This is a genomic window from Amycolatopsis sp. M39 (genome assembly GCF_001651785.1).
GTDB classification, from domain to species: domain Bacteria; phylum Actinomycetota; class Actinomycetes; order Mycobacteriales; family Pseudonocardiaceae; genus Amycolatopsis; species Amycolatopsis rubida.
The window spans coordinates 154-57,064 of the sequence record NZ_LWSF01000017.1 but is presented as its reverse complement, the minus strand read 5'-3'; the positions used below and the strand labels follow the sequence as shown (position 1 = coordinate 57,064).

The 56,911-nt window shown below is 69.7% G+C and carries 56 protein-coding genes; 17 read left to right on the top strand and 39 right to left on the bottom strand.

Going from position 1 to position 56,911, the window contains the following annotated elements:
- Positions 1-242: 242 nt before the first annotated feature.
- The 3 genes from A4R44_RS29560 (at position 243) to wecB (ending at position 2,443) form a co-directional block, all read left to right on the top strand.
- Positions 243-1,010, top strand: coding sequence for a choice-of-anchor P family protein (locus A4R44_RS29560; protein ID WP_067588009.1), 768 nt, complete (start codon positions 243-245; stop codon positions 1,008-1,010).
- Positions 1,011-1,030: 20 nt separating this feature from the next.
- Positions 1,031-1,210 carry an LPXTG cell wall anchor domain-containing protein gene (locus A4R44_RS29555; RefSeq protein WP_067588006.1) on the top strand — a complete coding sequence of 60 codons (180 nt, stop codon included), beginning with the start codon at positions 1,031-1,033 and terminating at the stop codon, positions 1,208-1,210.
- Positions 1,211-1,279: 69 nt separating this feature from the next.
- Positions 1,280-2,443 carry a non-hydrolyzing UDP-N-acetylglucosamine 2-epimerase gene (wecB, locus tag A4R44_RS29550; RefSeq protein ID WP_067588165.1) on the top strand — a complete coding sequence of 388 codons (1,164 nt, stop codon included), beginning with the start codon at positions 1,280-1,282 and terminating at the stop codon, positions 2,441-2,443.
- Here wecB and tsaD read toward each other — a convergent pair.
- Genes tsaD through tsaB form a run of 3 tightly spaced genes read right to left on the bottom strand, consistent with a single transcriptional unit; the run spans position 2,424 to position 4,614 of the window.
- Positions 2,424-3,470, bottom strand: a complete 1,047-nt coding sequence (gene tsaD / locus A4R44_RS29545; RefSeq protein WP_067588003.1) for a tRNA (adenosine(37)-N6)-threonylcarbamoyltransferase complex transferase subunit TsaD — start codon at positions 3,468-3,470, stop codon at positions 2,424-2,426. The two genes, wecB and tsaD, sit on opposite strands and share 20 nt — an antisense overlap.
- On the bottom strand, positions 3,470-3,952 hold the full coding sequence (rimI, locus tag A4R44_RS29540) for a ribosomal protein S18-alanine N-acetyltransferase (RefSeq protein WP_067588000.1): 483 nt from the start codon (positions 3,950-3,952) through the stop codon (positions 3,470-3,472). Before rimI ends, tsaD begins: the two co-directional genes overlap by 1 nt.
- Entirely contained in the window at positions 3,949-4,614 is a 666-nt protein-coding gene (gene tsaB, locus A4R44_RS29535; RefSeq protein WP_067587997.1) for a tRNA (adenosine(37)-N6)-threonylcarbamoyltransferase complex dimerization subunit type 1 TsaB, read from the bottom strand. The genes rimI and tsaB overlap by 4 nt, the downstream gene beginning before the upstream one ends.
- Positions 4,615-5,107: 493 nt before the next feature.
- On the opposite strand from tsaB, the gene A4R44_RS29530 reads away from it, so the two are divergent.
- The 7 genes from A4R44_RS29530 (at position 5,108) to A4R44_RS29500 (ending at position 12,815) form a co-directional block, all read left to right on the top strand.
- Complete coding sequence (locus tag A4R44_RS29530) at positions 5,108-5,596, top strand: hypothetical protein (RefSeq protein ID WP_067587994.1); 489 nt, start codon at positions 5,108-5,110, stop codon at positions 5,594-5,596.
- Positions 5,593-6,195 (top strand): DUF3558 domain-containing protein, encoded by a 603-nt coding sequence (locus A4R44_RS29525; RefSeq protein WP_202505523.1) that lies wholly within the window; start codon positions 5,593-5,595, stop codon positions 6,193-6,195. Before A4R44_RS29530 ends, A4R44_RS29525 begins: the two co-directional genes overlap by 4 nt.
- Positions 6,195-7,454: a hypothetical protein gene (locus A4R44_RS29520; RefSeq protein ID WP_067587992.1), complete on the top strand. Its 1,260-nt coding sequence runs from the start codon at positions 6,195-6,197 to the stop codon at positions 7,452-7,454. The genes A4R44_RS29525 and A4R44_RS29520 overlap by 1 nt, the downstream gene beginning before the upstream one ends.
- A 2-nt stretch (positions 7,455-7,456) precedes the next feature.
- On the top strand, positions 7,457-8,203 hold the full coding sequence (locus A4R44_RS29515; RefSeq protein ID WP_067587983.1) for an ESX secretion-associated protein EspG: 747 nt from the start codon (positions 7,457-7,459) through the stop codon (positions 8,201-8,203).
- A 109-nt stretch (positions 8,204-8,312) separates the two neighbouring features.
- Complete coding sequence (locus A4R44_RS29510) at positions 8,313-9,734, top strand: acyl-CoA synthetase (RefSeq protein WP_067587980.1); 1,422 nt, start codon at positions 8,313-8,315, stop codon at positions 9,732-9,734.
- Positions 9,731-11,047 carry a carboxyl transferase domain-containing protein gene (locus A4R44_RS29505; protein ID WP_067587977.1) on the top strand — a complete coding sequence of 439 codons (1,317 nt, stop codon included), beginning with the start codon at positions 9,731-9,733 and terminating at the stop codon, positions 11,045-11,047. Before A4R44_RS29510 ends, A4R44_RS29505 begins: the two co-directional genes overlap by 4 nt.
- A gap of 364 nt (positions 11,048-11,411) precedes the next feature.
- A complete protein-coding gene (locus A4R44_RS29500; RefSeq protein WP_067587974.1) occupies positions 11,412-12,815 on the top strand; it encodes an MFS transporter in 1,404 nt (467 codons plus the stop codon).
- A 66-nt stretch (positions 12,816-12,881) separates the two neighbouring features.
- On the opposite strand, the gene tsaE is transcribed toward A4R44_RS29500, so the two are convergent.
- The 8 genes from tsaE to glmS are packed head-to-tail and all read right to left on the bottom strand — an operon-like array spanning position 12,882 to position 22,289.
- Positions 12,882-13,337, bottom strand: coding sequence for a tRNA (adenosine(37)-N6)-threonylcarbamoyltransferase complex ATPase subunit type 1 TsaE (gene tsaE, locus A4R44_RS29495; protein ID WP_369805954.1), 456 nt, complete (start codon positions 13,335-13,337; stop codon positions 12,882-12,884).
- The gene (locus A4R44_RS29490; protein WP_067587971.1) at positions 13,334-14,422 is read right to left on the bottom strand and encodes an alpha/beta fold hydrolase; all 1,089 of its coding nucleotides are present in this window, start codon (positions 14,420-14,422) and stop codon (positions 13,334-13,336) included. Before A4R44_RS29490 ends, tsaE begins: the two co-directional genes overlap by 4 nt.
- Complete coding sequence (gene alr / locus A4R44_RS29485; protein WP_067587968.1) at positions 14,419-15,540, bottom strand: alanine racemase; 1,122 nt, start codon at positions 15,538-15,540, stop codon at positions 14,419-14,421. The genes A4R44_RS29490 and alr overlap by 4 nt, the downstream gene beginning before the upstream one ends.
- A 29-nt stretch (positions 15,541-15,569) precedes the next feature.
- On the bottom strand, positions 15,570-16,670 hold the full coding sequence (locus tag A4R44_RS29480; protein ID WP_067587965.1) for an ABC transporter ATP-binding protein: 1,101 nt from the start codon (positions 16,668-16,670) through the stop codon (positions 15,570-15,572).
- A 3-nt stretch (positions 16,671-16,673) separates the two neighbouring features.
- Positions 16,674-18,107, bottom strand: a complete 1,434-nt coding sequence (xylB, locus tag A4R44_RS29475; RefSeq protein WP_067587962.1) for a xylulokinase — start codon at positions 18,105-18,107, stop codon at positions 16,674-16,676.
- Positions 18,097-18,921: a DeoR/GlpR family DNA-binding transcription regulator gene (locus A4R44_RS29470; protein WP_067587960.1), complete on the bottom strand. Its 825-nt coding sequence runs from the start codon at positions 18,919-18,921 to the stop codon at positions 18,097-18,099. The genes xylB and A4R44_RS29470 overlap by 11 nt, the downstream gene beginning before the upstream one ends.
- Before the next feature lie 50 nt (positions 18,922-18,971).
- Entirely contained in the window at positions 18,972-20,414 is a 1,443-nt protein-coding gene (locus tag A4R44_RS29465) for an NAD(P)H-hydrate dehydratase (RefSeq protein WP_067587957.1), read from the bottom strand.
- 12 nt (positions 20,415-20,426) lie between these two features.
- Positions 20,427-22,289 carry a glutamine--fructose-6-phosphate transaminase (isomerizing) gene (glmS, locus tag A4R44_RS29460; RefSeq protein WP_067587954.1) on the bottom strand — a complete coding sequence of 621 codons (1,863 nt, stop codon included), beginning with the start codon at positions 22,287-22,289 and terminating at the stop codon, positions 20,427-20,429.
- 194 nt (positions 22,290-22,483) lie between these two features.
- On the opposite strand from glmS, the gene A4R44_RS29455 reads away from it, so the two are divergent.
- Positions 22,484-23,320, top strand: coding sequence for a dienelactone hydrolase family protein (locus tag A4R44_RS29455; protein WP_067587951.1), 837 nt, complete (start codon positions 22,484-22,486; stop codon positions 23,318-23,320).
- On the opposite strand, the gene A4R44_RS29450 is transcribed toward A4R44_RS29455, so the two are convergent.
- The 6 genes from A4R44_RS29450 to rplM all read right to left on the bottom strand — a co-directional run bounded on the left by A4R44_RS29450 (position 23,321) and on the right by rplM (position 29,088).
- Positions 23,321-25,687, bottom strand: coding sequence for a hypothetical protein (locus tag A4R44_RS29450; RefSeq protein WP_067587948.1), 2,367 nt, complete (start codon positions 25,685-25,687; stop codon positions 23,321-23,323). It abuts the gene before it with no gap.
- Between the two features lie 2 nt (positions 25,688-25,689).
- On the bottom strand, positions 25,690-26,007 hold the full coding sequence (locus tag A4R44_RS29445) for a hypothetical protein (RefSeq protein ID WP_067587945.1): 318 nt from the start codon (positions 26,005-26,007) through the stop codon (positions 25,690-25,692).
- 27 nt (positions 26,008-26,034) lie between these two features.
- On the bottom strand, positions 26,035-26,472 hold the full coding sequence (locus A4R44_RS29440; protein ID WP_067587941.1) for a hypothetical protein: 438 nt from the start codon (positions 26,470-26,472) through the stop codon (positions 26,035-26,037).
- A gap of 79 nt (positions 26,473-26,551) precedes the next feature.
- Positions 26,552-27,889 (bottom strand): phosphoglucosamine mutase, encoded by a 1,338-nt coding sequence (glmM, locus tag A4R44_RS29435; protein WP_067587938.1) that lies wholly within the window; start codon positions 27,887-27,889, stop codon positions 26,552-26,554.
- Positions 27,890-28,135: 246 nt separating this feature from the next.
- Entirely contained in the window at positions 28,136-28,624 is a 489-nt protein-coding gene (rpsI, locus tag A4R44_RS29430) for a 30S ribosomal protein S9 (protein WP_067587935.1), read from the bottom strand.
- Positions 28,625-28,635: 11 nt separating this feature from the next.
- Entirely contained in the window at positions 28,636-29,088 is a 453-nt protein-coding gene (gene rplM / locus A4R44_RS29425; protein ID WP_009072361.1) for a 50S ribosomal protein L13, read from the bottom strand.
- 290 nt (positions 29,089-29,378) lie between these two features.
- Here rplM and A4R44_RS29420 point away from each other — a divergent pair, with 290 nt between their 5' ends.
- Positions 29,379-30,245, top strand: coding sequence for a hypothetical protein (locus A4R44_RS29420; RefSeq protein ID WP_232791834.1), 867 nt, complete (start codon positions 29,379-29,381; stop codon positions 30,243-30,245).
- A gap of 40 nt (positions 30,246-30,285) precedes the next feature.
- Complete coding sequence (locus A4R44_RS29415) at positions 30,286-31,002, top strand: DUF4333 domain-containing protein (protein WP_067587932.1); 717 nt, start codon at positions 30,286-30,288, stop codon at positions 31,000-31,002.
- Positions 31,003-31,182: 180 nt separating this feature from the next.
- Here A4R44_RS29415 and A4R44_RS29410 read toward each other — a convergent pair whose 3' ends face one another.
- The 5 genes from A4R44_RS29410 to eccCa all read right to left on the bottom strand — a co-directional run bounded on the left by A4R44_RS29410 (position 31,183) and on the right by eccCa (position 38,562).
- The gene (locus A4R44_RS29410) at positions 31,183-31,473 is read right to left on the bottom strand and encodes a WXG100 family type VII secretion target (RefSeq protein ID WP_067587928.1); all 291 of its coding nucleotides are present in this window, start codon (positions 31,471-31,473) and stop codon (positions 31,183-31,185) included.
- 62 nt (positions 31,474-31,535) lie between these two features.
- Positions 31,536-31,859 (bottom strand): WXG100 family type VII secretion target, encoded by a 324-nt coding sequence (locus tag A4R44_RS29405; RefSeq protein ID WP_009072357.1) that lies wholly within the window; start codon positions 31,857-31,859, stop codon positions 31,536-31,538.
- 241 nt (positions 31,860-32,100) lie between these two features.
- Entirely contained in the window at positions 32,101-32,460 is a 360-nt protein-coding gene (locus A4R44_RS29400) for a hypothetical protein (RefSeq protein WP_067587925.1), read from the bottom strand.
- A 14-nt stretch (positions 32,461-32,474) separates the two neighbouring features.
- Positions 32,475-34,502 carry a type VII secretion-associated protein gene (locus tag A4R44_RS29395; protein WP_067587922.1) on the bottom strand — a complete coding sequence of 676 codons (2,028 nt, stop codon included), beginning with the start codon at positions 34,500-34,502 and terminating at the stop codon, positions 32,475-32,477.
- Between the two features lie 40 nt (positions 34,503-34,542).
- Positions 34,543-38,562: a type VII secretion protein EccCa gene (gene eccCa / locus A4R44_RS29390; protein ID WP_067587919.1), complete on the bottom strand. Its 4,020-nt coding sequence runs from the start codon at positions 38,560-38,562 to the stop codon at positions 34,543-34,545.
- A 327-nt stretch (positions 38,563-38,889) separates the two neighbouring features.
- On the opposite strand from eccCa, the gene eccD reads away from it, so the two are divergent.
- Together eccD and A4R44_RS29380 are read left to right on the top strand one after the other, a co-directional pair.
- Positions 38,890-40,290, top strand: a complete 1,401-nt coding sequence (gene eccD / locus A4R44_RS29385) for a type VII secretion integral membrane protein EccD (RefSeq protein ID WP_067587916.1) — start codon at positions 38,890-38,892, stop codon at positions 40,288-40,290.
- Positions 40,291-40,298: 8 nt separating this feature from the next.
- Positions 40,299-41,957, top strand: coding sequence for a S8 family serine peptidase (locus A4R44_RS29380; protein ID WP_067588157.1), 1,659 nt, complete (start codon positions 40,299-40,301; stop codon positions 41,955-41,957).
- Positions 41,958-42,069: 112 nt separating this feature from the next.
- Here A4R44_RS29380 and A4R44_RS29375 read toward each other — a convergent pair whose 3' ends face one another.
- The 3 genes from A4R44_RS29375 to eccB form a co-directional block, all read right to left on the bottom strand.
- Positions 42,070-43,095, bottom strand: coding sequence for a WXG100 family type VII secretion target (locus A4R44_RS29375; protein WP_067587912.1), 1,026 nt, complete (start codon positions 43,093-43,095; stop codon positions 42,070-42,072).
- A complete protein-coding gene (locus A4R44_RS29370; protein WP_161269253.1) occupies positions 43,092-43,400 on the bottom strand; it encodes a hypothetical protein in 309 nt (102 codons plus the stop codon). Before A4R44_RS29370 ends, A4R44_RS29375 begins: the two co-directional genes overlap by 4 nt.
- 91 nt (positions 43,401-43,491) lie before the next feature.
- Positions 43,492-45,132 (bottom strand): type VII secretion protein EccB, encoded by a 1,641-nt coding sequence (eccB, locus tag A4R44_RS29365; RefSeq protein ID WP_093571865.1) that lies wholly within the window; start codon positions 45,130-45,132, stop codon positions 43,492-43,494.
- A gap of 795 nt (positions 45,133-45,927) precedes the next feature.
- Here eccB and eccE point away from each other — a divergent pair.
- A complete protein-coding gene (gene eccE, locus A4R44_RS29360; protein ID WP_067587906.1) occupies positions 45,928-47,160 on the top strand; it encodes a type VII secretion protein EccE in 1,233 nt (410 codons plus the stop codon).
- A gap of 82 nt (positions 47,161-47,242) precedes the next feature.
- Positions 47,243-47,962, top strand: coding sequence for a hypothetical protein (locus tag A4R44_RS29355; protein WP_067587903.1), 720 nt, complete (start codon positions 47,243-47,245; stop codon positions 47,960-47,962).
- Between the two features lie 52 nt (positions 47,963-48,014).
- On the opposite strand, the gene A4R44_RS29350 is transcribed toward A4R44_RS29355, so the two are convergent.
- From A4R44_RS29350 to secY, 14 genes are all read right to left on the bottom strand, one after another.
- Positions 48,015-48,398, bottom strand: a complete 384-nt coding sequence (locus A4R44_RS29350) for a type II toxin-antitoxin system death-on-curing family toxin (RefSeq protein WP_067587900.1) — start codon at positions 48,396-48,398, stop codon at positions 48,015-48,017.
- Entirely contained in the window at positions 48,395-48,598 is a 204-nt protein-coding gene (locus A4R44_RS29345) for a CopG family transcriptional regulator (RefSeq protein ID WP_067587897.1), read from the bottom strand. Before A4R44_RS29345 ends, A4R44_RS29350 begins: the two co-directional genes overlap by 4 nt.
- A 59-nt stretch (positions 48,599-48,657) precedes the next feature.
- On the bottom strand, positions 48,658-49,494 hold the full coding sequence (truA, locus tag A4R44_RS29340) for a tRNA pseudouridine(38-40) synthase TruA (RefSeq protein WP_095213693.1): 837 nt from the start codon (positions 49,492-49,494) through the stop codon (positions 48,658-48,660).
- A gap of 72 nt (positions 49,495-49,566) precedes the next feature.
- Positions 49,567-50,112, bottom strand: coding sequence for a 50S ribosomal protein L17 (gene rplQ, locus A4R44_RS29335; RefSeq protein WP_067587894.1), 546 nt, complete (start codon positions 50,110-50,112; stop codon positions 49,567-49,569).
- Between the two features lie 42 nt (positions 50,113-50,154).
- A complete protein-coding gene (locus A4R44_RS29330) occupies positions 50,155-51,228 on the bottom strand; it encodes a DNA-directed RNA polymerase subunit alpha (RefSeq protein ID WP_009072342.1) in 1,074 nt (357 codons plus the stop codon).
- A 101-nt stretch (positions 51,229-51,329) separates the two neighbouring features.
- Positions 51,330-51,935: a 30S ribosomal protein S4 gene (rpsD, locus tag A4R44_RS29325; protein WP_067587891.1), complete on the bottom strand. Its 606-nt coding sequence runs from the start codon at positions 51,933-51,935 to the stop codon at positions 51,330-51,332.
- A 23-nt stretch (positions 51,936-51,958) separates the two neighbouring features.
- Positions 51,959-52,363: a 30S ribosomal protein S11 gene (rpsK, locus tag A4R44_RS29320; protein ID WP_009072340.1), complete on the bottom strand. Its 405-nt coding sequence runs from the start codon at positions 52,361-52,363 to the stop codon at positions 51,959-51,961.
- Positions 52,364-52,381: 18 nt separating this feature from the next.
- Positions 52,382-52,567, bottom strand: a complete 186-nt coding sequence (locus tag A4R44_RS29315; protein WP_009072338.1) for a hypothetical protein — start codon at positions 52,565-52,567, stop codon at positions 52,382-52,384.
- Positions 52,564-52,944 carry a 30S ribosomal protein S13 gene (rpsM, locus tag A4R44_RS29310; RefSeq protein WP_009072337.1) on the bottom strand — a complete coding sequence of 127 codons (381 nt, stop codon included), beginning with the start codon at positions 52,942-52,944 and terminating at the stop codon, positions 52,564-52,566. Before rpsM ends, A4R44_RS29315 begins: the two co-directional genes overlap by 4 nt.
- A gap of 198 nt (positions 52,945-53,142) precedes the next feature.
- On the bottom strand, positions 53,143-53,256 hold the full coding sequence (rpmJ, locus tag A4R44_RS29305; RefSeq protein WP_004558882.1) for a 50S ribosomal protein L36: 114 nt from the start codon (positions 53,254-53,256) through the stop codon (positions 53,143-53,145).
- Between the two features lie 37 nt (positions 53,257-53,293).
- Entirely contained in the window at positions 53,294-53,515 is a 222-nt protein-coding gene (infA, locus tag A4R44_RS29300; RefSeq protein ID WP_004558881.1) for a translation initiation factor IF-1, read from the bottom strand.
- A gap of 252 nt (positions 53,516-53,767) precedes the next feature.
- The gene (gene map / locus A4R44_RS29295; RefSeq protein ID WP_067588151.1) at positions 53,768-54,544 is read right to left on the bottom strand and encodes a type I methionyl aminopeptidase; all 777 of its coding nucleotides are present in this window, start codon (positions 54,542-54,544) and stop codon (positions 53,768-53,770) included.
- Positions 54,545-54,588: 44 nt separating this feature from the next.
- The gene (locus A4R44_RS29290) at positions 54,589-55,143 is read right to left on the bottom strand and encodes an adenylate kinase (protein WP_067587888.1); all 555 of its coding nucleotides are present in this window, start codon (positions 55,141-55,143) and stop codon (positions 54,589-54,591) included.
- Positions 55,140-56,447: a preprotein translocase subunit SecY gene (gene secY / locus A4R44_RS29285; protein ID WP_067587886.1), complete on the bottom strand. Its 1,308-nt coding sequence runs from the start codon at positions 56,445-56,447 to the stop codon at positions 55,140-55,142. The genes A4R44_RS29290 and secY overlap by 4 nt, the downstream gene beginning before the upstream one ends.
- Positions 56,448-56,911 lie beyond the last annotated feature (464 nt).

Here is a 56,911-nt window from a genome sequence, read left to right as displayed (position 1 = left end):
GCAGCCCCTTTCCGGGGACACCCGAGCAGCTTTCGGCATATTCTTACGCAAGCTTGCTAGTCCGTTAGGGTGATACTTCACACGACCTGGGGAAAGTCGAATTTATTATCACCCGATCTGGTGATTCAGCGAAAAAGCTGTGCTATTTCGGAAACGTCCGCCGATAACCGATCCGCGTGCCGACTCTTGCTCAGCGGGTTTAGTCCGCGCAGCGGCTCGCCCTGAGAAAATTCGGAGGACCAGTGAAGAGACACCTCGTGCGACGAGGCGGCCTGCTCGCCGCTGTCGTGGCGAGCATCGCCCTGGCCGGAGCAGCTCCGGCCAGCGCCGCTCCCGGCGACGGGTCGGCCTACGGCGTCGACGTCAACGTGACGCTGCTCGGCCAGCCCGCGGTGCATCTCGGCCCGCTCGCGGCCGCGAACACCAACGGCCCGACCGAAAGCACCGCGGTTTCCGCGAACGTGCCCGGCGTGCTGACCACCGGCGTGATCAAGACGTCCGCTGTGCGCGACGACAACTCCGGCGCGGTCACGGCGAAAGCGTCCGTCGCCGACGTCGGGCTGCCGCTGCTCAAGGTCGCGGTCGGCAATGTCGGGGTGAAGGCGGTCGAAGCCGTCTGCACCGCGACCCAGGAAGGCGTCAAGGGCTCCAGCACGCTGGCCGGCGCCAGCCTCGGCAGCCTCGGCAAGGTCGACGCCAACCCGGCGGCGAACACCGAACTGAAGGTCCAGGTCGGCCCGCTGCACGTGGCGACGCTGATCCTGAACGAGCAGATCAAGAACAAGGACGGCAGCCTCACCGTCAACGCCCTGCACCTGAAGCTGCTCGGCGGCGACGCGCTGGGCGCGCTCGGCTCGGGCGACGTGATCCTGTCGTCGGCGACCTGCGGCCCGGCCGCTCCGCCGATGCCGCTCGCCTCGGGGGCAGGCATGTGGATCGGGTTCGGCGTGGTCGCCGCGATCGCGGTGCCGGTCGGCCTGCGCGTCTCCCGGCGTCGTTCGGCTGCCTGACCCGGTGAGGTGATGGATCGATGTACAAGATGCCTGGCGCCGGGGTCGGCGTCGCCGGTGGCGGGGTGGGTACCCTCGCCGCCACCGGCGCCGACGTCGGCTGGTGGCTCGCGGTCGGCGTGGCGCTGGTGATCCTCGGGATCGCCGCACTGATCGCCGTCCGCCGCCGGAATCGGCGGTTCTCCCGCCTGGACGGCTGAAGAATCCGGGCTGCCGGCGTGCTCCCGTCGGCAGCCCGGATTTCCGGGACACTCGAAAGGGTGAAAACGTTGGACGTGATGCTGCTGGCCGGGACGCGCCCGGAGGCGGTGAAGCTCGCGCCGCTCGCACTGGCCCTGGAGGCCCGGCCCGGGCTGCGGCCGCTGGTCGTGCACAGCGGTCAGCACCAAGGCATGGTCGAACAGGCACTGGCCCCGTTCGAGGTCGGGATCGACGCGTGGCTCGACCTGCCGCCGCGGGTGTCCGGCACGCAGGCGGAACTGGTGTCCGGCCTGCTGCCCGCGCTCGACGCCGCGCTGCGCCGCTACCAGCCGTCGGCGGTCGTCGTGCAAGGCGACACCACCACCGGACTGGCCGGCGCGCTCGCCGCGTTCTGGCTCGGCATTCCAGTGGTGCACCTCGAAGCCGGACTGCGTACGCACGACTTGGCGGCGCCGTTCCCCGAGGAGGGAACGCGGCAGATGATCTCGCGGATCGCCGCACTGCACCTGGTCCCGACGGCGGCCGCGGGCGCGGCTTTGCTGGCCGAGGGCGTCCCTTCGGAGCGGATCACGCGTACTGGCAACACCGTCGTCGACGCCGTGCTCGCGGTGGCGGCGCGCGACTTGCCCGCGCGCGATCCGGCGCTTGCCTTGCTGGAGATGGGAATCGCCGAAGCAGGCGAGCAGTTGGTGCTGGTGACGTCGCACCGCCGCGAGTCGTGGGGCGAACCGTTGACGCGCACGCTGACTGCGGTGCGCCAGATCGTCGATGCCCATCCGCGCGTGCAGGTGCTGTTCCCGGTGCATCCGAATCCGGCTGTGCGGGAACAGGTCGAGGAGGTGCTGGGCGGAGTCGCGCGAGTGACCGTCACTGAGCCGCTGGAGTATCCAGACCTCGTGCGCGCGCTGCGGTTGGCCTCGCTCGTGCTGACGGATTCCGGTGGTATCCAAGAGGAAGCGCCGACGTTCGGCACGCCGGTACTGGTGTTGCGTGACACCACGGAACGCCCGGAGGCCGTCGAAGCCGGTTGCGCTTGGCTGGTCGGCACCGACACCGAGCTGATCGCCGACACCGCCGCACGCATTCTCCGCGGTGAGATTAACGCTGCCACGTCAGCTAATCCGTACGGAAACGGTTCCGCCGCCGCGCAGTCAGCTTCGGCGATCGAGGCGTTGCTGGGGGTGTCCGTCAGCTCCGCCGCTCTCGTGAGTCCTAAAGGGACACAACATTGACCGGCAGCCCCGGGTTCGCTGAGAAGTCCAGCGGTGCCACGGATCGACCGGCCGCCACCACGTGCGCACCCAACGCCGCGATCATCGCGCCGTTGTCCGTGCACAAGCGCGGCCGCGGCACGCGCAGCTCAATGCCAGCCTCCGCGCACCGCTCCGCCGCCAACTCCGAAAGCCGCGAATTCGCTGCCACGCCACCCGAAATCACCAACGTACCGATGTTCTGTTCGCGCGCGGCACGGATCGCCTTCGCGGTGAGCACGTCCGCGACCGCTTCCTGAAAGGACGCCGCGACGTCGTTCACCGGCACCGGGTCGCCGGTGCGCTCGGTGTTCTCCACCCAGCGTGCCACCGCCGTTTTCAAGCCAGAGAAGGAAAAGTCGAACTTCGCGTCGCGCGGACCGGTCATCCCGCGCGGAAACGCGATCGCCTTCGGGTTGCCCTGCTTGGCCGCCTTGTCGATCGGCGGCCCGCCCGGATACGGCAGCTCCAGCACACGCGCGACCTTGTCGTACGCCTCGCCCGCCGCGTCGTCCACAGTGGACCCGAGTTCGGTGATGCCCGACGCGATGTCGTCCACTCGCAACAGTTGCGTGTGCCCGCCGGAAACCAGCAACGCCAACACCGGCTTCGGCAACGGGCCGTGCTGCAACGTGTCCACCGCGATGTGGCCGGCAAGGTGATTCACGCCGTACAGCGGCACGTCAAGCGCGGTCGCATACGCCTTCGCCGCCGAAACGCCCACCAGCAAGGCACCAGCGAGACCCGGTCCGGCCGTCACCGCGATCGCGTCCACATCGGAGAGTTTCAGCCCCGCCGTGGCGAACGCGCGCTCCGCCGTCGGCACCATCGCTTCGAGATGCGCACGGCTGGCAACCTCCGGCACGACACCGCCGAAGCGAGCGTGCTGGTCCACACTGGACGCGACCTCGTCAGCGAGCAGTTCCACCGTGCCGTCGTCGTGCAGCCGGACGAGGCCGACCCCGGTCTCGTCGCAGGAACTTTCGATACCCATGATGACGCGCGCCATCAGCCGACCACCTCGTCTCGTGCCGGGGCCTGCGCGGGGCGGGCCATGGTGAACGCGTCCGCACCGGAAGGCTGGTAGTAGCGCTTCCGGATGCCGAGTTTCTGGAAACCGTGCGCCTCGTACAGATTCACAGCGGGGTCGTTGTCCGTGCGCACTTCGAGGAAGACCGCCGCGTGCAACTCGTCAGCACGCGTCAGCAACGCACGAAGCAGCGCCTTGCCGATGCCCTGCCCTTGAGCCTCGGGCACGACACCGATCGTGTGGACGCTCGCTTCGTAGTCACCGCGCCGTCCGACCACCGCGAGCCCCGCGTACCCGAGCAGCGTCTCCCCGTCATCCGACCGCGCCGCCAGGTAGTAATGCCCCTGGTCAAGCTCGGAATGGAACGCACGCGCACTCCATGGATCGTCGCCGGGAAAGAGGATCTTCTCGATCTCCGCACACCTCGCGACGTCTGCGCGGCGCAGTTGGTCGAGCTTCACAGTGCAGTCACCCTCTTGCGCGCCGTGGGCTCGACAGCGTCCGGACGACGCAGGTACAGCGGCGTCAACGGCTCCGGCTCAGCGCGCTCAAGAAGCGCCGTACGCGCAACGCGCACCAACCCAGCCGGCGACGGAAACCGCGGCTCGATCGGCACCACGCCCACCGCTGCCGCGTACTGCAACGCCCCGTCGCCCGCCGCGACACGAATGTCAGTCTCGATGTCCGCGGGCCGCTGTACGTGGGGACCGTCCGTGCGCGCACCCGAAGCGTCGTACGCAGCCCAGTAGACCTCGCGGCGCCGCGCGTCCGTGAAGACGAGAAACGGCTTCTCCGTGCGTACGACGTCAGCCGCGATCGCGTCGAGACTGCTCACCGGGTACGCCGGAATGCCGAGCGCGTGCGCGTACGCAGCCGCCGTGGCCATGCCAGCCCGCAGCCCGGTGAATGGGCCCGGCCCGACGCCGCACACGATCGCGTCGAGTTCGCGGAGCGTGACCCCGGCCTCCTCCGCAGCAGCCAGCGCATGCGGGGCGATCAGCTCGCCGTGCGCCCGAGGATCCACCGTGACGCGATCCGCCCGGGGGACAAGCTCAGCCTCGTCGACGGCGACGATGCCCGCCGTCACCGCCGGAGTAGCCGTGTCGATCGCCAATACCAGCACGATTTCCCAGGATAGCTCTGGTCCGAAGGGGACCGGGGAGCGGGCGGGGCGGTCTCCGGGGTCCAGGAAGATACGTTCCGTGACGAAGCTGTGCCACCTGAGGTGCCGCAGGTGACCCAGCCGCTCAATGTGCGGAAATACGAACAGAACCCTGGTGCTCTGCTCCCCAGGCCGCCGAGGTCTTCAACGCGGTCCGCAACCGCAAAATCGCCGGCCAGGTAGCCCCGGTCTGCACCTGGAACGACCGCGAAACAGCTTCTTCGCCATCGTCCTGCTCCCCGGGAAGGGCGGCCTCGCCACCGTCTACCAAAATACGACCCCTGCGCGGTCGCCCTGAATGCGGCAACGCCGGTCGTCGCCACCCTCCGGGCAGGTTCCTGACACCTGCCCGGCTTGGGGGATTTTGTCCGCACGCGGAACCTCGACCGATTAAGCTCAGTCAGAGCATCGGCAGTCGCAGACAGTGCCGCCGGGAGCGAGGGGAAGCGTCATCGTGGGCAATGGGCAGTCGTCCAGCAGCAGCCAGCCGGCGGACGGTCGCGCGGGGTATGTCGACCCGGAAGAGCAGGCCAGGCGCGACCGCCAGGACAAGCAGTTCGGCGAAGCGATGAACTCCAACGGCGTGCGCGCCTACCAGCAGCGCGCGGCTGAAGACGCGAAGGTCAACGCCGCGGCGGCGGGCGGCGGGTTCAACATGGACGTCGACGCGATGCGGAAGCTGCAGCCCAGGTGGCAGGAGATCGCGGACAAGCTCAGCGACATGGTGCGAGCAGGCGGTCAGTTGAAAATCGTGCCTCCGCCAGCCGACGACCCGGCCAGCACGCTCCAAAAGAAGGCCGCTGACGGCCACGCCGATGCCTACGTAGCGAGCTTGCAGCAGCAGGAGTACGCAAAGGGCTACGCGCTCAAGTTGAAAGACGCAATCGCCAAGTACGAAGAGCAGGACCAAGCCAACACCAGCAGCCTGCGCAAGCAAGGATGACCTGCGTGAAGCCCATTACTCTCGCCACGACAGGTTGCCTCCTCCTTCTCGCTGCCACCGCTTGTTCCTCAACCCCGGGAACTCCGGTTCCAGCGACACCCGAGTCGTCCTCCGCGCCGACGAGCACCACGCGCAGCGTGCCCAAGGTGAGCAACCCGCTCGACGCGACCAAATACGAGCAGAACCCCTGCGCGCTGCTCAGCCAAGCCCAGGCAACCGAGGTCATCAACGCCGTCCGCCACCGGCAGGGCAACGGCCTCGTCGCACCGCTGTGCACCTGGTACGACGACAGGGACAACAGCGTCGGCCTCGGGCTGCTTCCCGGCCAAGGCGGCCTCGCCGGCGCCTACACCAACGCCGACAGCGAATCCGGATACTTCGAAGCCGCCCCCGACGTCAACGGCTACCCCGCCGTCTTCGCGGGTACAACCGACGACCGGAAACGCGGCGGCTGCCAAATCGCCGTCGGAATCAAAGACGACGAAACCTTCACCGCCTCCGTGCTGCTCGACAAATCGTTCCCCGGCTACAACGACCCGTGCGCGCTGGCAGCGAAAACCGCGACCGCTGCCGTCACCACTCTCAAGGCAGGTGCTTGATGGCTAACCTTTCCCCGCAGGAAATCGTTCACCTGGTCAAATCGGGCAAGGGTTCCGGCGGCATGTTCCACGGTTCCGACCAGTCGGCGGCCCTCTCCTCTCAGCACGAGGACATCGCCAGCGAAATGCGGCAGCTTCAGAGCTCGATGGACGAGTACTGGAAAGGCGACGCCGCCGGTCGGGCATACGTTGGGGCTGGGCCACTGGTCCAGGCTTCCCAGACCAGTGGCCAGCACCTCGCGCAAGCGCAGGCGCTCTACTCCGGTCAGGGCGGTTCCTTCGACGGACTGCGCGACAAGATCGCGTCGGTCGGCGATCTCGGGGACAAACCGGCGGACGACTGGGTCAGCGACACTCCGTTGTCTTTCCTCTCCAACCGTTCCGACGAAATCGATGCGTGGAACAAAAAAGCGCAAGAAGTCGTCAGCAGTTACGAGTCTTATCACGGGGAATCGACGGACAACTCCGCTCGCTGGGCGGACCCGTCGCAATACGGGCAGCTGGCTCTCCCCTCCGCTGGCGGTGACTTCACCATCACCCAGCCCGGCGGCACCGGCACCGCGCATCTGCCCACGCACTACACCCCGGGCGGCCCCGGCGGCACCCATTCCGAGGGCGGCTACGTCGGCGGCAGCACCGGCAGCGACACCACCCACCGCGACCACTCCGGCGATCGCACTGGGCCGCCGGGAACGTTGCCGCCTTCGGACACCCACCGGTGGGACCCGGTGTCTCCGCCGCACAGCAATCCGCCGGAGACGCCGGGCAAATACGTTCCGCCGCACAACAACCTGCCCGACGACACCCGGACGTCCAGTTACGTTCCGCCGGACCTGACGAGCACCAACAACCCCAACAGCACCAGCAATCCCAACTCCTGGTCGTTCAACAGCAGCAACCCCAACACCACCGGCGGGGGCGGCAGCAGTCTGTACACACCGGGGATCCCGGGAACCGGCGGCGGCAACGCGGGCAGCAACGGCAGCGGCAACGCGGGTAGCAACGTCGGCCGAGGAGCGGGGACCGGCACCGGTCCCTTCGGCAACGCAGAAGGGACCGCGCGAGGCGGAGCGGCGGCGGGAGCCACCGGGCGTGCCGGGGCGTCGGGCATGGGTGCGGGCGCGATGGGCCGCGGCCAGAAGGGCGAAGTGGAAGAAGACCTCGTCCACGAGACCGCCGACTACCTGGTCGAGCAGGATCCCGACGCCGCGCTCATCGGGGACCTTCCGAAGGCGGTTCCGCCGGTGATCGGGCTCTGACGATGCTCGTGCTCGCCCGTGAGCTGGTGCTCCCTGCCGACTGCCTGCCCCTCGCGGCGGAACTGGCTGGGGTTTCGCTCCCGGCGGCGCTCGCGCCCGACCCGCTTTGGCGCGACCCCGAGGAGACGCGCGCGTACCGCGAAGCCGCGGTGAGCGCCATGGCCGACCAAGGTGTGTGGGGTCGCGGCGGTCTGGACGAGACGTTCGTCCGGACCATGACCGTGTTGTGCCGTGGGGCCAGCGAACTTTCGGCGACCGTCGAGAGCGGGCGGGATCGGCGGTATCGGCTGGTTGTCGCGGCACTAGGCAAGGACGGGGTGCTCGCTTGCCACATGCCCTCCACCAGCACGGTGGTGGTGCGGCCGGCCCGAGCCGAGGCGCTGGCCGAGGATCTGATCCGGGAGTTGCCGCGCGTCCAGCCTGCGCAGGGGCAGGCGGTGTCGGTGCCGGAATCGGCGTTGAACCTGGCTATCGACGGCGGTCCGGCCCGCCAGGATGTGCGGCATTTGCTTGACGTCGCCGCGTTGCCGAGGGTGGGCGGCGGGCAGATCACCGCGGGGGTCCGCGACGGGCTCGGCGGGCGGCGGATCAGCGGGCGCGACATCTGCACGTATTACGACACCGAGCACGGGCGTTACCTGTTCTCCTTCTCCGAAACCGACGGCGGCGAGCGGTACGTGAACGTCGCACCGGCCCGGCCCGAAACGATGGTCGAGCGCGTGCGCGCGCTGCTCGACAATCTCGCCTGAACCTGGGTACCCCGGACAATCCGGAGCTGTGAATCGCGTCGCAGGTGGCGACCGCCACAAGGCGGTACGGTGCGGTTCCAGGTGCCGGTGACGCAGGAGGTCCGCGAAAGTGCCCGATCCGCTGTTTCCCGCAGTCGCCGCCGGATCCGGCAAGGAAGCGCTGCGCTTCGGCGACCGAAAACTCAGCTACGCCGAACTCGGCGCGGTCGCCGGGGCGCTGGCCGCCGAGCTGCCGCGAGACCGCCGGGTCGCGGTGTGGGCGACGCCGACGCCGCACACCAGCGTCGCGGTGGTCGCCGCGTTGCTCGCCGGGGTTCCGGTGGTGCCGCTCAACCCCAAGATCGGCGAGCGCGAACTCGGCCACATCCTCGCCGACAGCGAGCCCGCGCTGGTGCTCGCCGAGCCCGGCGTCGAACTGCCTGCCGCGCTTGACCTGCCGCGACACGACATTCCGCTGGCGGGCGACGGGAAGCCGCCGGCCGGCGAGCCGGACGCCGAAGCGCCCGCGTTCATCGTCTACACCTCGGGCACGACCGGTCCGCCCAAGGGCGTCGTACTCCCCCGTCGCGCGATCGCGACCACACTCGACGCGCTTGAGGACGCCTGGCAGTGGACGGCCGACGACGTGCTCGTCCACGGCCTGCCGCTGTTCCACGTCCATGGCCTGATCCTCGGCATCCTCGGTCCGCTGCGCCGCGGCGGCTCGGTCCGCCACCTTGGCCGGTTCTCCCTCGAAGGCGTCACCGAGGAACTCGCGAACGGCGCGACGATGCTGTTCGGCGTCCCGACGATGTACCACCGGATCGCCGAAGCGGTCGCGGCCGACGAAGCCCTCGCTGACGCGCTCAAGTCCGCGCGGCTGCTGGTCTCCGGCTCGGCCGCGTTGCCGGTGCACGACCACCAGCGGATCACCGCCGCGACCGGACAGCAGGTCGTGGAGCGCTACGGCATGACCGAAACCCTGATGAACACCAGCGTCCGCGCCGACGGCGAGCGCAAGCCGGGTTCGGTCGGCGTCCCGCTCGCCGGGGTCGAGCTTCGGCTGGTCGACGAGTCCGGGGCCGCGGTGGAAGAACCCGGCGTGGTCGGCGAGATCCAGGTCCGCGGGCCGAATCTGTTCACCGAATACCTCAACCGCCCGGACGCGACCGCCGCCGCGCTCGACGGCGACTGGTTCCGCACCGGCGACATGGCCACCCGCGACCCCGACGGCTACGTCCGGATCGTCGGCCGCAAGGCCACCGACCTGATCAAGAGCGGCGGCTACAAGATCGGCGCGGGCGAGATCGAGAACGCGCTGCTGGAACACCCGAACGTCGCCGAGGTGGCGGTGACCGGCGAACCGGACGACGACCTCGGCGAGCGGATCGTCGCGTGGGTCGTGCCGGACGGCGAACGCCCGACCGTGGAGGACCTCGCCGGCCACGTGTCGAAGCTGCTCGCCCCGCACAAGCGGCCGCGCGTCGTGCGATACCTGGATGCCTTGCCGCGCAACGACATGGGCAAAGTCATGAAGCGAGCGCTGGGATGAGGACCACCGCGCGCGAGCTGCTGGCCGGCCTCTCCACCGGGTTCGCCGATCTGCCCGTCGCGGACACCCCGGCGGACGATCCGCTCGGCTGGCCGGGGTATCCGGAGGCTCGCGCCGCGGCCGCCGCGCGCACTGGCGAAACCGAATCGGTGGTCGTCGGGGAAGCGCGCATCGGCGACGTGCCCACGGTGCTGATCGCCTGGGAGTTCGGCTTCCTCGGCGGTTCGATCGGACAGCAGACCGGCGACCGCGTCGAAGCCGCCTTCGCCCACGCGAAAGAGCGTGGACTGCCAGTGGTTTCGCTGGTCGCGACTGGCGGCAGCCGGATGCAGCACGGCATGCGCGCGCTTTCCCAGCTCCAACGAATCGCGCGCGCCTCCGCGGAAGCGCGCGCGGCGGGCGTCCCGCAGATTTCCGTTCTCCGCGACCCGTCGACCGGCGGCGGCTGGGCGACGCTCGGCGCCGGTTCCGACGTCGTGTTGGGACTGCCGGACGCGCAAGTGGGCTTCGCAGGCTCCCGCGTACGGCCTGCAACGTCTCCGGCAGAGGCGTACACCGTCGAAGCGAAGCTTGAGTGGGGCCAAGTCGACCGTCTCGTTGAAACAGCGGAGCTGGGAGACGTACTCGCGCGCTGGCTACAGCTGTTGGCCTCGCCGTCGACAGAGCCTGCTCCCCCGCCGAACGCCCTTCGCGACACCGCGCTGCCCGAAACCGGCTGGGACGCCGTACGTGCGGCGCGCGCTTCTTCGCGAGCGCGTGCACCCGAGTACCTCGACGCGTACTTCGACTGGCGAGAGAACGTACAAGGCGACCGTGCCGGTCACGTGGACGAAGGCGTCCAATGTGGCTTCGGTTGGCGAGACGGCCGCGCGATCGCGTACGCAGCACAGTGCGGCACCGCGACGCGTCCGGCCGGTTTCCGCACCGCAGAGCGACTCGTCCGGCTGGCGTCCCGGTTAGGGATTCCGGTGCTGACTCTGGTGGACACTCCCGGCGCGGCAAACGACACGGAAGCGGAAGAAGGCGGGATCGGACCAGCGATCGCGGAGCTGTTCGAGGCGATCGCCACCGCCGCGGTGCCGGTCACGACGCTGGTGATCGGCGAGGGCGGTTCGGGTGGTGCGCTGGCTTTCGCCGCTTCGGGCGCGACGTGGATCGCCCCGGACGCTTACTTCTCGGTCACTTCCCCGGAAGCCGCGGCGGCGATCCTGAAACGCCCGATGACCGAAGTGCCGGCCGTGGCCGACCAGCTGCGGTTGCGCCCGCAGGATCTGGTCGGCCTCGGCCTGGCACTCGGAATCGTCGAGTCCTGACGGGTCACGCCTCGACGGCGCGGACCCGCCACTTGCGCTGCGCGTAGGACGCGAGGGTGGCCGCTACAGCGACTCCCGCGGTTGCACAGCTTGCGATGGCCACGAATACTGCCGTCATTGCGGCTCCTCCTCACGGGTTGCACACGTCGATACCGTCGGCGAATCCGGGTGATCCGCTGGCCGACGTGTGCGAGTTGATGGGGTTTTACAGGTATCTACCTGCTATAACGCATGCTCCCCGGTCTGCGTTACCTGCGCTACCCCCGAGCGGGAGTGAGACGTATCACGTTAGGCTTTGGACTGCTCGCGGTAGGTGAGGTCGGGGGCTCTGCGCAGGGAGTCCTGCAAACGCGAAGGGAGCGATGTGACAGAGGCAGCAGACGGGAGGGGGCCGTCGGGCGGCGCCACCGTCACGGACGACGCGACAATGCGCCGGGCGGTCGGCGCGGCCGCGGTCGGCAACATCACCGAGTGGTTCGACTTCGGGGTCTACGGCTACCTCTCCACCACCATCGAGGCGCAGTTCTTCCCACCCGGCAATCCCGCGCTGGCCCAGCTCGCGACGTTCGCGACCTTCGCCGTGGCGTTCCTGGTGCGTCCGCTCGGCGGCCTGTTCTTCGGCCCGCTCGGGGACAGGATCGGCCGGACCAAGGTGCTCGCGGTGACGGTCATCCTGATGGCCACCGGCACGTTCCTCATCGGACTGATCCCGTCGTACTCCTCGATCGGGCTGGCCGCGCCGATCCTGCTGGTCTGCGCCCGGGTTCTCCAGGGCTTCTCCACCGGCGGCGAGTACGCCGGCGCGATGACGTTCATCGCCGAGTACAGCCCGGACCGCCGCCGCGGCTACTTCGGCAGCTTCCTGGAGTTCGGCACCTTCATCGGGTACGCGCTGGGCGCGACCGTCTCGTCGGTGCTCCCGCTGGTTTCCACCCCGGCCTTCATGGACACCTGGGGCTGGCGGATCCCGTTCATGGTGGCGCTCCCGCTCGGCATCGTCGGGGTCTACCTGCGGACCAAGCTTGAGGAGACGCCGGCATTCCAGCAGCTGCTCGACGAGTCCGGCAAGCGCGAGGACTCCGAGGCCAAGCACGTGGTGCGGACGATCTTCTCGAAGTACTGGCCGACGATGCTGCTGGCCGGCGGGCTCGTGGTGACCTGGAACGTCACCAACTACATGCTCACCAGCTACATGCCGACCTATCTCAAGGACGACCGCACCATGTCCGAGAACGGCGGACAGGCGATCTCGGCCACCGCCGCGGAATGGCTGCAGATCGGCGTGCTGTGGCTGGGCGTGCTGCTGATCCCGCTGCTCGGCAAGCTCAGCGACAAGTACGGCCGCAAGCCGATCCTGTGGGTCGGCGCGGGCGGGCTGATCGTGCTCGGCCTGCCGATGGTGCTGCTGCTCAAGAGCGGCTCGCTGATCTCGGTGCTGCTCGGCCTGGTCCTGATGGGCCTGCTGCTGATCTGCTTCTCCTCGACCTGTCCGTCCACGCTGCCCGCACTGTTCCCGACCGAGGTCCGCTACGGCGGGCTGTCGATCTCGTTCAACATCTTCGTGTCCGCGTTCGCCGGGACGGTGTCGCTGGTGATGAGCGCGTTGGTGCTGGCCACCGGGGATCTCAAGTGGCCGGGGTACTACCTGATGATCGCCGGCGTGGTCGGCGTGCTCACGCTGCTGAAGCTGAAGGAGACGGCGAGGAAACCGTTGCCGGGCTCGGCTCCTTCGCTGTCCGCCAGCGAGGAAGCCACGGCCGGGCGGTAATCGCCTGACCAGCGGTGAAGGACTCCTTGCGGGAATCTGATTCCGGCAAGGAGTCCTTCCCGGCTTTCAGGCCGCTTGCAGTTCGTCGACCCGGGCGGTCCAGGAGCCGTGCGGTTCCAGCACGAGGGTCCGGGTGTCGTCGTCGTGCCGGGTCAGGCGGATGACCAGGTGGTTCTCGGACAGCCGCTCCGCACTGCCCTCGCCCCACTCGACGACCACCGCGGACGATTGCAGGTCAGTGTCCAGATCGAGGTCGTCCAACTGGGACAGGTCGCCGCCGAGGCGGTACGCGTCCACGTGGATCAGCGGGACCCCGGCCGCCCCCGCGGCGTGCACCCGCGCCAGCACGAAGGTCGGCGAGCTGACCCGGCCGCCGACGCCGAGACCGTCCGCGATCCCGCGGGTCAGCGTCGTTTTCCCGGCCCCGAGCGGACCGTCCAGCAGCACCAGGTCGCCCGCACGCAGGGCCGCGCCCAGCGTCCGCCCGAAGGCCATCGTGTCCTCGGGGGTTTCCAGAATCACCTTGTCCACCACCAGTTTCGCCGGTTCGGCGCGGCGCTGCCCCCACAGCGCTGCAGCAGGTCGATGAGATGGCTGTTCACCAGCTCGGGCTGTTCGAGCTGCACCATGTGCCCGGCTCCGCGCACGCGCACCAGCTCGGCGTCCGGCAGCTCTTCAAAGATGCGCTCGGCATGCGCGAACGGCGTGAAGCGGTCCGAATCGCCGCCGATGACCAGCACTTGCGCGTGTTTCAGCCCGGCAAGCACAGCGTAGCGGTTGTGGCTGCCGAGAGTGTCCACGAAGTTGATCAGCCCGCGCACCGGCGTCACCGCGAGCATTTCCAGCATGAAGTCGACCAGGCGCGGCGAGACGTCGCGGCTGCCGAACGCGAGCCGGCGCACTGCCTGCCGGGTCAGCTGACCACCGGCTGCGCGCACGAACTCCACCAACCCGGGTTGCCACCCGGCCAGCTCGCCGACGCCGCGCGTGAGCGGGTTGTACTTGGACAGCAACGGCCTCGGCAACCCGCGCGCACCCACTTCGCCCGCCGCGGTCGCGATGAAGGCAACTCCGCACACGCGGTCCGCGAAGAGGTCTGTCCGTTGCGCGGCCAGCTCCATGATGACCATGCCGCCCATGGAATGTCCCATGAGGACGATCGGTCCTTCGGGCACTATCGCGCGCAGCACGCTGTCGAGATCGTGCGCGAGCTGTTCGATCGTCGACGTCTCCGTGGAGGCTTCGCCGGACAGACCGTGGCCGCGATGGTCGTAGTAGACCTGCCGTACGCGCGGCAGCCGCAGCGAAGCGACGTCGCGGCGCTGGAAGTGCCACGAGCGCCGTGAAAGCGCGAAGCCGTGTACGCCGACGAGAGTCAGCTCCGGCTTCTCGCCGTCCTCAGGATCGATCTCCTCGACCGACAGCGGCGTACCGTCTTCAGCCGCGACAGTGGACGTCCTGTCCGGCTTCAGCTCGCCTAGCGGCTCCTCGGCGAACGGGTCCTCGGTCGGTTTGCGTTGCTGCGACGCGACGACTGCCGCTGCCGCACCCGTCACGACCGCTCCGACTCCGCCAGCAATCGCCCACAGCCGGGCCGAAGGAATCACTCCCGCTCCCCCACGTATCGGCGGTGCACGCGCGGCCGGTACATCGAGGTGACGATCTCGTAGTCGATGGTGCCGAGCTTGTCCGCCCATTCGCGCGCGGTCGGCTCGCCGGAGCGGCCTGATCCGAACAGCACGACCTCGTCGCCGACCTGGGGCACGTCCTCGTTGCCGACGTTGACCACGAGCTGGTCCATGCAGACCCGCCCGACGACCGGCCGCCGCTTCCCGCCCAGCCAGACGTCCATCCGGCCGGACAGCGTGCGCGGCACCCCGTCGGCGTATCCGGCGGGCACGAGCGCGAGCGTGGTGTCCTCCTGCGCGGTCCAGGTGTGCCCGTAGGAGACGGACTCGCCAGCCGCCAGCGGCTTGGTGAGCACCACGGTGGAACGGAAGGTCATCACCGGACGCAGGTCGTCGTCGGTGGGCACCGGGTTGAGGCCGTACATCGCGATACCCGGGCGGACCAGGTCGAAATGCAGGTCGGGCCGGGTGAGCGTGGCCGCGGAGTTCGCCAGATGCCGGATCGGGTCGAGACCAGCGGCACGCGCCGCGTCGTAGGCCTCGGCGAACAGCTTCGCCTGTGCGTCGATCGACGCGTGCCCCAGCTCGTCAGCGCAGGCCAGGTGCGACCAGATGGCCACGACCTCGACACCGCGCGCCGTGGCCGCCGCCTCGGCCAGTGCCGGCCAGCCGGCGGGCGGGCAGCCGTTGCGGCTCAGCCCGGTGTCGATCTTGAGGTGCACACGGGCGCGCTTTCCGGCACGCGTCGCCGCGGCGTCGACCCGGGCCAGCTCGCCGAGCGAGCTGACGCCAAGGTCGATATCCGCCTCGATGCCGGGCGTGAAATCCAGTTCCGGCACGTCCAGCCAGCTGAACAGCCGCACGGACAGGCCCGCGGCCCGCAGGTCGAGGGCTTCCCGCAGCGAGCAGGTGCCGAGCCAGCTCGCCCCGGCCTCGACCGCGGCGCGCCCGACGGGGACCGCGCCGTGGCCGTATCCGTCGGCCTTGACCACGCACATCACGGCCGCGCCGGTGGCCCGGGCGGCCAGCAGGGAAACGTTGTGGCGCACTGCGCCGAGATCGACCACGGTCTCGGCGTGCGGAGAACTGGCAGTCATAACGACTGCCAGTTTCCCACGCTATCGGCTCAGGAGAGACGCTGCCCGGACGTGCCGGAGAACACGTGCAGCTCGTCCGGACGGATCCGCAGGTGCAGGGTGTCGCCCATGCCGGGCGGCGTACGCGGGTCGACGCGGGCGACCACGTTGCGTGACGAACCCTCGGCGCTCTCCTCGACGCCGGCGCCGAGCTTGCCGTAGACGTAAGCGTCCGAGCCCAGCTCCTCGACCAGTTCGACCTTGATCGGCAGCGAGCCGTCGGTGTCGGTGGTGACCTCCAGCGACTCCGGGCGGAAACCGATGGTGACCATGTCGCCGTCGGCCGCGGACCGGACCTCGGGCTTGAGCGGCACCTGCACGCCGCCGACCTCGGCACCGTCCGCGGTGAGCTTCGCGGCGACCAGGTTCATCGCCGGGGAGCCGATGAAGCCCGCGACGAAAACGTTTGCGGGCCGGTCGTACAGCGCGCGCGGGGTGTCGCACTGCTGGAGCAGACCGTCCGACAGCACGGCGACGCGGTCACCCATCGTCATGGCCTCGACCTGGTCGTGGGTCACGTACACGGTGGTGACGCCGAGCCGGCGCTGCAGCGCGGCGATCTGCGTACGGGTCGAGACACGCAGCTTCGCGTCGAGGTTCGACAGCGGCTCGTCCATCAGGAAGACCTGCGGCTCGCGCACGATCGCACGGCCCATCGCGACGCGCTGCCGCTGACCGCCGGACAGCGCCTTCGGCTTGCGGTCCAGGTACTGCTCGATGTCCAGCAGCTTCGCCGCGTCGAGCACCTTCTGCTTGATCTCCGACGCGGGCCGCCCGGCGATCTTCAGCGCGAAGCCCATGTTCTGCGCGACCGACATGTGCGGGTACAGCGCGTAGTTCTGGAACACCATCGCGATGTCGCGCGAACGCGGCGGCAGCTGGGTGACGTCGCGGTCGCCGATCCAGACCGCGCCCTCGTCGATGTCCTCCAGGCCGGCGAGCATCCGCAGCGCGGTGGACTTGCCCGAGCCCGACGGCCCGACCAGCACGAGGAACTCGCCGTCGGCGATCTCCAGGTCCAGCGCGTCGACCGCGGGACGCTCCGTCCCGGAGTAGCGCCGGGTCGCCTTGTCGTAGGTGATGCTGGCCATCGGTCAGTCCTCTCCCAATTTCGCGGAAACCCCGTGCGCGGCCTCGCGCGCGTCGAGGTGGCGTTGCTGGATCTCGATGCTCGCGGCGCGCAGCGCCCCGGCTGGCTCGCCCAAGACGAGCTGGTTTTTGGTCCCGGCCCACGCGGGCGGCTCGGTGGCACCGCCGAGCGCCCAGGCGGCTTGCCGGGCGGCGCCGAGCGCGACGTACTCGCCGACCTCGGGGATCACGACGGGCAGGCCGAGCACGATCGGCGCGATCGCCCGCACCGCGGCGGACTGCGCGCCGCCGCCGATGAGCAGCACGCGTTTCACGGCCATGCCCTGCGCGCGCACCGCGTCGAGTCCGGCGGCCAACCCGCAGACCATGCCCTCGACGGTCGCCCGCGCGACGTTCTCCGGCGTCATGTTCGCCCTGGTCAGACCGTGCAGCGAACCGGTCGCGCCGGGCAGGTTCGGGGTGCGCTCGCCATCGAGGTACGGCAGCAGCGTGAGGCCGCCCGCGCCCGGTTCGGCGGCCAGCGCGAGCCGGTCGAACTCGGCCAGGTCGACCCCGAGCATCGCCGCGCCCGCGGTCAGCACGCGGGCGGCGTTGAGGGCGGCGGTCAGCGGGAGGAACCGGCCGGTGGCGTCGGCGAATCCGGCGACCAGGCCGCTCGCGTCCGCCGCGCCGGTCTCGGTGACGCCGAAAACCGTGCCGCTGGTGCCGATCGAGATCACCGCATCGCCCGGGGCCAGTTCGAGCGCGAGGGCGGCGGCCATATTGTCGCCGGTGCCTGCGGAGACGAGCATGCCGTCGCTGGTGTGCCCGGCGACGTCGGACGGACCGAGCACCGTCGGCAGATCCGGGGTGCGGCCGCCGAACGCGTGCGCGAGCACGTCGGGGCGGTAAGTGTTGTCCGTGGGCGAGAAATAGCCGGTGCCGGAGGCGTCGCCGCGGTCGGTCACCGCGGTTTCCGGCTGGCCGAGCAACCGCCAGGTGAGCCAGTCGTGCGGCAGCAGAACGCGTGCGACCCGGTCGGCGTTCTCCGGTTCGTGCTCGGCGAGCCAGCGGAGCTTGGTGACGGTGAAGCTCGCGACCGGCACCAGTCCGACCGACTTCGCCCAGACCCCGGGTCCGCCCAGCTCGTCGGTGAGGTCCTTGGCCGCCTGCGCGGAGCGGGTGTCGTTCCACAGCAACGCCGGCCGGACAACCTCGCCAGCCTCGTCGAGCGTGACCATGCCGTGCTGCTGACCGCCGACGCCAATGGCCTGCACGCCGTCGAGGACGTCGCGAGTGGCGTCCGCAAACGCTTGCGCCCACGCTGCGGGGTCGACCTCGGTGCCGTCCGGGTGCGGTGCCCGGCCGGTGCGCACGATCTCGCCCGTGCGTGCGTCGCAGACCACGACCTTGGTTGACTGGGTCGACGAATCGACCCCGGCCACCAGCTCAGCTGTCATAGGGCTGCCCCTCCTCGACGTACTCCGCGGTCTCGACCGCCGTTCCTTCGTTCAGCGCCGCCTCGATCTCCTCGGTGGGAGTGGCTTCGCTGGTGATCAGGAGGTCGTAATCGCCGACGGTGCCGTGCGCGTAGGTCGCGGTGCGGCCGAACTTCGAATGGTCGAGCACCAGCACATTGCGGTTCGCGGCGCGTAGCACGGCCTTCTTCAGCTCGGCGTAGTCGCGGACCGGGTGGAACAGCCTGCCGACCGCGACCGCGCTCACCGAGACGAACGCGATGTCCACGCGAACACGCTCAAGCAGCGCGAGCACGTCGGGACCGGAGCAGGAGTCGTACTCGGGGTCGTAATGCCCGCCGGCGAGAACCACCTCGACGCCGGTGCCCAGCAGCCGCGCGGCCTGCAGCGAGTTGGTGATGACAGTGCGGCGCTCGATCCGGGCCAGCCGCTCGACCAGCGGGAACAGCGTGGTGGAGTCGTCCACGAACACCGCCTGGCCGGGCTCGACCTGCTGGATCGCCAGGTCAGCGAGGGCTTCCTTCTCGGCCGAGTGCAGCGTGAACCGGCTGGCGGTCTCCATCGTGAGCGCCGGATAGGCCTCGACCTTGCCTCGCAGCTTCCGCAGCAGCCGCTTGTCGGCGAGTTCGTCGAGGTCGCGGTGCATCGTCATGAGGCTCACGCCGAACCGGGCGGTGAGGTCGTCGATGCGGGCTTCGCCCTGGTCAATGACGTAGTCGAGAATCTCCTGCCGCCGCTGCTCCACCGCGGCGTCGGACGGGCGCGCCTTCGGCCGTCCTGGCGTGTCTCGACTCACATCTCGTTCTTACCAGATATCGCGAGCCGAGTTAACACATAACTCGATAACTATGCGGTCGCGCGGATCAGCCGGAGTGCGGCGGGGATGGCGTCGACGAGGCCGGACGCGGAGGTGGGCACGTCCTCGGCGGCGAGCGCACCCGCCAGCGAATGCACCTGCGCGGCAGCCGCGGCGGCCAGCCACGGATCGAGCCCGGCGGCCAGCAGCGAGCCGACCAGGCCGGTCAGCACGTCGCCGGAACCGGCGGTGGCCAGCCACGAACCACGCGGGGTGTTCACCGCGACGCGGCCGTCCGGTGCGGCGACGACCGTGCAGTGGCCTTTCAGCAGCACGACAGCGTCGTACTTCTTCGCCGCCTCCCGTGCGGCCGCGACGCGATCCGCGCCCGGGCGGCGGCCCATCAGGCGTTCGTACTCGCCGGCGTGCGGGGTGAGCACGAGCGGAGTGTCCGGGTCGCGGGCGTCGAGGACTTCGGGGGTGTTCGCGATGATCGTGGTGGCGTCGGCGTCCGCGCACACCGGGACGCCCTGGCCGAGGATGTGCCGCAGGATTTCCCGGCCCTCCCCGCCGGTGCCGATGCCAGGGCCGACCACCCACGCCTGCACCCGGCCCGCGTCGGTGACCGAGCCGGTCGCGACGATTTCCGGCCAGCGCGAGCGCACGACGTCCGCGGCGTGCCCGGCGTAGCGGACCATGCCCGCCGTCGCGCGGACCGCGGACCCGGACGCGAGCACCGCCGCGCCGGGGTAGGTCGCCGATCCGGCCGCGATGCCGGCTACGCCCTGGGTGTATTTGTCGTCCTCCGGGCCGGGGATCGGCCACACCTCGGCGACGTCGGCCAGGTCAAGGCGGTGCAGATCCGGCTCGTCCAGCCAGGGCCGCAGGCCGATGTCCACCAGCACGACCTCGCCGCATTCCTCCGGGGCCAGCACATGCACGGGCTTGAGCGCCCCGAAGGTGACCGTGCGCGCGGCGGTGACGTGCGGGCCGTCGACCGCGCCGGTGTCCGGGTCGACACCGCTCGGCAGATCCACCGCCACCACGGGCGCTTCGATCCGCGCGACCAGTTCGGCCGCTTCCGGGCGCAACGGGCCGCGAGCCGAAATGCCGATGATGCCGTCCACGACGACATCCGCCTGTTCGATCCATGGTGCACTGTCCGCTATGGACACCACGCGACCGCCGGATCGCCGCAGCGCAGCCAATCCCGGCGGATGAGCCTTCTCCGGCTTCAGCAGCACCGCAGCCACCGCGACTCCGCGCCGACGCAGGAAAGCGCCAGCCCACAACGCATCGCCGCCGTTGTTGCCGGAACCGACCAGCAGCACCACCCGCCGGCCAGAGACGCCGCCGGTGTCCTCGGCCAGCAGCCCGGCCACCTCGGCGGCCAGGCCGAAGGAGGCCCGGCGCATCAGCTCGCCGTCCGGAGTGCGCGCGAGCAGCAGGGCCTCCGCCGCGCGAATCCGTTCTGTAGTCCAGATTCCCTGCACGGCGGCGGCTCCTTACTCCACGGTGACGGACTTCGCCAGGTTACGCGGCTTGTCGATGTCGTACCCGCGCGAACTGGCGATCTCCGCGGCCAGCACCTGCAGCGGCACGGTGGAAACCAGCGGCTGCAGCAGCGTCGGCACCGCGGGCACCTCGATCAGCTCGTCGGCGAACGGGCGCACCGTCTCGTCGCCCTCCTCGGCGATCACGATCGTGCGCGCGCCCCGCGCCTGGATCTCGCTGATGTTCGACACCAGTTTCGAATGCAGCACCGCGCGTCCCTTCGGCGACGGCATCACGACGACGACGGGAAGGCCCTCTTCGATCAGCGCGATCGGACCGTGCTTCAGCTCGCCCGCCGCGAAACCCTCCGCGTGCATGTACGCGAGCTCCTTCAGCTTGAGCGCACCTTCCAGCGCCACCGGGAACCCGACGTGGCGGCCGAGGAACAGCACCGCGCGCGAGTCGGAGATCCGCCGCGCGATCTCGCGCGTCTGCTCCACAGTGGACAGCACCTTCTGCACCGCGGCCGGCATGGCCTCCAGCTCGGCGAATTCGCGGGCGACCTCGTCCGGGTACTTCGTGCCGCGCGCCTGCGCCAGCGCGAGGCCGACGAGGTAGTTCGCGGCGATCTGCGCGAGGAACGCCTTGGTCGACGCGACGCCGATCTCCGGCCCGGCGTGCGTGTACAGCACCGCGTCGGACTCGCGCGGGATCTGCGCGCCGTTGGTGTTGCAGACCGCCAGGACGCGGGCCTTCTGCTCACGCGCGTGCCGAACGGCTTCGAGGGTGTCCGCGGTCTCGCCGGACTGGGAGACGGCGACGACGAGCGTGTCGCGGTCGAGAACCGGGTCGCGGTAGCGGAACTCCGACGCCAGCTCCACCTCGACCGGCAGCCGCGTCCAGTGCTCGATGGCGTACTTGGCGACGAGGCCGGAGTGATAGGCGGAACCGCAGGCGATGACAAAGACCTTGTCGACGTCGCGCAGGTCCTGGTCGGAAATGCGCTGCTCGTCGAGGATGATCCGGCCGGCCTCGAAGTGCCCGCGCAGCGTGTTCGCCAGCGCCTCCGGCTGCTCCTCGATCTCCTTGAGCATGAAGTACTCGTGGCCGCCCTTCTCGGCGGCCGACAGGTCCCAGTCGACGGTGAACGGCTTGGCCTGCGCGGCGTCGCCGTGGAAGTCGGTGACCTGGTAACCGTCGCGGGTGATGACGACCAGCTGGTCCTGGCCCAGTTCGACGGCCTCGCGGGTGTGCTCGATGAACGCGGCGACGTCGGACGCGACGAAATGCTCGCCCTCGCCGACCCCGACCACCAGCGGCGACGACCGGCGCGCGGCGACGATCGTGTCCGGCTCGCCGGCGTGCGTCACGACGAGCGTGAACGCGCCCTCCAGCCGCCGGCAGACCGCGGCGACGCTGGCCGGCAGGTCGCCCTTGGTTTCGCCCTCGATGTAGGCGAGGGAAACCAGGTGCGCGGCGGTTTCAGTGTCGGTGTCGCTGGCCATCTCGATGCCCGCGGCCTCAAGCTCGGCGCGCAACGCGGCGAAGTTCTCGATGATCCCGTTGTGCACCACGGCCACGTGCCCGGTGGTGTCCCGGTGCGGATGCGAGTTGCGGTCGATCGGAGCCCCGTGCGTGGCCCAGCGGGTGTGGCCCATGCCCGCGGTGCCCTCGAACGCGTCACGGCCGACCTCGTCGAGCCGGGCTTCCAGGTTGGCCAGCCGGCCGGCCTTGCGCTCGACGGTCAGCGCGCCGGCACCGTCCAGCACCGCCACGCCCGCCGAGTCGTAGCCCCGGTATTCCATGCGGCGGAGCCCACCGAGCACGACGTCCAGAGCCGGGCGGTGTCCGACGTATCCCACGATTCCACACACGCGAACTAGCGTAACGAGACAAGTCCAGTCCCCTACTCCGGTCCCTGGAGCGGGGTTTTCAGTGCCGCTGAGCTGGGCGAGCGACGTCCCGGACCACCGTTGACCGGGTCTTCGCGCAGTGCGGCGGCGGACCCCTGAACCGCTCGGGGTGGCGCACCGGGCCGGGACGGGGCACGGGCAGTAAGGTCACGCGCATGGCCAGCAAGCCCAAACAGCTGCTCACGGAGCTGTCCCACCCGGGACCCCACGAGGTTTTGCGCGGCAACCTCGCCCTGGTCGGACTGCCCGGCGTCGTGTTCACCCCGCGCCAAGGCCTTGGCCTGCCCGCCATCGCGTTCGGGCACGGCTGGATGCAGCCGGCCACCCGCTATCGGCAGCTGCTGCACCACCTCGCGAGCTGGGGCGTGGTCGCCGCGGCCCCCGCGACCCAGCTCGGCCCGCTCCCGTCGCACCGCCTGCTGGCCGGCGACCTGCTGACGACGCTCGACGTCGTCAGCACAGTCCGCCTCGGCCCGGACGGCATCAGCGTCGACCCGGAGAAACTGGGCCTGGCAGGCCACTCCACCGGCGGCGGTTCGGCAGTGCTGGCAGCCGCCCAGTCCGCCGAAGCAGGCGACGACGCCCGCCCGAAGGTCCGCGCGGTGGCGACGGTGGCCGCGGCGCAGACGTTCCCGCCCGCGACGGAAGCCGCGAAGCTGATCAGTGCCCCCGGCCTGCACCTGGCGGTGGACGGCGACCTGGTCGCGCCCGCGGTCGGCCACGCGGACGCGATCGCGCAGGCGTGGGCCGGTCCGGTACAGCTGCGGACGCTGGCGAAGTCGTCCCACCTGGCGGTGACGGAGGGCCGGCACTGGAGCCAGTTGCTGCTGCAGGGCAAACCGCAGCGGGCGACTCAGCAGCTGACGAAGGCGCTGTTCACTGCGTTCTTTCTCACGCATCTGACGGGCACGGAGAAGTACCTGCCGCTGCTGGACGCCGACGCGAAGCGCGCGCCGATCGAGGTTCCAGAGGATGCGGAACCGGCTGCCTGATCAGCGCCGCCCCTCGTCCTCTTCGGCGAGCGATCCGCTGATCCGGCTGCCGCCCGGCGCGGTGCCGAACAGGCCGCCGTCGACCCGGTAACCGCTGGTCCCGCGTTCCTGGTCGCCGGAGTTGCCTTGCCCGCCGCCGCCCATCATCGGGCTGCCCATCATGCCCATCGACTGGCCTTGCTGCTGGTCGGTGGTGGTCGGCGCGGTGCCCAGTTCAGCCGGGTGCCCCGGTTCGTCCTGCTGCCATCCGGCCGGAACCGCCGAGTCCCCGAGCCCCGGATCCGACGGGACATGCCCCAGCCCGGGGTCACTGCTGAACGGGTCCAGCACCGACTGCGCCGTGGTGGACTCGTCCGGACCGCTCGCCACGGGCGTTCCGTAGGCCGGGGTCGCGTCTGCCTGCGCGGCAACCGGCTGGACGTGGTGCCGTCCCGTCTGCTCGCCAGCGCCGGGGTCGTGCCCGTCGGCTGCTGCCGATTGCCCGCTCGTCGGCTGCCCCGGCATCGCGGCAGCATGCTCGGCCACCGGCTGGGCATGTCCAGCCGCCGCCACGCCACCGTCCGCCACGACCCGCTGACCGTCGCGAAGGTGTTCGACGGGCTCGGCGGGGCTTCCGGCCCCGCCGCCGTGCTGCTGAGCGGTCAATCCGTCGACCGGCCGTCCGGTGGCCGGATCGATCTTTCCGTGGTCGTCGAGGGTGTATTTCGTCGGCTCGCCGGATCCGTCGTCCACCGTCACCACGGTCGGACCGTCCGGCCCGCTCGGGCGCTCGGCGGTGATGTCGAGGGTGCCGTCCTCGATGTGGATCTTTCCGTCCGGGCCGGGACGGTGCACCTGGTTCGGGTCTGTCGTCGGCGCGGTGCCGTCCGGCTGTTTATGGACCGGGCCGCCGGGAGCGTCGTGCGGCTGCGCCGGGTCGTGTTTACCGTCGTGAGGACGGGCCGGGTCCCCTTGCGCCGCGTCAGCGGCAGTTCCGGGGGCCTGGTCGGATTGGTCGCCGAAATCGAGCTGGTACGCCTTGTCGTGACCGGTCCCGTCGCCGACCGAGACCGCCATCTTCCCGTGGTCGTCCGGCTCGGACATGGTGATCTTGTGATCGCCGTGCTGGACCGTCACGGTGTCCGGCGCTTCGTGCCCGGTCTTGACCGCTTCCCCGGTCCGCGGGTCGATCGGGTACGGCTGCCCGGTCGACGGATCCACCTCGAGCGGCTTGTGCGTGACCGGATTCTGGTTCGGCTCCGGCTGCGCGGGAGGAGTCTGCGGCTGCGCCGGGGTCGGACCGACCTGCGGCGCCGCAGTGGCCTCCTGCGGCTTCGTGTCGCCCCCGCCGCCGGAGGAGCGCGGTTTGGTGTCCCCGCCACCGCCGTCGTTCCGGCCGGACGATCCCTTGTCCTGCCCGCCGCTGTCGGCGCCGAGTTGCAGGCGGCCGAACGGATCCGTCGGCACGTTCAGGCCATCGGAAAACGCGCGCAGCGCGTTCGTCGCGGCCGTGTGCGCGTTGCGGATGTACTGCCGGTAGGCGTCCATCGCGTCCGAGTACTGCTGGCAGTACTCGTCCATCTGGCGGCAGAACATGTCGGACCACTTGGAGTCGTAACCGGTGTCCAGGTCCACCGACATGCTCCGGATGTCCTGCGCGTTGATCGGGCCAGTGCCGTCCTCTTGGTTACGCGCGACTTCCGAACTGCTCCGTGGGTTGATGACTTCGCGATCGTTGTCGTCTTGCCGACCCCATTTGATCGCTTCGTCGAGACGGTCCATGAACATCAGCAGCCCGTCGGTGTCCTCGGGCTTGTGCGCGTCCAGGAACTTCTTGGGCGCCTGTCCGCCGTTTTCGGGCACCTGTCCCAAATCGACGATCGGCTTGCGGACCGTTTGCCACAGCTGCTGAAGCAGCTGGCTGAAACCGTTGACCGTGCCGAGGTACTCGCCGGAGGCCTTGCTGAAATCGTCCAGCTTTTCGGCGGCCGAATCAGCGGCCTTGCCCTGCCACGCAGCGGTCAGGCCCTGCTTGACCTGAGCGGTGTCGTCCTGCGCGGCCTTCGCCGCCTTGCCGAGGTTCGCCGCGCGGCCCTGCGCACCCCAGAGATAGCCGAATCCGAACCCGCCGAGTTCGTTCAGCATCCGGTTCTCTTCGTCCCCCTGGCCGTACGGCGGGGCGAACCGCAGCCCGAGGTTCCGCGACGGATGCTGCATCCACCGCGTGTAGGGCTGCACGAGTTTGCCGGTCATCTTCTCCCGGAAACCGGCGAGCGGCTTGAGAATGTTGTCGGACGTGTCGTCGAGATGGACGTCCGCGGGAGGCTGCAGGGGCGCGATGATCGTGTCGCCGAGACGACCAGTGCCCTGGTCCGCCGGAGGAGTCACGGTCAGGCTCCCTTGCCGGCGTTCGTGACGCCCCAGGCGTTTTCTTGCTCGTTCTCGCTGTGCAGAGTCACCGAGGTGTTGAGCCGCTCGGCGAAACCGCCGAGAAAAGTACTGCCCTTCGCGGCGGAGTCGCCGAGCGCCTGCATCTTCGCGACGTAGGCTCCGGCCGCCTCGGACAGGCCGGGGATTTTCCCGAAATGCGCTGGCGTCAGCTGGGACTGCGCGGTGTAAGTCTTGATCTCTTTGAACGAGGTGCTCATCGTGGAGACATCGTTCGCCACCTTTTTGACCTGGTCCGGCTCAATGTGGAATTTCGCCATCGTCGCCCTCTCCCCTCGCGCCCGCGGCTACTCTGCGTCAATCCAGTTGGTGGCCGAGAAGTCGTCGTCCTCCCATGCCCGGTGCCGGGCCGCCGAAGCAGGCGGGGGAGGCGCCGCCGGCGGAGCGACCGGTTCGGTGTCGTCCTCGACGCGGAACATCGCGGCGGCCGCGGCGTCCTCGGCGACCTGTTTGGCAACCCGCTGGGCGGTCCGTTCTGCCTGTTCCGACGCAGCCCGGTCTTCCCCGGTTCCCTCGGCTGCGGCAGCGGCGATCGCGGCCTCGCGGTCGGCTTGCGACTGGGCGTCCTGAGCGCGGTGTTCCTCGACAAGCTTCGCGAACGCGGCCTGCCTGGTCTCGTCGTCGGCGATCGCGCGCTCGTGGTCGGCGCTGTACTGTGCGCGCACCTCCTCCATCGCCGCCAGGCTTCTGGCGAAATACGGAGGCACCTCACTCTGGTTGTACATCGCCCCTCCCCGGTCAGTCCCGCATTGCGGAATGTACCTGCCGGATCACTGGTGGCGCAGAGTATTCACCATATTTCGGTCAGGAGACCGCGGACACGACCCCGGCCAACCGGTCCGCCGCCGCCTGGGCCGTGGAATGGGCCGGGGCTTCGACCATCACCCGCACCAGCTGCTCGGTTCCCGAGGGACGCAGCAGGACCCGGCCCTCCTCGCCGAGTTCGGCTTCGACCTCGCCGACCGCGTCGCGGACCTCGGCCGAGCCCGCCACCGCTGCCTTGTCCGCGACCGGGACGTTGACCAGTACCTGCGGCAGCCGGTTCATCACCGCGGCCAGTTCGGCCAGCGGTTTGCCGGTCGCGGCCATCCGGGCCATCAAGCGCATCGCGGTCAGGAGGCCGTCGCCGGTGGTGGCGTGGGCGGGGAGGACCACGTGGCCGGACTGTTCGCCGCCGAGGGCCAGGCCCGAGGCGCGCAGTTCTTCGAGCACGTAGCGGTCACCCACCGCGGTCGTGACGACCGTGATGCCGTGTGCCTTCATCGCCAGGTGCAGGCCGAGGTTGCTCATCACGGTCGCGACCAGGGTGTCCTTCACCAGCGCGCCTTCTTCGGCCAGCGCCAGCGCCAGGACGGCCATGATCTGGTCGCCGTCCACCAGTTCGCCTGCCGCGTCGACGGCCACGCAGCGGTCGGCGTCTCCGTCGTGACCGATGCCGAGGTCGGCACCGTGTTCGACGACTGCCGCGCGCAGCAGGTCAGGGTGGTTCGAGCCACAGCTGTCGTTGATGTTGATGCCGTCCGGCTCCGCGTGCAGAGCCACGACCTCGGCACCGGCCCGGCGGTACGCCTCCGGGGCGGCCGCGGACGACGCTCCGTTCGCGCAGTCCACCACGACCTTCAGGCCGGCCAGCGGATGCGGCGTCGCGGCGACCAGGTGCTCGATGTACTTGTCGAGCGCATCCGGGACATCGGTGACGCGGCCGACGCCGTCGCCGGTCGGGCGGATGACGCCCGTCGCGCCGAGGCCGGATTCGATCTCGTCCTCGATGCTGTCCGGCAGTTTGTGCCCGCCGGCGGCGAAAAGCTTGATGCCGTTGTCCGGCATGGGGTTGTGCGAGGCGGAGATCATCACGCCGAGGTCCGCCTCCAGCGCACCGACGAGGTATGCGACGGCGGGCGTCGGCAGCACGCCGAGCCGCAGGACGTCCGCACCGGCCGACGCGAGGCCCGCCACCACGGCGGCCTCCAGCATCTCGCCACTGGCGCGCGGGTCGCGGCCGACCACGGCCACCGGACGGTGCGAACGGTCGTGCGCCGCCAGCACTCGGGCGGCGCTCGCCGCGACCGACAGGGCCAGCTCCGGGGACAGGTCGGCATTGGCCAGACCGCGTACCCCGTCGGTGCCGAACAGTCGAGCCATCTGATCCCTCTCCTCGAACCGCAAGACCGGAAGTCTAGCCCTCGACTCGGCTGCCCAGCCGAAGGGCAGGGGTGCGACCGGGGCCGCAAACGCAACCGGCGGCGCACGAGGTGAGACCTCGTGCGCCGCCGGGGTCCAGGGGCTTGCCCCTGGCGGGGGCTTGGGGGTTCGACCCCCACTGTGATCGCGGAGTGAGCCCGGCGAAGCGCCGTCAGGCGCGAGCAGGGTTCGCCCACGAACGAAGCATCAGCGCTTGGAGTACTGCGGGGCCTTGCGGGCCTTCTTGAGGCCGTACTTCTTCCGCTCCGTGGCGCGCGCGTCACGGGTCAGGAAGCCGGCCTTCTTCAGCGCCGGGCGGTCGTCGGCGTCGACCTCGACCAGCGCACGGGCGATGGCGAGACGCAGCGCGCCCGCCTGGCCCGAGATCCCGCCGCCCTTGAGGTTGGCGAAGATGTCGAAGGCGTCCGGCTTCTCGACGGTCACGAGCGGCTCGCGGATGAGCTGCTGGTGCACCTTGTTCGGGAAGTACTGCTCAAGCGACTTGCCGTTGAGCTTGAACTCACCGGTACCCGGCACGACGCGGACGCGGACCACGGCCTCCTTGCGGCGGCCGACCGTCTGCGCGTTGCCACCGGCGGCACGCGACGGGCGCGGGGCGGCGGCGGACTCGCTGGTCGCCACGGCCTCGGCGGGGGTCTCGGTCGAAGCGACGACCTCGGTCTCGGTGCTGGTCAACTGTTCCTCACTCACTGCGCGACCTGCGCGATCTTGGTGATCTCGCGCGCCTGCGGCTGCTGCGCGGCGTGCGGGTGCTGCGGGCCGGCGTACACCTTCAGCTTCTTGGCCATGGCGCGGCCGAGCTTGTTCTTCGGCAGCATGCCCTTGACCACCTTCTCAACGAGGTGCTCGGGCTTGGTGTCGAGCAGCTCGCCGAAGGAGCGCTTCCGCAGACCGCCGGGGTAACCGCTGTGCCGGTACGCGAACTTCTGCTCGCGCTTGTTACCGGTGAGAGCGACCTTCTCGGCGTTGACGATGATGACGAAGTCACCGGTGTCCACGTGCGGGGCGTAGGTCGGCTTGTGCTTGCCGCGCAGCAGCGTGGCGACCTCGGTCGCGAGCCGTCCGAGCACGACATCCTCGGCGTCGATCACGTGCCAGGCACGAGTGACGTCGCCGGGCTTGGGGCTGTACGTGGGCAAGGGTCTACCTCGTCGTCATTGCGTGTGGGTAATGTGCGGGCCGAGCGCTGACGCGCCGCAACGCACAACGACATATGAAGATACCCCTGTGGTCCCGCCTGTTGTGCAGCGGGGGTGCGAAGACGCCTCGTCGGCCGGTCACAGCGTACCCGACCGGTTCCCGGAACCACCACGCCGCCGCGCGGGTCGTACCAGGATGAGACGATTCCGGCGCGCGGCCGCGCGAGTACGACGAGACCTGGGGACAGCAGTTGAAGACACGAGCGAGGACGATCCGTGCCGCACGGACGGTGGGAGCCGTCGCCGCCGTGCTGGCACTCGCGACCGCGTGCGGGCAGGCCCGCGCCGGCACGGCGCTGCCCGACGGCGACCAGGCCGCCGCGTACGTCGGCGCGAAGTTCGAGAAGGCCATGTCGAAGCTCGCGGACACGATCGTCGAGCCGCGCAATGTGACCAACTCCGCTGACCGGTACTTCAAGTTCGACGACAAGTACCTGCACAACATCGTCACCTCCGCGCGCACCGGCAGCCCGGAGAGCCGCATCGTGCACAACCGGTCGCAGAAGAACCCCAACGAGTTCCTCGACTCGTTCACCCCGGCCGACGGCGCCGTCGAGTACCTCTACCTCGGCCCGGCCTACAAAACGCTCGCGCCGACGCCGTGGGTCTCGATGCCCAAGCCGGAGGCCGGGCTCGTCCAGCCGTGCGCGTGGGGCGGGGTGCAGATCGCGTGCAAGATGGGCGACGCGGTCGACAGCGCGTACAAGGCGGACAAGAAAGCGCTGCGCGGGGCGAAGAGCTCCGCGGACGGCACCGAGCAGCTGACCGTGAACGTGCCGTTCCCGATCTTCCTCGACCGGCGCGTCGAACTGCTCCCGGACAAGGTGCTCAACCAGGTCGGGCCGGAACTGCGCAAGGCCGTCGTGCCGAGCACGATCACGCTCAAGCCGGACGGTTCGCTCGCCGCGTTCACCATGGGAGCCAAGTTCGAGGGCGACGGGCACAAGGTCGAACTGCGCTACGAGTTCAAGTTCACCGGAGAGGCCACCTCCTCGGACCTGCCGACGGTGCCGGACGCCTCGCAGGTCACCGTCCTCGCGGACGACGCGGCCAAACAGGACTTCTACCGCAGGCTCGGCGAACTGCAGGGGCGCTGATGCGCGCCCTTCCGCCGATCGATCTCCGAGGTGAGCACTGATGACCCAGCCCCCCGACCAGCACCCGCAAGGGCAGCCGCAGTGGTGGCAGCCGGGGACGAACGCGCCGCAGCAGCAGCCGGGCTACCCGGCCGAAGCGGACAGCTCCGGCTGGCAGCGCGGCCAGTGGACGCAACCTCCGGCGCAGCAACAGTTTCCGCAGGCGCAGTATCCGCAGCAGGGTTATCCGGCCCAGCCCTACGGTCAGCCGCAGAGTCAGCCGACGCCCGTGCCCTACGGTCAGCCGCAGAGTCAGCCGCCGCCCGCGCCCTACGGCGGACCAGGGCAGGCGCCCAGCCAGCCGACCCCGGTCCCGCAGCCGCCGGGAAATCCTTACGGCGGCGGGTTCCAGCCGTCCGAATACGGCGGGCTCGGCGCGTTTTCCTCCGCCAAGCCAGGAAAACCGCGGTCGAAGAAACCGTTCCTGATCGCCGGGGCGGTTGTCGTGGTGCTGGCCGCCGCGGGCGGAATCACGTGGGCGACCGGAGTGTTCCGCGGGGACACTCTTGACCAGAAGTCGTTGCAGGAAGGCGTTTCCCGGGTTCTCAACGAGAACTACGGCGAGCCGGACGTGAAGAACGTCGCGTGCCCGTCGGGGCAGCAGATCGAGAACGGCACCACGTTCGACTGCACGGTGCAGGTCGGCGGGCAGCCGAAGAAGGTGACCGTGCGGGTGCTCAACGACAAGCCGGAATATTCTGTCGGCGCTCCGCACTGAGTGGCGACAGCGAGAGTCTTTCCGGAACCGGAGCTTTCCGCCCGGGCGGCAACCGTACGCGGGCTCGACGACTGGCCAGAATATTCCGTCGGCGCGGCTTCCGCGAAAGCCTTTCCAGAAAACGAAAACGGCGGGCCGACACCCGAAGGTGCCTGGCCCGCCGTGGTTTCGGAGCTTGGCTCAGAACAGGTTCTGCACCGAGCGGTCCGTCGCCTGGTAGCCGTCCGCGATCTGCGGCAGCACGGCGGCGATCTGCGCGAGCAGCTGGCCGAACTCCTCGAACTTCTGGTTCCACTCGTTCTGGGCCTGGTGGTACTGGTCCTTCGCTTCACCGGTCCAGCTGTTGGTCAGCGGGGCGAGGTCGCTCTGCAGGTTGTCGAAGAGCGTCCGCAGCTCGCCGCCGGTGGAGGTGCAGTCCTCCGCGGCGCGGTGGATGGTGCCCGGATCAACAACAATGCGGCCGTCAGGCATGTCGAACTCCTATCAGAAGAAAGAATGGAAGAAAGGCGAATCTGATACGGAAAGGGACTGGATCAGCCGAGAACGCCGAAGCCCTTGTTGAGCGAGTTGATGTGCTCGTGCTGAGCCGCCTCGCTCTTGGCGTAGGTGGATCCCGCTTCCTGGAGCAGCTCACCGATGCGGTGCAGCGCGTCGTTCAGGCCGCGACCGCAGTCGTCAAAGCGGCGCATGACGTTGTCGAAGGCACGCTGGGCGTCGCCTTCCCAGCCCGCGCGGGTCGCTTCGATGTTGGAGCGCAGGTCGCTCAGGTTCTTGTTCATCCGGCTGGTCGCGTCGACGACGCGCCCTTCCGCCGCGGTGAATTCCTTCGGATCCCCAGTGAAACCGCCAGCAGCCATGGGAGCTACCCCCTTCGTCAGTGGTTGTGCGCGCCGGCTGGTGTTTCCGGCACTGCACCTACGACGAAGACATTGCCAGTTCGGTTCACACTTGTCGCGACTTCTTCGCAAGTAGTTGCTTGCGTGAACGCGCCATCGGGGAACCGCCCGGCAACGGCCGGGTGAACGGCTGACCGGTGCTCGCCAAAAAACCTTGTCCACCAGCGTGGTTAGCACACGCACAGCCGGTTTCCGGAAACTTTCAGAGGTCCCGGCTCATGATTCGCGACTGCGAAAAGTCCTCGTCTTCTTCACTCGTCCGTGTCTGTTCGGGCGAAATCTCGGGACGAACGGGAACCGGCTCGGGCACGACGGGCTCAGCGGGCATCGGCAATCCGCGAGCCGCGCGGAACCGGCGGGCGGCCCCCCGCAACGCGGACGGCGCGGGTTCCGCGGCACCGGAAAACCGCCGCCTGCCGAACTCCTTCAGCAATTCCCGGTTCTCATTGCGGTGCCGTTCGCTGCGCGCGAGCGCGGTGCCCGCGACGCGGCGCGAGAAGGTGACGGCGTCCTGTCCCGCCCTGGTGAAGGCCGCCGGCGCGGATTCCGGTTCGGACGGCACAGGCGCTCGCTCCTTCAGCTGGTGATCTTCACCGTGCGCACCACCTGCTCGCACGCGGCGTCGACGCGCTGCCGCACCGCGGGCGATTGGTACTGGCAGCCGACATGCACCCGGATCCGCCCCTGCACGACCACATACCAGCGGACGGTGATCCGTTCCGGTTTGCTCTCGACATAGCCGATCACGTTCCGGCCACCGTAGGTCAGATCGGGGCTGAACGCAGTGTAGTTCGCGTTTCCGCTGACCCCGGACCGCAAAGCTTCGACGAGTTTCTGCCGATCGGCCGTCGCGTCGTAGTCCATGACGAACTCCTGCGCGAGCACGAGATCGTTGCCTCGGTCGGCGTCCTGCGGGTGCAGGATGACCTGCCGGTCCGCGACCTCGTCGGTGGTCTGGATCCAGTCGTTCGGCGCGACGAGGCTGAAGTCGTATTGGGAGAACGAGCGGCCTTGATCCGCGTTGTCCCCGCTGCTGACGAAGTACCCGGCTCCGCCCGCGATCAGCGCCACGACCGCCACTGCCGCGGTGATCAGCCACAGACGTTTCTTCGACTTGCCCGCGGCTTCGCCGGACGCGTCCGCTCCGGGAACGGCGAACACTCCGTTCGCGGAACCGTTCTGCCCCAAGGAGTTCTTGCCCGGTCCGGTCTGCAATGGACTCGGACCGGCGGACGCCGCGACGCCGAACGGCGCGCTTTGCGGTCCCCTGGCCGGATCGGCGGGCGAGAACCCGCGCGGCGGCAACGGCTGCGCCGGAGCGTTCCGCGGCGGCGCGTTCAGTGCGTTCGGTGCCGGCGGCGGGCCGCGGCGGATCGGCGCGTCCCCGCGGACGATCTCGGTGCGGTGCTCGGATTGCCCCGGGATCGACGAACCGGGCAGCACACCGGTGCGGTCCGGTTCCAGCAGCACCGCACGGAGCGCGCCGCGTGCCACGACCGTCTCCGGCTGGTCCAGGCTCGTCGGCACCACGCCGGTGCGCTCGTGCACGAGCCGGGAGATCATCGGGATCCGGCTCGAACCGCCGACGAGGAAAATCGCCGCGAGCTGCTTCGGGCGCAGGCCGGAGTCCGCGATCGCGGCACTGGTCAGCTCGACCACCCGGCCGAGCGGAGCCCCGATCAGCCGTTCCAGGTCCACCCGCGTCACGTGCGCGTCCGCGAACGGCGGCGGCAACGGCACATCGGTGTACGTGTGCCGCGACAACGTTTCTTTCGCGCCGCGGACGTCCTGGCGCAGCACCCGGCGCCGCCGGCGCTCAGCCAGCTCTCGGCCCTCGACGAGCTGCTGCCACGCCTGCGGATCCGTGCCGGACACCAGCGACCCGACGTGCTCCAGCAACGCCTGGTCGATGTCGGCCCCGCCGAAACTCGGGTCGCCTCGCGTGGCCAGCACCTGGAACCCGCCCCGCTGCGGCGGCGCACCCGGCACCCGGGCCGCGCGCGCGGCCTCCGGCGACCGCTGGACGACGCTGACGTCGACCGTGCCGCCGCCGAGATCGAGCACCGCCAATGCGTCGCCAGGACGGCCGGAGAACTCGACCGTCCGACCGCTCGGCGAGACCTCCGGGGCGAAGGTGGCCGCGTGGTAGACCGCCGCGGCCACCGGTTCCGGCACCAGCGCCACCTCGCGCGCCAGCCTGCCCGCGGCCTGGCGCAGCAGCCGGGTGCGGATCGCGCCCCAGTCCGCCGGGTGAGTGAGCACCAGCAGGTCCACCTCGACGTCGCCCGCGACGCGCCGGGCCTCGGCGACCGCCCGGTCCAGCACCGCGTGCACGACGTCGATGACCCGCAGTACCGAATCGCCGAGCAGCAGATCGCCCTCGTCGATCCGCCGCTTCGGATTCGGCTCGTACCGCGACGGGTCGACGGCCGCCTGCCGCTCGGCCTCCTGGCCGACGAACAGGGTGCCGTCGGACGCCGCGTACACCGCCGAGGACATCAGCGGCTGCCCGTCGATCACCACGACCTGCGGTTCGCGGCCGTTGACCGACACGACGACACAGGTGCTCGAAGTCCCGAAGTCGACCGCGACCCGCACCGTCACCGGGCACCCCTTCCGTCAACCGCGACGGCCCCCCGGTCGGTCAGTCGGGCTGGATCCACGACACCTGCACGAGCTGCTTGCCGTTCTTGCGGCTGAGCATGTTGCCCCGGCCCGGCGGCATGGCGCTCGGCCGGATGTTGCCGATCAGGTTGCCCTCGTCGCGGGAACCGTTCATCACCATGCCGGTGGCGGCGAGTTCCTTGAGCTTGCCGATCACCGGGTCGTACGCCGCCCGCGACGCACCACCGGTGCGCCGGACCACGATCAAGTGCAGGCCGACGTCCTTGGCCTGGGCGAGGAACTCCGACAGCGGCTTGAGCGGGTTGGTGGACTGCGTCGCCACCAGGTCGTAGTCGTCGACCAGGACGAACAGCTCCGGACCGGTCCACCAGGACCGGGTCTTCAGCTGTTCCTGGGTGACGTCCGGACCCGGCAGCCGCCGCGTCATCGACCCGTGCACGTCCTGGACCATGCTGTCCAGCTGCGCCGACGACACGGCGTAGCCGAGCAGCGAATCGCCCTCAAGGAACCCGAGCATCGTGCGCCGGTAGTCGACCAGCAGGATCACGGCCTCCTGCGGCGTGTAGCGCTCGGTGATGCCGCGCGCGATCTGCCGCAGCAGGTTCGTCTTGCCGGACTCGCCGTCGGCGAACGCGAAGAAGTGCGGGTCCGCGTCGAAGTCCAGGTAGATCGGCTGCAGGTCTTCCTCGTTGACGCCGATCGGGACGAGCTTGCTGTCCCGCTTCTGGTCGATCCGCAGGACCTCTTCGTAGGTGATCATCTCCGGCAGCAGGCGCACCTGCGGAGCCACCCGGCCGCGCCACGCGCCGCGGATCTTCGCGACCGCGTCCGCGACGCCTGCCGCGACCGTCTCCGGATCGCTCGACCCGTCGATCCGCGGCAGGCCGGTGAGCAGGTGCAGCTTGTCGCGGGTGAGCCCGCGTCCCGGCCGCCCGGCCGGGACGTTGACCGCGATCCGGCGGTCCATTTCGGACTCCGTCGGGTCGCCGAGGCGCAGCTCGAACCGCGTGCCGAGCATGTCCTTGATCGCCGGCCGGAGGTCGGCCCACCGGTTCGCCGAGATGATCACGTGCACGCCGTAGGCGAGACCCTGCGTGGCCAGCCGCGTGATCGACGTCTCCAGCTCCTCGAAGTCGTCGCGCAGCGCCCGCCAGTTGTCCACGATCAGGAACGCGTCGCCGAACGGGTCCTGCTCCGGCGTGATCTCGCCGCGGCGCTTCCGGTTGCGGAACTCCGTCATCGAGTCGACACCCAGCGCCCCGAACCGGCCTTCGCGCTCGGTCAGCAGCGTGGTCAGCTCGGCCACGATCCGGCGGGCCTTGTCCGGCTCGCGCCGGGCCACCGCGACCCCGCCGACGTGCGGCAGGTCCGCGAGACCGGCGAGGGTACCGCCACCGAGGTCGAGGCAGTAGAACTGCGCTTCCTCGGGGGTGTGGGTGAGCGCCATCGACATGATCAGCGTTCGCAGCATGGTCGACTTGCCCGACTGCGGACCGCCCGCGATGACACCGTGGCCCTGCGCACCGGCGAAGTCCGCCCACAAGAAGTCGCGCCGCTGCTCGTAGGGCCGGTCGACGATGCCCATCGGCACCTGCAGCCTGCCGTTGCCGAAGAATCCGACCGGGGACAGGCCGCGGTCGTCGGTGGGGTTGAGGTTCGGCAGCATCGTGTCGAGCGAGTTCGGCTCGTTCAACGGCGGCAGCCACACCTCGTGCGCCGGCGGGCCCTGCCCGATCAGGCGGCTGACGATGACGTCCAGCTCGCTCGGCTCGACCGCCTCCTCGGACTCCCGCTGCTTCGGAGCCTCCTCCTCCTCCTGCACGACCGGTTCCGGCTCGGGTTCCTTCGGCAGTTCCACGAAGTCCGGCACGAACAGCTGCGGCCGCTTGTCCGCGCGCACCACCGTCGCCGCCGGCCCGGCCGCCTTGATGCCCGCCGGCCGGTACGGGCCCGAAACGTAGGAAGCCTTGAACCGCACCAGGGTCGAGGTGTCGTACTTCAGGTAACCGCCACCGGGCACCGACGGCAGCTCGAACGCGTCCGGCACACCGATCGCCGCGCGCGACTCCGCCGCGGAGAACGTCTTCAGGCCGATCCGGTAGGACAGGTGCGAGTCGAGGCCGCGCAGCTTGCCCTCTTCCAGCCGCTGCGACGCCAGCAGCATGTGCATCTGCAGCGACCGGCCCAGCCGGCCGATGGCGACGAACAGGTCGATGAAGTCCGGCTTCGCGGCCAGCAGTTCGGAGAACTCGTCGCAGACGATGAACAGCGCGGGCAGCGGGTCGAGGTCGGCGCCGTTCTCGCGGGCCTTCTCGTACTCCCAGACGTTCTTGAAGTTGCCGCCGTTCTTCAGCGCTTCCTGGCGGCGGTTCATCTCGCCCGCCAGCGCGTCCTTCATGCGGTCGACCAGCGTGACCTCGTCCGCGAGGTTGGTGATGACCGCGGACACGTGCGGAGCCTTGTCCAGCCCCAGGAACGTCGCGCCACCCTTGAAGTCGACGAGAACGAAGTTCAGCGTGCTCGACGAGTGCGTGGCCAGCATGCCCAGCACCAGCGTGCGGAGGAACTCCGACTTACCGGAACCGGTCGCTCCGATGCACAGGCCGTGCGGGCCCATGCCCTCGGCCGCGGCCTCCTTGATGTCCAGTTCCACCGGCTGGCCGTACTCGCCGACGCCGAACGGGACGCGGTAGCGGTCGCGGATCGGCCGAGGCCGCCACGCCTGCTGGACGTCGAACGTCATCGGGTCGCCCGGGATGCCGAGCAGCTCCAGCAACGACGGGTTGGACAGCAGCGGCTCTTCCTCGCTGACGTCCGCTCCGCCGCCCCCGCCGACGCGGTACGGCGCGATCAGCCGGGCCAGCGCCTCGACCTCCACCACCGACAGCGAGTCCGGACGGCCGAACCACTCGACCCCGCCCGCGCTGCGCGCCCCGAGCCGGTCCTCCTCGACCACCAGCCGCAGCCCGCGCCGCGCGGCGAGGTTGCCGATCGAGTCGGAAAGGTCGACCAGGGTGACGCCGACCAGGCCCTCCTCGAGGATGATCTGCTCCTCGCGGGTGACCTCGGCGTCGTCGACGATGATCACGATGTGCGGCTGGTCCGGCGCGGGCGTGGCGTTCCGGGAGAACCGCTGCCGGTCCCGCAGCTCCTCGTCCAGCCAGTCCTCGATCTGCTTGAGCGAGCCCGCCATCATGCGCAGCTGGCCGATCCCGTCCGACAGCGTGGGGTGCTGAGCGTGCGGGAGCCACTTCGCCCACTCCCACTCCTCCTTCGCCCGGCCCGCGGTGGCGACCGCGATCATCACGTCGTCCGGGCTGTGGAAAGCGACCAGCTGGGCCAGCATCGCGCGGGTCAGCGCCCGGGTGCGGTGCCGCTCGCCCTGCATGCTGACCGCCGCGAACCCGCGAAGGGTGATCTGGGTGGGCAGGTCCGGCACGATCGAATGCGCGCGCACGAACCGGCGCAGCGCGAGGGTGGCGATCGGCTCCAGTTCGTCCACCGGGCCGGTCTGGGGCGGGACCAGCCGGGTGGCGAGGCGGTGCGAGCTCCGGCCGACGCGCAGGTGCAGGAAGTCCTGGTCGTTCTGCCTGCGCTCCCACATCCGGCGGCTGGCCGCCAGCGACCACAGCGACTGCGGATCCGGGTGCACCCATTCCAGCGCGGCGCGCTGGTCGACCATCGCCTCGCGGGCACGGTCGCGCATCTGGCCGAGGTACCGCAGATAGTCCTTGCGGTCCTCGTCCATCTCGGCCTTCTTCTGGCCACCGCCCTTGCCGCCGCCTCCGGCGAGCATGCCGACGGTGCCCATCAGCATCATGCCGCTCATCATGATCGTGGTCGGGTTTTTCCCGCCCATGGTGAACATGAAAACCATCATCCCGAGCGACGCGAAGATCATCACGCCCGGAATCGCCTTCGCGACGATGTTTCCCGGGATCGTGCGGGGCACCTCGGGCGGCGGCTCGAGATGCACCTCGCCGCCGGGCGGGCGCGGTGCGGCCAGCCGCGGCGACTTCTTGAACTGCAGCGTGCTCATCTCGAAGGACCCCTCTATTCCTGCTCGACGCCTGCACCCGGGTGCGCGGGACAACCTATCGAACGTCGTCCCGGAAATCCGGCCAACTCCAGGATCGGCATCTCACACCCCTCCCCGGGCCCCGGCGGGACCCGTCCTCCCCGTGCGCCCGAGTGTAGGGACCACCACCGACAGTTATCGGGCCAGGCGGACGAACCCGCTGGCCGGAATGGCCGCACCCGGCCTGGGCGGGTACTTTCGCCGATGATTTGCGGAGACGCGCTGAAACCTGCCACCAGGTTCGGTATAAGTTCCCCCGGGAGCTGACTCTTCAGAGCGGGGGATCTAGTGGCAACGGGCACGACGGTATTCAGCAGGGTCACGGTGGTCGCACCGACGACACGCATCGACGTCGCGCTTCCGGCCGACGTGGCGGTGGCCGACCTGCTGCCCATGCTTCTGGAGATGGCCAAGGAGGTCACTCCGGACGGCGGGGCCCGGCACGGCGGGTGGGCGCTGGCCAAGCTCGGCGACGCCCCGCTCGACCCGAGCCGGACGCTCGCGTCCCTCGGCGTGGTCGACGGCGAGCTGCTGCAGCTGCGCAAGCGGAACGAGAACCCGCCGCCGCCGATGTACGACGACGTGGTCGACGCCATCGCGGAGGCCGACCCGGACACCTTCCGCCCGTGGACGAAGGAAACCGCGCGCCGGTTCGGCCACACTGCCGGCGGGCTTGCCCTGTTCTTCTCCGCCCTGGCCCTGTTCTTCAGCGGTTCCCTCTACGGCGGTTCCGCGCTCGGCCCGGCAATCGCCGGCGGCCTCGGCGCGATCGCCTGCGTCGCGATCGGCGCCACGCTCACCAAGGCCTACCAGGCCGAGGCCACCGGCGTGCTGATCGCCGCCGCTGGCGGCCTTCCGCTGGCCTTCGTGAGCGGGTTCTACATCGTGCCCGGGTTGTCGGTCCGGGCGAACCTGCTGCTCGGCGCGGTGCTGGTGCTGATCGTCTCGGCGGTCTGCATCCTCGTGGTCAGTGCGGGCATCCGGGTGTTCATCGCCACCGCGACCGCAGGCCTGTTCGGCGCGCTCTCCTTCCTCGTCGCGACGCTCGTGACCAGCGCCGACACCGCGTCGGTCGCGGCAGGCACTGTCGCCGTCGCGCTGGGCTGCATCTCGTTCCTGCCGCGCGCCACCATCTGGCTCGCCAAGCTGCCGCTGCCGTACGTGCCGAGCACCGCTGAGGAACTGAAGGAAGACACCGGCTTCCCGGACTACAAGGCGATCGAGCAGCGCACCGCGATCGCGCACGACTACATGACCGGCCTGATGATCGGCTGCGGCGCCACCACGGCCGGCGCGGCGGTCCTCGCGGCCACCGCGCCGAACGCCTTCGGCATCATCCTCGGCGTCGTCGCCACGCTGGTCCTGCTGCTGCGCGCCCGCGCCTACGCCAACGGCGCGCAGGCCATCGCGCTGCTCACCACCGGCATGGTCGCCGCGGCGGGCATCCTGCTCGGCTGGCTGTTCTTCTCCGCCACCGCGGAGCAGCGGCTGCTGTACGTCTTCGGCGCGCTGATCCTGATCGCCGCGGCCGCTCTCGTGGTCGGCGTGATCTTCCCGGACCAGCGGTTCTCGCCGCCGCTGCGGCGCACCGTGGAAATCATCGAGGCGATCTGCATCGCCGTGGTGCTGCCGCTCGCCCTCGGCGTGATGGACCTCTACTCGACGCTGCGCCACCTCAACCTCAAGTGAGCCGCGCGATGGGCTCCCGACGTTCCTTCCCCCGCAGGCTCGGCGTTCCCGGCCGGGCCGGGGTGGCGTTGTTCGCCGCCGGGCTCGGCCTGATGTCGCCGTTCGCCGCCGCTCCGGCGTCGGCGCAGACGGCGGACGCGCCCGCGGGCACCTGGGCCACTCCGCCGCCGCTGGGTCCCGGCGACGCGCCGCCCGCGGACAGCGGCCGCCCGGACACCACGTACAAGAAGAAAAACGACTGTGTGCAGCGCAGTCTCGGGCAGAACGTCGAGATCAACTTCCGCCCCTGGGGCCAGGAATACCTGCAGCTGGAGAAAGCGCAGCAGATCGTCCGCGCGGCGACCGGATCAGTCGGCGGCAGCCAGAAGGTCGCCGTGATCGACACCGGCGTCACGCAGCACCCGTGGTTCCAGAACCGGGTGGAAAGCGGCGGGGACTACGTCGCCACCCCGGACAACGGCGCTGCCCCGGGCCTGCAGGACTGCGACGGCCACGGCACCGAGGTCGCCGGGATCATCGCGGGCAACCCGCAGAACCCGAAGGTCGGCTTCATCGGCGTGGCCCCGGACGCGCGCATCGTGTCCTACCGGCAGCTGAGCGAGAACTACGCCAAGGACGACAGCCCGCAGCAGCCCCCGGCTCCCCCCTCCGGCGGGACCGGCGCGCCGCCCTCGGGCGGCGAGAGCCAGCAGCCCCCGGCGGACAGCGGCAACAGCCAGCTGCCCCCGTCCTCGGGCGGCGGCACCGGCAGCGGAAGCGGCACCGCGCCCCAGCAGGACGACAAGGGCGACAACCGGCAACTGCAGAAGGAAGGCACCGCGGGCACGCTGAACACGCTCGCGCAGATCATCCGCGGCATCGCCGACAGCCACCGGGCCGGCGTGATCAACATGTCGGTCGACCACTGCCGCGCGGGCACCGCGCCCGGCGACATCCAGGACGGCGAGCGCAAGGTACAGGCCGCGGTGCACTACGCGGCCGAAAACGACATCGTGGTCGTCGCGGCCGCGGGCAACGTCTCGGAAAACTGCCCGCAGAACGACCAGGCCGACCCGAACAAGCCGAAGTCGATCGTCACCCCGCCGTGGTTCTCCGACGACGTGCTGTCCGTAGGGGCCATCCAGGAGGACGGCGGCGTCGCGCCGTTCAGCGTGCACGGCCCGTGGGTCGGCGTCGCCGCGCCGGGCACCAAGATCGTGTCGCTCGACCCGGCGGAGCACTCCAGCGGACTCGCGAACCTCACCATCTCGAACGGCAACCCGTCGCCGATCCAGGGCACCAGCTTCGCCGCCCCGTACGTGGCTGGCGTCGCCGCGCTGGTCCGTTCGATGTTCCCGAACATGAAGGCAAGCGACGTGGTCAAGCGGCTCAAGGCGACCGCGCAGCATCCGGCCGCTCCTGGCGGGCGCGACAACTTCGTCGGCTACGGCGTGATCGACCCGGTGGCCGCGCTCACCGCGAACCTGCCGGGCGACACCGGCAACCTCTCGCTGCCGAAGCCGGTGGTGCAGGAGGCCAAGCTGCCGCCTGCCGACGGCATCAGCTCGACCCCGATGATCGTCGCGCTCGCCGGCACCGGCGGCGGGGTGGCGGCGCTGCTGATCACGCTGTTCGTGGTGCACACGATCCGGCGGAACCGCTCCAGGTCGTCGTCCTCGACGAGATAGCTTCCGGGACGAAAGAGGGCCGCTGTCCGCGTTCTGCGCGGGGGCGGCCCTTTTTGCCGCGTGCCGGTTCTCACCGGCACAAACACTCACGACCCCCGACCTGGCCCCTGTGTCACTTGCCGGTTTTCGGCGGCTTCCCGTCCTTTTCCGGCCGCCGCGCGGGCGGGTCCTGACCGATCACCGGCGGAGTCACCTGCGCGGGCTCGCCGAAGATCTCGGACGTCTTCGCCGCCGTGCGCTGCCGCGGCTTGTGCTGCGCACTGCCGCCGCCACCGCCTCCGCCGCCCATTCCGGCGAAGCCCATCATCGGCATCATCGACGTGCCCGAGCCCTGGTTCGCCGCCGCGGGCTGCGCGGCCGGAGCGACCGGCTCGACGGGCGGGATGCCCGCCTGGTCTTGCTCCAGCCGCGGGTCGGCGGCGGTTTCCTTGCCCTGGTGGGAATTCTCCGCGGCGGACGGGCTCACCGAATCGTCCGAAGAGGACGCTGAAGAGGCCACTGCGGGCTCTTCAGCGGCAGCCGGGCCGGTTCCCGCGGGGGCGTCGGCGTCGTGCAGCCGGAACTGCTGCGCCGGATAGTGGTGCCGCAGTTCGATGCTCGACGGACTCCCGGCCGGTGCGTCCACTCCGGCGCACAACCGGCCGAACTCGCGCAGGACGTCCTCCGCGGTCTCGTGCAAGGACTTCAGCGACTGCTCGGTCTCCCGCATCTGCGACCGCGCCCGGGAAGCGCCGCCCTTGGGCAGCATCGCCGATTCGGACAGCAGATCAGCCGCGTCGACCAGCACCTCTTCCGCCGCGCCGGTGATCTTGCGCAGCGATTCGGTGAGCTGGTCGATCGAGTCGGCGAGCGCGTCGAGCGCGTCCTCCGCTCCCTCGCTCGCCGCGCGGATTTCACCGAGGTAGGCGACAAACGCGTCCGCGTCGGGGCCGGTCCACGACGCGTCGATCCGGCCGAGATCCTCCGCGAGGTCCGTGGACGCCCTTGCCGCCGTGCGGGCCGCGGCGCGCAGGCTCTCGGCCTCCGCGTCCAGTTCCTCCCAGCGGCCGGTGAGCGGCCGGTAGTAGGCGGCGACCGGATCGGTCACGCCCAGTTCGCGGGCGAGCTCGGTCACGTACGCCAGCGACGGCTCCGTCACGAGATCCTCCCGGCGCGCTCGATCCGCTCGGCCGCGTCGGCGTCCCGCTCGGCGTGGCCGGTGGTGAGCTGCTCCAGCGCCGCGGCGACCGACCGGAGCGCGGCCACCCCGGCGGTGAGCTGGCCGCGCAACGCCTGCGAGGCATGTGCGTACGACTCCGGCACGCCCAGCTGCGCGGCCACCTCGCCGTACGCCTCGGCGGTGGTCGCGCCCGAGCCCACCTCGCCCGCGGCGGTCTCCAGTTCGTCGGCCGCCCGCGCGACTTTCGCCGCATAGCCGCCGACGACCGCGCCGTCGATGCGCACGGCGCTTGTTCCCGGACTGCTTCCCGGCGCTGCCACGTTCAACCCTCCGCTCACCCGGTGCGTGTCCGAGTGTGACGGACGGAGCCCGCCGTCAGTTCCCGGCCGGTTGCTGCTGTCCGGCCGCCTGCGGTTTGTACGAGCCCGCGTTCGGGTCGATCGGGACCGAATCGAACTGCTTCATCACGTTCTGCACGTTCAGCGACGCCCCGGTCGGCAGGAGCCCGATGATCGACTCCGGCGCGGGCAGCCGGTTGTTCAGCCCCAGCTCCTCCGCGGTCGCCGCGTCCGGCACGCCGTAGCGGATACCGCGGTCGGAGATCAGCTGGATCGGGCCCTTGCCGAAGGTCTTCTCCGATTCGGTGGCCGACTGCACCACCGCGCCGTACCCGGTCGGCATGTAGAAGCCGGTGATCGGCACGCCGTTCGGGCCGGTGTTGCTGACGCTGATGATCTTCGAGGTGCCGTCGGCGTTCTTCTCCACCGGGATCTGCTTGTTGATGTAGACCGAGGTGTGCGCCTGGGAGCCGTCGGCGCTGAGCGACCAGCCGAGGCACGCCACCGGGGAGCCCTGCGCGGCGTCGAGGACGGTCGGGACGACCTTCGGATAGGTGTCGACCTGCACGTAGTCGGGGTCGCCCGGCTGCAGCACCTTAACGTTGTTGATCTTGTCGAGAGTCAGGGTCGGCGTGATGGCCGAACCGCCGCTCTTGGCCGTGCGCACGATGTCCGCGACGGCGGGCGACACCTTCTGGATGCCGCTCTTGGCGATGAGCCAGAACTCCAGCGCGCCGCCGGAAGGCTGGGTCGAGAAGACGCTGCCGACGGTCAGGCCGTCGAAGCTGCTCGGCGGCGTCGTGCCCTCGCCGGCCACCGGCGGCGGCGTCAGCTTGGTGACCTCGGGGATCGCGTTCAGGAGGGCCTGCGACACCTTGCGCGACTTCGTCGGCAGGTGCAGTGCGGACCGCACCGGGTCGTTGGAGCCGGACGGCACCTCCGCGCGCACGGTGTTCGCGTTCGGGTGGCTCTGCGTCGCGGGCAGCCGGTAGATGAGATAGGTCTTGCCGTTGCCGGCGTCGCCGAGCAGCGCCTGGTTCTCCTGAAGTTCGCCGCCGAGCTTGTCGATGCCGGCGATCACGTCGGTGTTGGTCTTGCCGACCGAGTCCGGCTGCGGCAGCGACGGGTCGAGCACGACCTCGTCGCACACCGCCCAGTTGGGGGTGGTCCGCTGGTCCGCCGACGGGATCAGCTGCGGGCCGTCCGGGATGCCGGTGAGCTTCTCGCGCGGCATGTTCTTCAACTGTTCATCCGAGACGACAGTCGGGTTCTTCACCTCGGCCGCCTGCTGCTGGCCGCCCTGCTGTCCCTGTCCGCCTTGCTGTCCCTGTCCGCCCTGCTGTTTCTGCGCCATGAGGATCAGCCGCGCCGACGCGAGGTTGAACGTCGGGATCAGCCGCGCCGGGTTCCCCGTGACGACATACACGGTGCCGGACTGCTCCCCGATCACGATGTTGTCCGAAGAGGGCACAGACGGCGCGGGGCTCAACAGGCCCCACAGCACGAAGACGACGGCGCCGAGCACGCCGAGGATCACGCCGACCGCGGTCGCGCGCCCATGGGAGCGCATCGGGTCGTGCAACATCACCGCGTCGCGGCGGACCAGTGCGGACTGCATCCGGCGCAGGACGAACTTGTATGCCTGAACCTGAGACTTAGTCGTGGGTGTTGATGGCATTCTCGACCTACAGTCCTCCCCGTCGCGGTACGGTTCCGCAGGATAGCCGTACGGGGACCGTCTGGTGTGGGGTTTCTACCAACTCCGGTTAGGGTCAGGCATCCCGGGACCGGCTTTCCGGGTACGCAGCACTCACGAGGGGAAGAGAACGCGCGGATGTCCGTCAGCACGCCTCCACGTCCGCCTGGTCCGCAGGGGCCGCCGCCTCCCGGGGGACGTCCCCCGGGCCCGCCGCAGCGGCCAGGAAGAACCGGCGGCCCCGGCGCGGCTCCCGGCGGACCCGGCATCCCCCCTCGCACTCCCGCTCCCGGCGGACCCGGCATCCCCCCTCGCACTCCCGCTCCCGGCGGACCTGGCGGTCCCGGACGCCCCGGCGGACCGGTCACTCCCGGACCCGGTGTTCCCCAGCCCGGCATGCCCGGGGCTCCTGGCGCTCCTGGCCCGGGCGGACCCAAGCCCGGTAGGCCCGGCGGACCTGGCGGGCCCAAGCCCGGCGGACCGGCTGGTCCGGTCGGGCCGGGTGGGCCGGGCGGTCCCACCGGCCCGAGGACTGGACGTCCGGGCGGCGGCGGGCCTACCGGTCCGCGTCCTGGCGGTCCCGGAGGCAACGGTCCCGGCGGACCTGGTGGCCCCGGGGGTCCCGGCGGACCGGGAGGTCCCGGCGGCGGTGGCCCCGGCGGCGGTGGCCCCGGCGGACCGGGAGGTCCCGGCGGCCCTGGCGGCCCGAACAGCGGCGGCGGCCCGGACAACAGCGAACCCGCACCGACCGGCGGCGCCACCGCGACCGCGCTCCGGATGGCCCCGCCCTCGCGGCGGCGCTCCGGCGGCATCTCGCTCGGCCCGCTGCCCGTGGTCAACCTGGTCGTGCTGGAAGTCGGCGTCGCGATCGGACTCGTGCTGCTGGCGATCAACATGCAGCTCAAGTACGTCGCGATCGGCGTCGCGGCGCTCGGCCTGATCCTCGCCTTCCTGCGCGTGGGCGGGCGCTGGTTCACCCAGTGGCTCGCGCTGACGCTGCGGTACCGGTTCCGCTCGCACGGCCGCGTGGCGACCCCTCCGCCGCCGACCAGCATCGAGGAACTCGCCGAGGAAAGCGCGGTCACCGGCCCGGAGGACGCACGCGTCAGCCTGCTGCGGCTGGCCGTGCCGGACCTCGTGGTGGCGCACGCCGTCGACCACGAACGGCAGGAGGTCGGCATCGCCTGGAACGACGGGACGTGGACCGCGGTCCTGCTCGTCGAGCCGATGCCGGCGATGATCTCCCAGGCGGGCGGCGCGCCCAGCCTTCCGCTGTCCGCGCTCGCGCCGTGCCTGGAAGACCGCGGCGTGCTGCTGGACTCCATCCAGATGATCTGGCACAGCTACCCGGGTTCGGCCGCGATGCCCGCGGACGCCCCGGCGCTCAGCTCGTATCTCGAGGTGCTCGGCCCGCTGCCCGCGGCCGCCCGGCGGACCACGTGGATCGCGGTCCGGCTCGACCCGCGGCGCTGCCCGGAGGCGATCCGGGAACGCGGCGGCGGCGTCGTCGGCGCGCACCGCGCGATGATCGGCGCGCTGTCGCGGGTGCGCAACGCACTGGAGTCCCAAGGCGTGCCGACCCGGCCGTTGGACCCGGACGAGCTGCTGCGCGCCAGCATCTCGGCGGCCGAGCTCACCGCGGTCGCCGGTTCGAACGAGAAGGTCGGCCTGCAAGAGAGCTGGACCGGCGTCACCGCGGCGGGCATCGGGCACTCCAGCTACGCGATCACCGGCTGGCCCAAGGGCAAGATCAGCGGCAGCCTCAACGGGCTGGCCAGCGTGCGCGCGCTGTCCGCGACGGTCGCCATGGCGATCTCGCCCTCGGCGGACGAGGGCCGCATCGGCCTGCGCGGCGTGGTACGGCTGAGCGCCCGCAACCCGCGCGAGCTGGACGCCGCCGACCAGCGGCTGCAGAGCATCGCGGAGCGGCTGGACGTCGACCTGACCCCGATGAAGGGCATGCAGGTCTCGGCGTTCTCCGCGACACTGCCGATCGGAGGGACGGCATGAGCGCCGCTGGCAAGCGAATCATCGTTAGTCACGCCATTGCCTCCCGGGCAACCAGCGTGAAGCTCCTCAAGGAGGCGGCGGCATGAGTACCCGTGTCCGCGACGCTGGGCAGAACACCGGCGTCGCCCCGGAGTTCACCGTCGACCCGGCCATGCTCGACGCGATCAGCCCGTCCGGCGACCGCGGCGGCGTCGTCCTCGGTTCCGGCCTCAAGGGCGAACCGCTGACCGTCTCCGCACTGCGCTCCCAGCCGACCCGCATCGTGCTCGTCGGCGGCCTCTACCTGGCCCGCCAGGTCGCGATGCGCGCGATGGCGACAGGTGCGTGGGTGGTCGTGGCCACCGGACGTCCCGCGGCGTGGCAGGTGCTGCAGCAGGCCGCCGGAAGCCGCGACGGACGCCCGTCGCCGCTGGTGCAGATCCGCAGGCTCTCGCCGGTCGAACTGCCACGCCCGTCCGAGGACGCCCCGCTGCTCGTCGTGACCGACGGCGGACCGACCCCGCAGGACCTGTTCCCGCCCCGGTCGCCCTGGCAGACCACGGTGTACGTGCTGCCCTACCTGCATCCGCAGGCGGGCACGACGGCGAACGCCGCGGACCTCGTCCTGATGCAGCGGCTGCCCGCCGGACAGGCCGAACTGGCGGCCCGGATCTGGCGGCTGCCGCCGCAGATGATGCGCCAGCTGACCACGCTGAAGGACGACCAGGTCGTGGCGCTGGGCACGAACCTGTGGCGTCCGCTGCGGCTGGTCACAACACAGAAGGAACAGCAGTTGCTCGGACCGGTTCGCCGCGGCGACTGAGAACGGCCAGCACGGTGAAGGCCTCCTCGCGGGATTCCGCGAGGAGGCCTTTTCACAGTTTGACGACGGCGCCGGCCCACTCCGCAAGGCGCGCAGCCACCGACTGGTACGGCAATGTCCCGGTCGCGGTCGCGATCACCAGGTCGTACGCCTCGTCCTCCGGCGCGTCCAGGTCGAAACCGTTCAGCCCGTAGAAGACGTACACCGACATCCAGCCCAGTCGCTTGTTCCCGTCGACCAGCGGGTGATTCCGGACGATGGATTCCAGCAGCACCGCGGCTTTCTCGTGCAGGTCCGGATAAGCGTCCTGTCCCATCAGCGAGGACTGCGGCCGGTGCGCCGCCGCGTCGAGCAGCCCCAGATCGCGTATCCCGGGCACCCGCAGGTCGGCCGACAGCAGGAGCAGGTCGTCCAGCGTCAGGTACTCGATTTTCACTGCGCCAGGCGATCAAGCAGGGCGGCGTAGCGGGAACGGCCTTCGAGGGAAAGCTCGTGAACCCGGTCGTCCCGGACCCGACGGGCCGCGGCGTCCGTGATCGCCCGCACCACCGCTTCGTGCTTGCTCACCCCGTCCGCTTCGGAAAGCAACGCGAGCGCACGCTCCACCTCGTCGTTCAACCGCAAAGTCATCGCCATGACGTTGATGATACCAGAGTGGTATCATCAACGACCTGCTCTTTTTCGACCGGCCCGGCCTAAAACTCGGTCGACGACCGCACGTTCCGAGTCTGCTCCGCCCTCGCGGCCAGCAGCTCATCCGGCGGGTAATCCACCGCCGTCAACGTCAATCCGTGCGCCGGGGCGACCGCGCTGTCCCGCGTCCCGCTCGCCAGCACCTCGCCGGGCCACCCGGTTCCGCGCCGCCCGTCCCCCACGAGCAGCAGTACCCCGACCAGGCTGCGGACCATCGAATGGCAAAACGCGTCCGCGCTGACCCGGACTTCCAGCAGATGCTCGTCGATCCGCGTCCATTCCAGACGCTGCAGCTCACGGATCGTCGTGCCGCCCTCGCGCTGTTTGCAGTACGCCGCGAAATCCTGCAGCCCCAGCAGTTCCGCGGCGGCGGCGTTCATCCGCTCTGTCGACAGTGGACGGCCCCAGGCCAGAGTGTCGTTGCGGCGCAACGGGTCGACGCCCCACGGAGCATCGGAGACGCGGTAACGGTAGTGCCGGCGGATGGCCGAGAACCGGGCGTCGAAACCCTCCGGGGCCACGCGTGCGTTCAAGACCCGCGCATCGGCGGGCAAAAGTTTGTTCCAGCGGCCGCGCATGCGCGTCAGGTCCGGGATTCCCAGTTCGTCCACGGGAATCCGGCCCGGCGCACCGGGTGCGAACGGGACCACGTCGACGTGCACGACCTGACCCGTCGCGTGCACCCCGGCGTCCGTGCGGCCCGCGACGACCACGGACTTCGGCACCGACTCCCCCGGCGGCTGACGCCGCAGCGCCTGCTCCAGTTCAGCCTGCACGGTGCGGCGGCCGGGCTGGCGGGCCCAGCCGGAGAAGTCCGTGCCGTCGTAGCTCACGTCCAAGCGCAGACGAACGAGCCCGCCCTCCCCGTGGGGAGCGGCGGGCTCGTCCGATGGAGACAGTGCCGGCAGGACTCAGTCCTTCTTGGCGTCGGCCTCGTCGGAGGCACCAGCCTCGTCCGCAGCCGGGGCGGCCTCTTCGGCAGCCGGGGCCTCTTCGGTCGCGGCGGGAGCCTCAGCGGCTTCCTCGGCGACCGGAGCGGCGGCGACCTCGTCCTTGGCGAACTTGGTCTTGCGAGCCCGCTCGGCCTCGGAGGTCACGGTCTTCTCCGCGACCAGTTCGATGACGGCCATGGCGGCGTTGTCGCCCTTGCGCGGCATCGTCTTGGTGATGCGGGTGTACCCGCCGGCGCGCTCCGCGAAGTGCGGGCCGATCTCGGCGAACAGCTTGTGCACGACGTCCTTGTCCCGGACGACCTTCTGCACCAGGCGACGGTTGTGCAGGTCGCCCCGCTTCGCCTTGGTGATCAGCTTCTCGGCCAGCGGGCGGACCCGCTTGGCCTTAGCCTCGGTCGTCGTGATCTTGCCGTGCTCGAACAGCTGAGTGGCCAGGTTGGCCAGGATCAGCCGCTCGTGCGCGGCAGACCCGCCGAGCCGGGCTCCCTTGGTAGGGGTGGGCATGACTTTCTCCTAGTTCAGCTCACAGCGTCCGGGCACGAGGCCTCAGAGCTGCTCGGTCTCTGCGTAGTCCTGGCCATCGTCGTGGCCGTCGTCCGAAATCCCGCCGCCGATGCCGGCGACCCCTTCCGACCAGCCTTCGCCGTCGTAGCTGGTGGCAGCCGCGGACGGGTCGAACCCGGGCGGGCTGTCCTTCAGCGCGAGGCCGAGGCCGACGAGCTTCAGCTTGACCTCGTCGATCGACTTGGCGCCGAAGTTGCGGATGTCGAGAAGGTCCGCCTCGCTGCGCGAGACCAGCTCGCCCACGGTGTGGATGCCTTCGCGCTTCAGGCAGTTGTACGACCGGACGGTGAGGTCCAGGTCCTCGATCGGCATCGCGTAGGCGGCGATGGTGTCCGCCTCCTGCGGCGACGGGCCGATCTCGATGCCCTCGGCGTCGACGTTCAGCTCGCGAGCGAGACCGAACAGCTCCACCAGCGTCTTGCCGGCCGAGGCCACCGCGTCGCGCGCGGTGATCGACGGCTTGGTCTCGACGTCCAGGATCAGCTTGTCGAAGTCGGTGCGCTGCTCGACACGGGTGGCCTCGACCTTGTAGGTCACCTTCAGCACCGGCGAGTAGATCGAGTCGACCGGGATCCGGCCGATCTCCGCGCCCGCCTGCTTGTTCTGCAGGGCCGGAACGTAACCGCGGCCGCGCTCGACGACGAGCTCGATCTCGAGCTTGCCCTTGCCGTTCAGCGACGCGATGTGCAGATCCGGGTTGTGCACGGTGACGCCCGCGGGCGGCACGATGTCGGCAGCCGTGACCTCACCCGGGCCCTGCTTGCGCAGGTACATGGTGACCGGCTCGTCCTCTTCCGAGGACACGACCAGTTCCTTCAGGTTCAGGATGATGTCGGTGACGTCTTCCTTCACCCCGGGAACGGTGGTGAATTCGTGCAGCACACCGTCGATGCGGATGCTCGTCACGGCCGCGCCCGGGATGGACGACAGCAGCGTGCGCCGCAGCGAGTTGCCGAGCGTGTAGCCGAAGCCGGGCTCCAGCGGTTCGATGGTGAACCGGGAGCGGGTCTCGTTGACCGTCTCTTCGCCGAGAGCCGGCCGCTGGGAAATCAGCATTTCTTAGTTTCCTTTCCAGACGACGCCCGCCATATGACGTCGAAGGGATGGCGTGGCGGCGGCGCACTCCGGGCGCCGCCGCCGGGTCCGACAGTGCCGGACTACTTCGAGTAAAGCTCGACGATCAGCTGTTCCTGAACCGGAACGTCGATCTGCGCGCGCTCCGGCAGCTGGTGGACCAGCACGCGGAGGTTCGACTGGACGACCTGCAGCCAGGCCGGGATCGGACGCTCGCCGAAGGACTCCTTGGCCGCGACGAAGGGCAGCATGCCCATCGACTTCGGCCGCACGTCGATGATGTCCCACTTGGTGACCTGGTAGGACGGCACGTTGACCTTGACGCCGTTGACCAGGAAGTGGCCGTGGCTCACCAGCTGCCGCGCCTGACGGCGGGTGCGGGCGATGCCGGCGCGGTAGATCACGTTGTCCAGCCGGGACTCGAGGATCTGCAGCAGGTTCTCACCGGTCTTGCCAGGACGCCGGACGGCTTCCTTGTAGTACCGGACGAACTGGCGCTCGAGAACGCCGTAGGTGTAGCGAGCCTTCTGCTTCTCCTGCGACTGCAGGAGGTACTCGGACTCCTTGATGCGCCCGCGGCCGTGCTGGCCCGGCGGGTAGGGGCGACGTTCGAACGCCTGGTCGCCGCCGATGAGGTCAACCTTGAGGCGACGCGAAATACGCGTCGCGGGGCCGGTGTAACGAGCCATTTCTTAGTACTCCTCCCCGTTCCTCAGACCCGGCGCCGCTTGGGCGGGCGGCAGCCGTTGTGAGGCTGCGGGGTCACGTCCTGGATGGTGCCGACCTCGAGGCCGGCCGCCTGCAGCGAGCGGATCGCCGTCTCGCGGCCCGAACCCGGGCCCTTCACGAAAACGTCGACCTTCTTCATGCCGTGTTCGGCGGCCTTGCGGGCAGCGTTCTCGGCGGCCATCTGCGCGGCGAACGGAGTCGACTTGCGCGAGCCCTTGAAGCCCACGTGGCCGCTGGAGGCCCACGCGATCACGGCACCGGTCGGGTCCGTGATCGAGACGATGGTGTTGTTGAAGGTGCTCTTGATGTGCGCGTGACCGTGCGCGACATTCTTCTTTTCCTTGCGGCGGACCTTCTTGGCCCCCGCAGTGCGGCTCTTGGGTGGCATGTTCTGAGGGTTCTCCTGTTAGCGCGCGTTCTCTTGGTGAGCGGCGACGGCTTCCTGCTGCCCGCGGCGGATGATGGAACCCGCGTCGGTGTAGAGGTTCCGCAGCGCCATCGGGCGGGCGTAGAGCGCCTTGGGCGAGACACAAGCCGTGGAACGACGGACGGAACCGCCCATGCGAACGACCTTCTTGCCCTGGGTGCTCACTTCTTGCCAGCCTTCTTCTTGCCGGCGACCGTCTTCTTCGGGCCCTTGCGGGTGCGGGCGTTGGTCTTGGTGCGCTGACCGCGCACCGGCAGACCGCGACGCCAGCGCAGACCCTGGTAGGTCCCGATCTCGATCTTGCGCCGGATGTCGGCGTTCACCTCGCGGCGAAGGTCACCCTCGACCTTGAAGTTTTCGTCGATGTAGTCCTTCAGCTTGACGAGATCCTCGTCGCTGAGGTCCTTGACGCGGGTGTCGGCGTTCAGCTCGGCAGCAGCGATCATCTGCTTCGAGCGGGTACGGCCGATCCCGTAGATGTAAGTCAGCGCGATCTCCAACCGCTTCTCGCGGGGGAGGTCGACGCCAGCGAGTCGTGCCACTGGTGCTCCTTCTTCGGGTTCGTCTTCAGGTCTGCTCCCCGTCCGGTTCCGGAACCGACTCGCCTGTCGTGCCCGTGGCTTGCGCCCCGGGTGTCCCGGCCCCGGCCTGAAGTCCGGGGGTGCGCCGGGCCGCTTTCGCGACCCGGCAGGTACGGGGAGGGTGGGTTAGCCGTCAAGCGGCCTGCTGCAGTGCGGTTCTCAGCCCTGACGCTGCTTGTGACGCAGGTTCTCGCAGATCACCATGATCCGGCCGTGACGGCGGATCACCTTGCACTTGTCGCAGATCTTCTTGACGCTCGGCTGGACCTTCACGTCTTCCTGCTTCCTGCTCTGCTCGGCTCTGGCGTGATCACTTGTAGCGGTAGACGATGCGACCACGGGAGAGGTCGTAGGGCGACAGCTCCACGACAACCCTGTCTTCGGGCAGGATGCGGATGTAGTGCTGCCGCATCTTGCCGCTGATGTGTGCCAGGACCTTGTGGCCGTTCTCCAACTCGACGCGGAACATCGCGTTGGGGAGCGGCTCGACCACGCGGCCTTCGACCTCGATGGCCCCGTCTTTCTTAGCCATGTCCTCCGCAATCCCTGAGCACGCGTGACGTGCACAGCGTGATCGGTTTTGAGCTCGAGTCCTTGCTTACTGGGTGGTGCTCGGCCACACTCGGCCCCGGGTCCATGAGGTTCGCGAGAATTCACGAGCATGCTGGAACCGGCGCATGAGCGCGCCGACTTGACAGTGTACGCAAGCCGTGCGATAGCCCGGCGGCCGGGGGGTAAGTACAGCCTTGTGAGTGGCGATCCCGGTGCTAACCGGGATGAACACTCACGAGTCTTCGGGCAGGGTGAGCACCCAGGGACCGTCCTCGGTGATGGCGACGGTGTGCTCCCAGTGCGCGGCGCGCGAACCGTCGACGGTGACGACAGTCCAGCCGTCTTCCAGTTCGAGGGTTTCGCCGCTGCCACCGGTCAGCATGGGCTCGACCGCGAGCGCCATGCCAGGCTTGAGCCGCGGGCCCTTGCCGGGTTTGCCGACGTTCGGCAGGAACGGCTCCATGTGCATCTGGCGGCCGATGCCGTGGCCGCCGTACTCAAGAATCTCGCCGTACTCGCGGCCGTCGTCCTCGCCCGCCTGGCGGGCGGCGGTCTGCACGGCGAACGAGATGTCGGTGAGCCGGGAGCCCGCGCGGACAGCCTCGATGCCTGCCCACATGGCACGCTTGGTGGCGGCCGACAGCTCGCGGTCCTTTTCGCTTGCCTCGCCGATCTCCAGCGTCACCGCGGAGTCGCCGTGCCAGCCGTCGAGAATCGCGCCGCAGTCGACCGAGATGAGGTCCCCGTCGGCGAGCACCTGCTTGTCCGACGGGATGCCGTGCACGATCTGCTCGTTCACCGACGCGCAGATCGACGCCGGGAACCCGTGGTAGCCCTTGAACGAAGGCACCGCGCCGGCGTCGCGGATCGTCTGCTCGGCCAGTTCGTCGAGCTCGGCCGTGCTGACCCCGGGCCGCGCGAGTTCGCGCACGGCGGCCAGGGTGCGGGCGACGACGAGACCGGCCGCCCGCATGGCCTCCAGCTCGCCGCGGGTCTTGACCTCGATCATGCGCCCGCGGCGGAGCACTTGCAGAACACGCAACCCTCCGAGATTCACGTGCGGTCGCGCAGCGCTTTCAGCACGCGGTCCGAGATCTCCTGCACCTCGCCGACGCCGTCGACCTTCACCAGGATGTCGGCGTAGTACTCCAGCAGCGGCGCGGTCTCCGACACGTACACCTGCTGGCGGCGGCGGATGACGTCCTCGGTGTCGTCCGAACGGCCGCGCGACATGAGCCTGCCGACGACGACGTCCTCGGCCACGTCGAGCTGGATGACCGCGTCGAGCTTGGTGTCAGCCTCGCTCAGCATTTCGCCGAGGACCTCGGCCTGCTTGGTGTTGCGCGGGAACCCGTCGAGCAGGAAGCCTGCCTTCGCGTCCGGTTCGGTCAGCCGCTCACGGACCATTTCGTTGGTCACCGAGTCCGGCACCAGTTCGCCCGAGTCCAGGTACCGCTTGGCCTCCTGGCCGAGCGGAGTCTCCTGGCCGACGTGCGCCCGGAAAAGGTCGCCGGTCGAGATGTGCGGGATCCGCAGCTGCTCGGACAGGGCAACCGCCTGCGTGCCTTTGCCCGCGCCGGGCGGTCCGACGAGAACCAGTCGCGTCACTTCAAGAACCCTTCGTAGTTGCGCTGCATCAGCTGGCTTTCGATCTGCTTCACGGTGTCGAGCCCGACACCGACCATGATCAGCACAGCCGTGCCACCGAACGGGAAGTTCTGGTTGTTCCCGCTGCCGGTGAGGGACAGGAAGAAGTTCGGGAGGATCGCGATGATGCCCAGGTACAGCGAACCGGGAAGAGTGATCCGGCCCAGCACGAAGCTGAGATACTCGGCGGTGGGACGGCCGGGCCGGATGCCCGGGATGAAGCCGCCGAACTTCTTCATCTCTTCCGCACGCTCGTCCACGTTGAACGTGATCGTGATGTAGAAGTAGGTGAAGAAGATGATCAACAGGAAGTAGAGCAGGATGTGCACCCAGCTGCTCTGGTTGACCAGGTAGTTCTGAATGAACGACTGCCAGCCCGCGTTGCTGTTCGGGTCGCCGATCAGCTGACTGAGCAGCTGCGGCAGGTACAGCAGCGACGAGGCGAAGATGACCGGGATGACACCGGCCTGGTTCACCTTGATCGGCAGGTAGGTCGAGGTGCCGCCGTACATCCGGCGGCCGACCATGCGCTTGGCGTACTGCACCGGGATCCGGCGCTGGCCCTGCTCGACGAAGATGACGCTGGCGATGATCACCAGGCCGAACGCGAGAACCACGACCAGCGCGACACCGCCGCCGTTGCTGATGATGTTGGCGCCCTCGGCCGGGATGCGGGCCGCGATGTTCAGGAAGATCAGCACCGACATGCCGTTGCCGACGCCGCGCTCGGTGATCAGCTCGCCCAGCCACATCATCACCGCGGTGCCCGCGGTCATGGTGACCACGATCAGCGTCAGCGAGTAGATGCTGTTGTCCGGGATGATCGGCTGCGAGCAGCCCTGGAACAGGGTGCCGCGGTCAGCAAGCGCGACCACGCCGGTGGCCTGCAGGATCGCCAGCGCGATCGTCAGGTACCGGGTGTACTGGGTCAGCTTGTTCTGGCCGGACTGGCCTTCCTTCTTCAGCTCCTCGAACCGCGGGATGACCACGGTGAGCAGCTGAACGATGATGCTCGCGGTGATGTAGGGCATGATGCCCGTCGCGAACAGCGACAGCTGCAGCAGCGCACCGCCGCTGAAGAGGTTGAGCAGCTGGTACACGCCCTGCTGGTCGGCCTGTGCGGTACAGGCCTGCACGGCGGCGAACGAGACCCCCGGAGCCGGGATGGTTGCACCGATCCGGTAGACCGCGACGATGGCTAGCGTGAACAGGATCTTCTTGCGTAGATCCGGCGTCGCGAGAGCCGAGCGGAATGCGCTGAGCACGCGGGGGACCTCCTCGGCGTCGTCGGTCGTCCCAACCGACGATCGGCTTGGCCGGTACGAGACCGGCGGGATGTCTGACTCACTGGCAAGCCAGGAACGCTTCAGGGCAAACAGGCCCGGAAACGTGCCGCCGACTCTAACAGCTTCGCATGGGGCGTCCGCAGCGCGTGTGCGTTTTACGTCTCAGTGCGCGCCAGTCCCGCACTGAAGAGCCGCAGGTAGGGCCGGTCGGAGCACAGATGATCACCTGTTCGGCCCGCGCCGTTCGGCGGGCTTTCCCACAACAGCACGGAAAACGACACCCTCATTGACCCGAAGTCCGTGAGGGCCACCCTCATTGACTCTGATTCCCGCAGGGTTCCCCTCACGCCCCCCACCGGCCCGCGAGGGGGCCCCTTCACGAACGCGGGTTCCCTCAAGAAGCCCCACCCACAAACCGCAGCCGACGCACCCGACCATCGAGG

Coding starts and splice junctions, on each gene's coding strand:
- rpsK (WP_009072340.1), bottom strand. CDS start 52,363: ATGCCACCCAAGAGCCGCACTGCGGGGGCCAAGAAGGTCCGCCGCAAG.
- A4R44_RS29330 (WP_009072342.1), bottom strand. CDS start 51,228: ATGCTGATTTCCCAGCGGCCGGCTCTCGGCGAAGAGACGGTCAACGAG.
- A4R44_RS29525 (WP_202505523.1), top strand. CDS start 5,593: ATGACCTGCGTGAAGCCCATTACTCTCGCCACGACAGGTTGCCTCCTC.
- eccE (WP_067587906.1), top strand. CDS start 45,928: ATGGCCCCGCCCTCGCGGCGGCGCTCCGGCGGCATCTCGCTCGGCCCG.
- A4R44_RS29355 (WP_067587903.1), top strand. CDS start 47,243: ATGAGTACCCGTGTCCGCGACGCTGGGCAGAACACCGGCGTCGCCCCG.
- A4R44_RS29445 (WP_067587945.1), bottom strand. CDS start 26,007: ATGGCGAAATTCCACATTGAGCCGGACCAGGTCAAAAAGGTGGCGAAC.
- A4R44_RS29380 (WP_067588157.1), top strand. CDS start 40,299: ATGGGCTCCCGACGTTCCTTCCCCCGCAGGCTCGGCGTTCCCGGCCGG.
- A4R44_RS29455 (WP_067587951.1), top strand. CDS start 22,484: ATGGCCAGCAAGCCCAAACAGCTGCTCACGGAGCTGTCCCACCCGGGA.
- map (WP_067588151.1), bottom strand. CDS start 54,544: ATGATCGAGGTCAAGACCCGCGGCGAGCTGGAGGCCATGCGGGCGGCC.
- A4R44_RS29520 (WP_067587992.1), top strand. CDS start 6,195: ATGGCTAACCTTTCCCCGCAGGAAATCGTTCACCTGGTCAAATCGGGC.
- rplQ (WP_067587894.1), bottom strand. CDS start 50,112: ATGCCCACCCCTACCAAGGGAGCCCGGCTCGGCGGGTCTGCCGCGCAC.
- xylB (WP_067587962.1), bottom strand. CDS start 18,107: ATGACAGCTGAGCTGGTGGCCGGGGTCGATTCGTCGACCCAGTCAACC.
- glmM (WP_067587938.1), bottom strand. CDS start 27,889: ATGGCTCGACTGTTCGGCACCGACGGGGTACGCGGTCTGGCCAATGCC.
- tsaD (WP_067588003.1), bottom strand. CDS start 3,470: ATGGCGCGCGTCATCATGGGTATCGAAAGTTCCTGCGACGAGACCGGG.
- infA (WP_004558881.1), bottom strand. CDS start 53,515: ATGGCTAAGAAAGACGGGGCCATCGAGGTCGAAGGCCGCGTGGTCGAG.
- A4R44_RS29505 (WP_067587977.1), top strand. CDS start 9,731: ATGAGGACCACCGCGCGCGAGCTGCTGGCCGGCCTCTCCACCGGGTTC.
- alr (WP_067587968.1), bottom strand. CDS start 15,540: ATGACTGCCAGTTCTCCGCACGCCGAGACCGTGGTCGATCTCGGCGCA.
- A4R44_RS29480 (WP_067587965.1), bottom strand. CDS start 16,670: ATGGCCAGCATCACCTACGACAAGGCGACCCGGCGCTACTCCGGGACG.
- A4R44_RS29345 (WP_067587897.1), bottom strand. CDS start 48,598: ATGGCGATGACTTTGCGGTTGAACGACGAGGTGGAGCGTGCGCTCGCG.
- eccCa (WP_067587919.1), bottom strand. CDS start 38,562: ATGAGCACGCTGCAGTTCAAGAAGTCGCCGCGGCTGGCCGCACCGCGC.
- A4R44_RS29410 (WP_067587928.1), bottom strand. CDS start 31,473: ATGCCTGACGGCCGCATTGTTGTTGATCCGGGCACCATCCACCGCGCC.
- A4R44_RS29405 (WP_009072357.1), bottom strand. CDS start 31,859: ATGGCTGCTGGCGGTTTCACTGGGGATCCGAAGGAATTCACCGCGGCG.
- A4R44_RS29440 (WP_067587941.1), bottom strand. CDS start 26,472: ATGTACAACCAGAGTGAGGTGCCTCCGTATTTCGCCAGAAGCCTGGCG.
- eccB (WP_093571865.1), bottom strand. CDS start 45,132: ATGCCATCAACACCCACGACTAAGTCTCAGGTTCAGGCATACAAGTTC.
- A4R44_RS29515 (WP_067587983.1), top strand. CDS start 7,457: ATGCTCGTGCTCGCCCGTGAGCTGGTGCTCCCTGCCGACTGCCTGCCC.
- A4R44_RS29415 (WP_067587932.1), top strand. CDS start 30,286: ATGACCCAGCCCCCCGACCAGCACCCGCAAGGGCAGCCGCAGTGGTGG.
- A4R44_RS29555 (WP_067588006.1), top strand. CDS start 1,031: ATGTACAAGATGCCTGGCGCCGGGGTCGGCGTCGCCGGTGGCGGGGTG.
- rpsD (WP_067587891.1), bottom strand. CDS start 51,935: ATGGCTCGTTACACCGGCCCCGCGACGCGTATTTCGCGTCGCCTCAAG.